At 60.2% G+C, this 57,671-nt stretch carries 45 protein-coding genes (1 of these 45 running past the window's edge); 25 read left to right on the forward strand and 20 right to left on the reverse strand.

The window, feature by feature from the left end; genetic code table 11:
• Both AYJ54_RS02840 and gmd read right to left on the reverse strand, forming a co-directional pair.
• On the reverse strand, positions 1-676 hold a 676-nt coding region (locus tag AYJ54_RS02840), incomplete at its 3' end, for a GDP-L-fucose synthase family protein (protein ID WP_063696336.1).
• Positions 657-1,727, reverse strand: coding sequence for a GDP-mannose 4,6-dehydratase (gene gmd, locus AYJ54_RS02845; protein ID WP_063696361.1), 1,071 nt, complete (start codon positions 1,725-1,727; stop codon positions 657-659). The genes AYJ54_RS02840 and gmd, both read right to left, overlap by 20 nt.
• A 594-nt stretch (positions 1,728-2,321) precedes the next feature.
• Between gmd and AYJ54_RS02850 the strand changes: the two genes are divergently transcribed.
• Complete coding sequence (locus AYJ54_RS02850) at positions 2,322-2,657, forward strand: hypothetical protein (protein ID WP_063696362.1); 336 nt, start codon at positions 2,322-2,324, stop codon at positions 2,655-2,657.
• A 242-nt stretch (positions 2,658-2,899) separates the two neighbouring features.
• Here the strand turns inward: AYJ54_RS02850 and AYJ54_RS46625 are convergent, their stop codons facing one another.
• From AYJ54_RS46625 to AYJ54_RS02890, 8 genes are all read right to left on the reverse strand, one after another.
• Positions 2,900-3,154 carry a hypothetical protein gene (locus tag AYJ54_RS46625; RefSeq protein ID WP_245328854.1) on the reverse strand — a complete coding sequence of 85 codons (255 nt, stop codon included), beginning with the start codon at positions 3,152-3,154 and terminating at the stop codon, positions 2,900-2,902.
• An 843-nt stretch (positions 3,155-3,997) separates the two neighbouring features.
• Entirely contained in the window at positions 3,998-8,977 is a 4,980-nt protein-coding gene (locus AYJ54_RS02860; protein WP_063696364.1) for an Ig-like domain-containing protein, read from the reverse strand.
• Positions 8,978-9,322: 345 nt separating this feature from the next.
• On the reverse strand, positions 9,323-11,101 hold the full coding sequence (locus AYJ54_RS02865) for an ABC transporter ATP-binding protein (protein ID WP_245328855.1): 1,779 nt from the start codon (positions 11,099-11,101) through the stop codon (positions 9,323-9,325).
• Positions 11,102-11,130: 29 nt separating this feature from the next.
• Positions 11,131-12,147, reverse strand: coding sequence for a glycosyltransferase family 2 protein (locus AYJ54_RS02870; protein WP_063696365.1), 1,017 nt, complete (start codon positions 12,145-12,147; stop codon positions 11,131-11,133).
• Positions 12,144-15,083, reverse strand: a complete 2,940-nt coding sequence (locus tag AYJ54_RS02875; protein WP_063696366.1) for a trifunctional glycosyltransferase/class I SAM-dependent methyltransferase/polysaccharide deacetylase — start codon at positions 15,081-15,083, stop codon at positions 12,144-12,146. Before AYJ54_RS02875 ends, AYJ54_RS02870 begins: the two co-directional genes overlap by 4 nt.
• Positions 15,080-15,328 carry a hypothetical protein gene (locus tag AYJ54_RS02880; protein WP_063696367.1) on the reverse strand — a complete coding sequence of 83 codons (249 nt, stop codon included), beginning with the start codon at positions 15,326-15,328 and terminating at the stop codon, positions 15,080-15,082. The genes AYJ54_RS02875 and AYJ54_RS02880 overlap by 4 nt, the downstream gene beginning before the upstream one ends.
• A gap of 12 nt (positions 15,329-15,340) precedes the next feature.
• Positions 15,341-16,324 (reverse strand): UDP-glucose 4-epimerase GalE, encoded by a 984-nt coding sequence (galE, locus tag AYJ54_RS02885; RefSeq protein WP_063696368.1) that lies wholly within the window; start codon positions 16,322-16,324, stop codon positions 15,341-15,343.
• 780 nt (positions 16,325-17,104) lie between these two features.
• A complete protein-coding gene (locus AYJ54_RS02890) occupies positions 17,105-17,428 on the reverse strand; it encodes a hypothetical protein (protein WP_063696369.1) in 324 nt (107 codons plus the stop codon).
• Positions 17,429-17,985: 557 nt separating this feature from the next.
• Here AYJ54_RS02890 and AYJ54_RS02895 point away from each other — a divergent pair.
• The 5 genes from AYJ54_RS02895 to AYJ54_RS02915 all read left to right on the forward strand — a co-directional run bounded on the left by AYJ54_RS02895 (position 17,986) and on the right by AYJ54_RS02915 (position 23,534).
• Positions 17,986-19,200: a glycosyltransferase family 4 protein gene (locus AYJ54_RS02895; RefSeq protein ID WP_063696370.1), complete on the forward strand. Its 1,215-nt coding sequence runs from the start codon at positions 17,986-17,988 to the stop codon at positions 19,198-19,200.
• Positions 19,200-20,192 carry an NAD-dependent epimerase/dehydratase family protein gene (locus AYJ54_RS02900; protein ID WP_245328856.1) on the forward strand — a complete coding sequence of 331 codons (993 nt, stop codon included), beginning with the start codon at positions 19,200-19,202 and terminating at the stop codon, positions 20,190-20,192. The genes AYJ54_RS02895 and AYJ54_RS02900 overlap by 1 nt, the downstream gene beginning before the upstream one ends.
• 110 nt (positions 20,193-20,302) lie before the next feature.
• Positions 20,303-21,130 carry an FkbM family methyltransferase gene (locus AYJ54_RS02905; RefSeq protein WP_063696371.1) on the forward strand — a complete coding sequence of 276 codons (828 nt, stop codon included), beginning with the start codon at positions 20,303-20,305 and terminating at the stop codon, positions 21,128-21,130.
• Between the two features lie 81 nt (positions 21,131-21,211).
• Positions 21,212-22,192 carry a glycosyltransferase family 2 protein gene (locus AYJ54_RS02910; RefSeq protein WP_063696372.1) on the forward strand — a complete coding sequence of 327 codons (981 nt, stop codon included), beginning with the start codon at positions 21,212-21,214 and terminating at the stop codon, positions 22,190-22,192.
• Positions 22,193-22,223: 31 nt separating this feature from the next.
• Positions 22,224-23,534: a family 16 glycosylhydrolase gene (locus tag AYJ54_RS02915; RefSeq protein ID WP_136623398.1), complete on the forward strand. Its 1,311-nt coding sequence runs from the start codon at positions 22,224-22,226 to the stop codon at positions 23,532-23,534.
• Between the two features lie 32 nt (positions 23,535-23,566).
• Here AYJ54_RS02915 and AYJ54_RS02920 read toward each other — a convergent pair whose 3' ends face one another.
• The 5 genes from AYJ54_RS02920 to AYJ54_RS02940 all read right to left on the reverse strand — a co-directional run bounded on the left by AYJ54_RS02920 (position 23,567) and on the right by AYJ54_RS02940 (position 29,693).
• On the reverse strand, positions 23,567-24,448 hold the full coding sequence (locus tag AYJ54_RS02920; protein WP_063696374.1) for a polysaccharide pyruvyl transferase family protein: 882 nt from the start codon (positions 24,446-24,448) through the stop codon (positions 23,567-23,569).
• Positions 24,445-25,302 (reverse strand): glycosyltransferase family 2 protein, encoded by an 858-nt coding sequence (locus AYJ54_RS02925; RefSeq protein ID WP_082905451.1) that lies wholly within the window; start codon positions 25,300-25,302, stop codon positions 24,445-24,447. Before AYJ54_RS02925 ends, AYJ54_RS02920 begins: the two co-directional genes overlap by 4 nt.
• Before the next feature lie 100 nt (positions 25,303-25,402).
• Entirely contained in the window at positions 25,403-26,854 is a 1,452-nt protein-coding gene (locus tag AYJ54_RS02930) for a lipopolysaccharide biosynthesis protein (RefSeq protein WP_161491797.1), read from the reverse strand.
• A 486-nt stretch (positions 26,855-27,340) separates the two neighbouring features.
• A complete protein-coding gene (locus AYJ54_RS02935; RefSeq protein WP_063696377.1) occupies positions 27,341-28,246 on the reverse strand; it encodes a beta-1,6-N-acetylglucosaminyltransferase in 906 nt (301 codons plus the stop codon).
• A gap of 325 nt (positions 28,247-28,571) precedes the next feature.
• Positions 28,572-29,693, reverse strand: coding sequence for an acyltransferase family protein (locus AYJ54_RS02940; protein ID WP_161491798.1), 1,122 nt, complete (start codon positions 29,691-29,693; stop codon positions 28,572-28,574).
• 314 nt (positions 29,694-30,007) lie between these two features.
• Here AYJ54_RS02940 and AYJ54_RS02945 point away from each other — a divergent pair, with 314 nt between their 5' ends.
• Positions 30,008-30,814 carry a hypothetical protein gene (locus AYJ54_RS02945; RefSeq protein WP_063696635.1) on the forward strand — a complete coding sequence of 269 codons (807 nt, stop codon included), beginning with the start codon at positions 30,008-30,010 and terminating at the stop codon, positions 30,812-30,814.
• Between the two features lie 68 nt (positions 30,815-30,882).
• Here AYJ54_RS02945 and AYJ54_RS02950 read toward each other — a convergent pair whose 3' ends face one another.
• Entirely contained in the window at positions 30,883-32,238 is a 1,356-nt protein-coding gene (locus AYJ54_RS02950) for a glycoside hydrolase family 16 protein (protein ID WP_063696379.1), read from the reverse strand.
• Positions 32,239-32,538: 300 nt separating this feature from the next.
• Here AYJ54_RS02950 and AYJ54_RS02955 point away from each other — a divergent pair, with 300 nt between their 5' ends.
• The 4 genes from AYJ54_RS02955 to AYJ54_RS02970 all read left to right on the forward strand — a co-directional run bounded on the left by AYJ54_RS02955 (position 32,539) and on the right by AYJ54_RS02970 (position 37,290).
• Complete coding sequence (locus AYJ54_RS02955) at positions 32,539-33,336, forward strand: glycosyltransferase family 25 protein (RefSeq protein ID WP_063696380.1); 798 nt, start codon at positions 32,539-32,541, stop codon at positions 33,334-33,336.
• Positions 33,337-33,397: 61 nt separating this feature from the next.
• Positions 33,398-34,576, forward strand: coding sequence for a glycosyltransferase (locus AYJ54_RS02960; RefSeq protein ID WP_063696381.1), 1,179 nt, complete (start codon positions 33,398-33,400; stop codon positions 34,574-34,576).
• Between the two features lie 89 nt (positions 34,577-34,665).
• Entirely contained in the window at positions 34,666-35,946 is a 1,281-nt protein-coding gene (locus AYJ54_RS02965) for a hypothetical protein (protein WP_136623399.1), read from the forward strand.
• A 204-nt stretch (positions 35,947-36,150) separates the two neighbouring features.
• A complete protein-coding gene (locus AYJ54_RS02970) occupies positions 36,151-37,290 on the forward strand; it encodes an acyltransferase family protein (protein ID WP_082905455.1) in 1,140 nt (379 codons plus the stop codon).
• Between the two features lie 17 nt (positions 37,291-37,307).
• Here AYJ54_RS02970 and AYJ54_RS02975 read toward each other — a convergent pair whose 3' ends face one another.
• The gene (locus tag AYJ54_RS02975; protein ID WP_082905456.1) at positions 37,308-38,516 is read right to left on the reverse strand and encodes a glycosyltransferase family 2 protein; all 1,209 of its coding nucleotides are present in this window, start codon (positions 38,514-38,516) and stop codon (positions 37,308-37,310) included.
• 135 nt (positions 38,517-38,651) lie between these two features.
• On the opposite strand from AYJ54_RS02975, the gene AYJ54_RS02980 reads away from it, so the two are divergent.
• The 8 genes from AYJ54_RS02980 to AYJ54_RS03015 all read left to right on the forward strand — a co-directional run bounded on the left by AYJ54_RS02980 (position 38,652) and on the right by AYJ54_RS03015 (position 48,506).
• On the forward strand, positions 38,652-40,574 hold the full coding sequence (locus AYJ54_RS02980; protein ID WP_063696385.1) for an HAD-IIIC family phosphatase: 1,923 nt from the start codon (positions 38,652-38,654) through the stop codon (positions 40,572-40,574).
• A gap of 59 nt (positions 40,575-40,633) precedes the next feature.
• Complete coding sequence (locus AYJ54_RS02985) at positions 40,634-42,073, forward strand: MBOAT family O-acyltransferase (RefSeq protein ID WP_063696386.1); 1,440 nt, start codon at positions 40,634-40,636, stop codon at positions 42,071-42,073.
• Between the two features lie 59 nt (positions 42,074-42,132).
• Positions 42,133-43,215, forward strand: coding sequence for a hypothetical protein (locus AYJ54_RS02990; RefSeq protein WP_136623400.1), 1,083 nt, complete (start codon positions 42,133-42,135; stop codon positions 43,213-43,215).
• 55 nt (positions 43,216-43,270) lie between these two features.
• Positions 43,271-43,510, forward strand: a complete 240-nt coding sequence (locus AYJ54_RS02995) for an acyl carrier protein (protein ID WP_063696388.1) — start codon at positions 43,271-43,273, stop codon at positions 43,508-43,510.
• A gap of 6 nt (positions 43,511-43,516) precedes the next feature.
• Complete coding sequence (locus tag AYJ54_RS03000) at positions 43,517-43,966, forward strand: VOC family protein (RefSeq protein ID WP_063696389.1); 450 nt, start codon at positions 43,517-43,519, stop codon at positions 43,964-43,966.
• 11 nt (positions 43,967-43,977) lie between these two features.
• The gene (locus tag AYJ54_RS48845; protein WP_136623401.1) at positions 43,978-44,439 is read left to right on the forward strand and encodes a hypothetical protein; all 462 of its coding nucleotides are present in this window, start codon (positions 43,978-43,980) and stop codon (positions 44,437-44,439) included.
• A 138-nt stretch (positions 44,440-44,577) separates the two neighbouring features.
• Positions 44,578-45,561 (forward strand): NAD-dependent epimerase/dehydratase family protein, encoded by a 984-nt coding sequence (locus tag AYJ54_RS03010; protein ID WP_063696391.1) that lies wholly within the window; start codon positions 44,578-44,580, stop codon positions 45,559-45,561.
• A 614-nt stretch (positions 45,562-46,175) separates the two neighbouring features.
• On the forward strand, positions 46,176-48,506 hold the full coding sequence (locus AYJ54_RS03015) for a polysaccharide biosynthesis tyrosine autokinase (RefSeq protein ID WP_245328857.1): 2,331 nt from the start codon (positions 46,176-46,178) through the stop codon (positions 48,504-48,506).
• A 366-nt stretch (positions 48,507-48,872) separates the two neighbouring features.
• Here the strand turns inward: AYJ54_RS03015 and AYJ54_RS03020 are convergent, their stop codons facing one another.
• On the reverse strand, positions 48,873-50,039 hold the full coding sequence (locus AYJ54_RS03020) for a polysaccharide biosynthesis/export family protein (RefSeq protein WP_245328858.1): 1,167 nt from the start codon (positions 50,037-50,039) through the stop codon (positions 48,873-48,875).
• Positions 50,040-50,531: 492 nt separating this feature from the next.
• Between AYJ54_RS03020 and AYJ54_RS03025 the strand changes: the two genes are divergently transcribed.
• The 5 genes from AYJ54_RS03025 to AYJ54_RS03045 all read left to right on the forward strand — a co-directional run bounded on the left by AYJ54_RS03025 (position 50,532) and on the right by AYJ54_RS03045 (position 55,063).
• Complete coding sequence (locus AYJ54_RS03025) at positions 50,532-51,134, forward strand: hypothetical protein (protein WP_063696393.1); 603 nt, start codon at positions 50,532-50,534, stop codon at positions 51,132-51,134.
• A gap of 283 nt (positions 51,135-51,417) precedes the next feature.
• Positions 51,418-52,719 (forward strand): hypothetical protein, encoded by a 1,302-nt coding sequence (locus AYJ54_RS03030; protein WP_136623402.1) that lies wholly within the window; start codon positions 51,418-51,420, stop codon positions 52,717-52,719.
• A 10-nt stretch (positions 52,720-52,729) separates the two neighbouring features.
• A complete protein-coding gene (locus tag AYJ54_RS03035) occupies positions 52,730-53,401 on the forward strand; it encodes a hypothetical protein (protein ID WP_063696395.1) in 672 nt (223 codons plus the stop codon).
• A 177-nt stretch (positions 53,402-53,578) separates the two neighbouring features.
• Positions 53,579-53,911: a hypothetical protein gene (locus AYJ54_RS03040; RefSeq protein WP_136623403.1), complete on the forward strand. Its 333-nt coding sequence runs from the start codon at positions 53,579-53,581 to the stop codon at positions 53,909-53,911.
• Between the two features lie 483 nt (positions 53,912-54,394).
• Positions 54,395-55,063, forward strand: a complete 669-nt coding sequence (locus AYJ54_RS03045) for a metallophosphoesterase (RefSeq protein WP_245328859.1) — start codon at positions 54,395-54,397, stop codon at positions 55,061-55,063.
• A gap of 13 nt (positions 55,064-55,076) precedes the next feature.
• Here AYJ54_RS03045 and AYJ54_RS03050 read toward each other — a convergent pair whose 3' ends face one another.
• Positions 55,077-56,516, reverse strand: coding sequence for an undecaprenyl-phosphate glucose phosphotransferase (locus tag AYJ54_RS03050; RefSeq protein WP_063696640.1), 1,440 nt, complete (start codon positions 56,514-56,516; stop codon positions 55,077-55,079).
• Between the two features lie 580 nt (positions 56,517-57,096).
• Here AYJ54_RS03050 and AYJ54_RS48850 point away from each other — a divergent pair.
• Positions 57,097-57,444: a hypothetical protein gene (locus AYJ54_RS48850; RefSeq protein ID WP_136623404.1), complete on the forward strand. Its 348-nt coding sequence runs from the start codon at positions 57,097-57,099 to the stop codon at positions 57,442-57,444.
• A gap of 54 nt (positions 57,445-57,498) precedes the next feature.
• Here the strand turns inward: AYJ54_RS48850 and AYJ54_RS48855 are convergent, their stop codons facing one another.
• Positions 57,499-57,671, reverse strand: the 3' portion of a protein-coding gene (locus tag AYJ54_RS48855; protein WP_136623405.1) for a hypothetical protein. It continues 118 nt past the right edge of the window; the window shows 173 of its 291 coding nt (coding positions 119-291); its start codon lies beyond the right edge, outside the window; its stop codon occupies positions 57,499-57,501.

A 57,671-nucleotide genomic window follows, 5' to 3' on the forward strand; every position in this document is an offset into this window, starting at 1 on the left:
GGTGCACGCAGGCATCGGCCATGTCGTCGACATAGAGGAATTCGCGGCGCGGCGTGCCGGTGCCCCAGACCGCGACGGTGTTCGCGTCCGCGATCTTCGCCTCGTGAAAGCGCCGGATCAGGGCGGCGACCACGTGGCTGTATTCGGGATGATAATTGTCGCCGGGGCCGTAGAGATTGGTCGGCATCACGCTGATGAAGTCACATCGATACTGGCTGCGATAGGCCTCCGCCATCTTGATGCCGGCGATCTTGGCAATGGCATAGGGCTCGTTGGTCGGCTCCAGCGGTCCGGTCAGCATGGAGTCCTCGCGCAGCGGCTGGCTGGCGAGCTTCGGATAGATGCAGGAAGAGCCCAGGAACATCAGCTTCTCGGCGCCGTTCAGATGCGCGGCGTGGATCACGTTGGCCGCGATCGCGATGTTGTCGTAGATGAACTCGGCGCGCAGCGTGTCGTTGGCGAGGATGCCGCCGACCTTGGCGGCGGCGAGGAAGATCACCTGCGGCCGCACCTTCGCGAACCAGTCGAACACCGCGGCCTGGTCGCAGAGATCGACCTCGCGCCGGTCCACGGTGACGAGCCTGACGTCCTCCCGCACAAGCGCACTGCCGACCATGCCGCGATGGCCGGCGACGTAGACGCTCTTGCCCGTCAGCTCAAACCGTACGTTTGCCATGGGCGGCTTCCTGTCGTGCCTCCGTCAGATCGCTTGCCACCATCTCCTCGACGAGCTCGGCAAAGGTCCGCTTCGGTGTCCAGCCGAGCGTGTCGCGGGCCTTGCTGGCATCGCCGATGAGGAGATCGACCTCGGTGGGACGGAAGTAGGTGGGATCGATCCGCACCACGGTCTTGCCGCTCCTGGCATCGATGCCGGTCTCATCCACGCCCTTGCCGCGCCATTCGATGCGGCGGCCGACTTGCGCGAACGAGAGCTCGACCATCTCGCGCACCGAGCGCGTCTCGCCGGTGGCGAGCACGAAGTCGTCGGGCTTGTCCGCCTGCAGGATCATGTGCATGCCCTCGACATAATCCTTGGCATGGCCCCAGTCGCGCTTGGCCTCGAGATTGCCGAGATAGAGCGTGTCCTCGAGCCCGACCTCGATGCGGGCGACGCCGCGGGTGATCTTGCGGGTGACGAAGGTCTCGCCGCGGATCGGGCTCTCGTGATTGAACAGGATGCCGTTGGAGGCGAACATGCCGTAGGCCTCGCGGTAGTTCACCGTGATCCAGTAGCCGTAGAGTTTCGCCACGCCGTACGGCGAGCGCGGATAGAACGGCGTGGTCTCCTTCTGCGGGATCTGCTGCACGAGGCCGTAGAGCTCGGAGGTCGAGGCCTGGTAGAACCGCGTCTCCTTCTCCATGCCGAGGATGCGGATCGCCTCCAACAGGCGCAGCACGCCGATGGCGTCGGCGTTGGCGGTGTATTCGGGGCTTTCGAAGCTGACCGCGACGTGGCTCTGGGCGGCGAGATTGTAGATCTCGGTCGGCCGGATCTGCTGCACCAGGCGGATCAGATTGGTCGAGTCGGTCATGTCGCCGTAATGCATCAGGAACGGCACGTTGCCGACATGCGGGTCCTGATACAGGTGATCGACGCGCGCGGTGTTGAACGACGACGAGCGCCGCTTGATGCCGTGCACGACATAGCCGAGCGACAGCAGATACTCGGCGAGATAGGCGCCGTCCTGGCCGGTCACGCCGGTGATCAGAGCGATCCGCTCACGCATGGCTTTGCGCCTTGTTCCCGGTAAAGAGGTCCAGCGGACGGAATAACCTCCGTTCGCGCTCCCTGACAAGGTCACAGCCAACGAGAAAGCGCGCGGACCGGGCCTTCCCGGACGAGACGCCTGTCGCCCGATATCGGGATCACCGCGGTGGTACTTTCGATACCATTCGACGAAGCGGCCGAGGCCGTCCGCCAAAGGCGTCGATGCCGCGAAGCCGACCCCGGGGCGGCGCTTGAGGGTTTCGAGGCGCGCGCTTCAGCGCCGGATCGTAATACGGCGTGAACCCATCGATGCCAACGACCTGCTCGCCGTGCGACAATAGCCGTTCACAAACCTGCATTCCGATGAAGCCGGCTGCACGGACAAGGATGGAGCCGAACAGACCGCATGGCCCCGGCTTACGGCTTCGCGCAGAAAAATGCACTCCAACGTGGCCGCAGTCCGCAGGATGAAGTTAGTAATCGGCTTAGAATGTATTAAGAAACTGCCCCGCTGTCCGCCGAGCGAAGCCGCCCGGCGTACCAATCGACTAGCCGGCTCAACCAGAAAGTGATATCTTTCTAGCAGTTCTATGGTGGAAATGCGGCGACGCCCGTGGTCCAGGAAGTCGCAAATGCCAAATGCAAGGAGGAACGGATCTTGGTCTTGCTGATCATAGCAAGCGGCGTAGCCGGTCTTTTTTTGGGACGTTTTCTTCGCGCATACGCGCTTATTCCAGCGACAACTCTGATTATGGTTCCAGCATGGTATCTGGGCCTTGAGCATGGTTTCGCCCGTGGCGTGATGGCATTCGTCATCAGCGCGGTCGTAATGCAGCTCCTTTTTTGCGCCAGCCTGGTGGCCTACCTGGTCATCGAAAACCTCTCGTTGATCGACAGTGTGCAGTCGGAAGCATCCCCACCGCTGCCTGAAACACGAGCCGCATTCTAGCCAAATCGTTGGCCGCGATAGCCGGGGATTTCGTCGCATAGCAGTAGCCTGCATTGCGACTTTCCTCAATTCGCATCAGCTCTACGCCTGTTGACGAGCGTGTGCGCTGCGGATGATCCACGGTTCCCGCGCACTTTTAACCGTTTCGTAGACAGCAGCCCAGATCAGGAACCGGCCGGGACTTTTGGGCCAGACAATTGGCTTGTCTGTTAGAGCCGGTTCCTCGGGTCACGCTGGTCAGATCACTTGGGCTCATTGTCCACCTTGCCGCCATTCGCGACGCACTTGTTGTAATACGCGCGCTGATCACTTCCCGATCCCTTGGCGCTTCCCGCTGCCGGATTTCCGGGCTCGCGTGGAGGAAATTGCTTGGCAGTAAGAGCACTGCATTTTCTGGCGAGTTCCGCGGTAATTGCCGACGCCCGATCCGGCAACAAGCCAAACAGCGTGCAGATAAGCGCAAGCAGAACGCACCTAGATTTCCAGTTGGCGAACATGACACCCTTCCGTGCTTGAACCGCTTGATCGACGCGCCATCTTTCTGCGTCAATGTTCCGATGATCTTAGCGGATATTGATCCGGACGAAAGGCCATGTTCCGGGTCCGCAAGTCGATCCCATCCCGATTCATGCAGTCAGCGGCGCAGCAAAATCGATGAGTTCGAGCGAACTGGTGCCGAGCGATCACGACCGCGTTGAAGCGGTCTCCAACGAGGTCCAGTTCGCGCTCGTCATCGCCCGCATGATCGGCACGGTCGCGCACAGCCCGGAGCATCTGCGCCCGGCCGTCTTCGATCTTCGCGTTACGAGCTGCAGGAACAGTTCACCTCTGCGGATGCGCCGGACGTCAAGCGGACGCAGCAGGCGGTCGAAGCCCCATTCGCGGCGTCGAGGAATCTTCAAGGCAGCAGATCCAGCGCGCACCGCCGCAGGTCGAAGCCGGGGAAACCAATTGAGATGAACAGACTTGTCATTTGACTGCCTCGAGTTCGGCAGATGGAGGCCTCCGATGCTAACGCTCAGACTCCTGCTGATTACTCCGCTCGTTGTGGCGACGCCAGCGCTCGCGCAAGGCACGCAGCAACATCAGGGTGTTCAGAACCGCTCCCACAATGTCACGACGGGTTCGCGCAGTCCCGTAGCAACCCGGCCGAGCAACAATCCCTTCAAGGATCCCATCGGCCAGGGTGTGCCTCCGGCTGTATCGGTCAACCCCAACCTGAACAGCAACCGGACCAATCGGTGAAAGAGACGCCGCCGCTTTTCGTCATTGCATTCGCGGCGGCGTGCAGCTGAGCAGCTTTCTACCGGGGTCTATGGCGGCAGGTGCGATTCCGGGCACTATTGGTGAAGTATGAAGTTGTAAAACTCCGCAAGATGAGCATCCGCCGGTTTCGCAAAGTGGAGCTCGGGATGGTCGGTCGCCGGCAAGGCTGTTTGGAGGCTGTCGGGCAGCGGTACTGCCGGACCCACCTGGTGATTGAAGGTCTCAAGGCCTGGATGGGCTGCGCCTGCCGATGAATTGGCGTGATCGAAGGCAAAGCCGTCGCCGGCCAGCCACACGGCCATCGGAGCCAGTGCAGCTGGCATCGGTTGCGGCGTTAGAACCGAGTTGAAATCAAATCCATCCTTGGGAGGATCGATGACCAGCGTGCCGCCGCTTCCGTCGCTGGAAAGATTGAACGTCGAGTGGGTGTAATCGCCAACCAGCGACAGATGCGCCGCGTGGTTTTGGGCATCGACCACGGTCAGCACGCCTCCGGACGTGTCTCCCGAATAGGAGGCCGACGTTCCGGACCCGAAGGCAATATCCTTCAGGTCGATCTGGTTCGAGTTGGACGCGGTTCCGTCGCCGCTCAGATGGATCAGCTTTCCCGTGAACTGGGATGAATGATCGAGCACCAGCGTTCCAGTTGCAGCATTGAAGGTGATCGACCCGGAAACGGCGCCGGTCAATTCGAGCTTGGCCCCGGCCTCGATCGTAACTGACTGGCTCATATTGCCCAAGGCCAGGACGACTTTTCCCGAAATATCGAGGACGGTGGATGGTGTGTTGATCACGCCGTCGCCATTGAGGTCCTGGTGGAAGACGGTCTCGATCGACTTGAGTGACGCGTCGGCTCCGGAGACGCTGTTCAGAATCTTGGACGTGAAGTTGCCGTTGCTGTCGGTGCTCCAAACGGAGTACTGGCCGGTGATCGAATCCTTCCAGGCTACGTCATAGCCTCCTGACGTCGCTTCCGCGCCGATTGGCGACCAGGTCCCGAACTGTCCAGCAACGACGGCGGCACCAGCGTACTTCAACGACGGTCCCTGGCTGCCACCAATCGGGTCGAGCAAGTAGATATTGCCGAGTTTATCCAGACTGGTCGCGCCGGACGCTTCGATCGATGTCGCCGTTGATGTCGTGTTTGATGTGGTCGAGGTGACCGGTGGCACGCCGATCACACCATCGCCATTCAAGTCCTGGTGGAAAGCAGTTTCGATCGATTCAAATGACGAACTTGTTGCCGACGCGTTGTTCAGTATCTTGGACCCAAAGTTGCCGTTGCTGTCGGTGGCCCAAACCGAATAATTACCGGTAACGGAATCTTTCCAGGCCACGTCATAGCCGCTTGAGGTCGCTTCCGCGGCCACGGGCGACCATGTTCCAAACTGCCCCGCCGTGACCGCCACGCCGCCATACTTCAGCAGGACCGCGGCGTCGGCATTCGACATGTAAAAGCTGGTTCCAACCTTGGTGAAGGACGTCGTGCCGATCGCCTCAACGGTGGTGCCGATCACCGCCGCGAGGACATTGGAGGACGCGCTTTGATTGCCAGCCACGTCCGTCGCGGTCGCGGAGAGCTTATGCGGACCTGCGGCAAGTGCGGCGGTATTGATGCTCCACGTACCGTTGGATGCCGCGACCACGGTGCCCAGCAGGACTGATCCGTCGTACAATTTGACGGTGCTTGCGGCTTCTGCTGCGCCGGAAGCGGTGATGGTGCTCCCGGATGCAAGCGTGGCCGAGATGAAATTGGGTGCCGTCGGCGGCTGCGTGTCGACTGTCACGTTCAACGCCGCCGATGCGGCGCTGAGATTTCCGACGGCATCAGCGGCCCTGGCGGCGAAGACGTGGCCGCCGTCGGCCAGCTTTGCCGTCGCAAACGACCAGGCGCCCGCTGCGTCGGCGATCGCGGTTCCGATCAAGGTTGCCTGGTCGAAAATTTCCACGGTGACGCCGGACTGGGCGCTTCCGGCCAGGGTCAGGTGATTTGCCGCGGTGACGCCCGATGCGGTCACACTGCTGCCGGCTGCGAATGAAACCGTCGGCGCCGCCAGCCCCGTCATGGTCATCGGCGTATTCCAGTCCGTGACGAACGCAAAGTCCGAGGAGGTCAGCTGGGTGACGCCGACGAGGTTGAGCGTATCCGAGCCTCTCGCGTAGTGGACGGTCCACACGTCACCAACGCGTGTCAGGTAGGCAGAGGCGTCATAGCCCTTCAGCAACAGCTTGTCGTGCTCGGAGCTGGTGGTGGTCAGAACGTGGAAGTCGGCGATCGTGACGTTGCCGCTGCCCGGGGTGTAGACGAACGTGTCGTTCCCCGCGCCTCCGGAGATCCAGTCGTTGCCGCCGCCGCCGTTGAGGACGTCGTCGCCGCTCGAGCCCACGATGCGGTTCGCGAGCTGGTTGCCGGTGCCGGTGAGCCCGCCCATCATCAGGGTCAGGTTTTCGACGTTGTCTGGCAGTGTATAGGAGGTCCATGCTTCGACACTGTCGATGCCGCCGCCAGGATTCTCAACGATTTTCTGGTTCGCGTTGTTGACGACGTAGGTGTCGTCGCCCGTCCATCCGACCATCGTGTCGTCGGTGTTATATGGCGTAATCTTGTCGTTCGCCGAGGTGCCGTACACCATGTGGCTGCTGGCGCTTCCGTTGATCCAGGATGTGATCAGGCCGCCGACCGGCAGCGAACCGGGAAGCTGGAAATCGTCGCTGGTAAAGGACGAGATCGTCGTGTTGCGGAAAACAAGGGTGTCCTGGTGCGTCAACGCCAGATAGACGTCGTTCCCGACCTGAGTCATCGCCGCCTGGATGTCGCTGAACGAGGTGAAGGCAAAGCCGTTGAGCTGAACGACATCGTGCCCCGCCGCCGAACCTGGTGTGAAATCGGTGATGATGTCCGAACCGTCGCCGGCATTGATGACGAAGGTGTCCGCGCCGCCGCCGCCGGTCAGGATGTCGTTGCCGAGCCCGCCGGTGATGATGTTGGCAGCATCATTGCCGATGATGATGTTGGACTGCGAGTTGCCCGTGGCATTGATCGCGGCTGAGCCCGTGAGCGTCAGGTTCTCGACATAGTCGGGAAGCTTGTAGGTGACCGATGACATTATCGTGTCGATGCCGCCGCCATAGCCTTCTGCGACCTTGGCGTTTGGATCGGAGACAATATAGGTGTCGTCGCCAGCGCCGCCGCTCAGGGTGTCGGCGCCCCCTGCTCCGTCGATCAGATCGTTGCCGGACGTGCCGGTCAGAGTGTCGGCGCTCGCGGTTCCGGTGATCGTGTTGGTCGGCGTTCCGCTGGCGAGCAGCGTAAAATTCGCAAGCGTGTATTCCGGCAATTGATACGCGGTAATCGAATCGATCGTCACCGTCGCGGTCGCATTGGGGGCGGCATTGCCGGCCCAGCTCCCGCCCACGGCAAGGTTGGAGATCATGTACATCGCCGTATTCATGTCCGAGGGTGTGGCCACCTGCCCCACCTCCGCGCCATCCACGAAATAGGTCAGCGTGTACGGCGTCCATTCCACTGCGAACGTGTGCTGGCCGGCCGTCAGGTTGGCGGTATTCGCCCAATATCCCTGGTCAGGTGTGGTCGAAGATCGGAAACCCCAATGAGATTGGTCAGGATGCGTGCCGAGGGCTTCGAGCACGTCGAGCTCCGTTGCGAGACCGTGCGTGTTGGTGGGCAGCATCCAGAAAGCAGGCCACGCGCCGGGCGTGCCGGACAGCGTGGCCGTCATCTGAAAATAGCCGTAGGTCTGGGCGAAGCCGTTCTGCGTCGAGATCATGCCCGACGAAAACTGGTGGTTGCCGACATAAGCCGCGTCGCTCGCAGGCAGCGGCTGCGCGGTGATGACGAGATGGCCGTCCTGGATCGAGAACGGATTGAGGCCGAGCGGCGCCGAGGCCTGGCTTCCCGGTAGTCCCGAAAAGCTCGGGTCGACGTAGACTTGCTGCTCTCCCGCGAGCGAGTAACTCGTCGCGCCGCTCCAGGCATAGCTTGTTCGCCACGTCAGATGCGGGTCCTGGCCCGCGGAGAGCGTGTTGAAATCGTCGTTGAAGGTCTGCACCATGTCGGTGCGCGGCGTGACGATATTGACGTTGGCCGCGGTGAAATCCCCGACCTTGGTATTGTTGAGCCTGATGTTTTCGCCGCTGCTGAGCGTAAGGACGGTATCGGTGCCGACCTGCTTCATGGCGGCGGTGACGTCGGAAAGCGTGTGGAAACCGGTGCGGTTGAGCTGCAAGATGTCGCCGCCGGCGCCGGTTGTGAATCCGCTGATGATGTCGTTGCCGTTACCTACAGCGATGACAAAGGTGTCGATGCCGCCGCCGCCGTTGAGCACATCATTGCCCTTGCCGCCATCGATGATGTTGTTGCCGGAGTTGCCGATGATGATGTTGTCGAGATCGTTGCCGGTCGCAGGCGACGCGTCGCTGCCGCCCAATACCAGGTTTTCGACATTGGGCGCATTGACGAGGCTGTAGCCGTCGACCATCCCATCATAGATGGTATCGATGCCCTGCCCGGCCTGTTCGACAACCTTGGTGTTGTGGTCGAACATGAAGTAGCTATCGTCCCCGGCGCCGCCGATGAGGGTGACGCCGGTTCCAAACGCCTGCAGCGAGTCGTTCATCGCGCTGCCGGTCAGCGTGCCGCCAGCCTGCACCGTTAGCGCCGCCGTGTTGGGCGAAGCGCTACCCTGAAGCGGATTGTCGAGCACGACATTGGACGCGACGAGTGAGGAGAGCGCGACGTTCTGCAACGTCAGAGTTTCGGTGCTCGACAGGGTGACGACCGTATCGGCCCCCACCTGCCTGGCAGCCGCAACGAAGGTTGCGAAGGTTGCAAAGCCGTAGTTCTGGACACGCAGGACGTCACCACCGGCGCCGGCCTGAAAGTCGCTGATGGTGTCGGAGCCGTAGCCCTTCGAAATCGCGAAGATGTCGCTGCCGGCTCCGCCGGTGAGAAGGTCGTTTCCAGTGCCTCCGAAGAGAATATCTGATCCGGAAGTTCCGACGATAACGCTCGCGTAGGTTTGGTTTGTTGCCATGATGGATTACGTGCTCCTTGTTGGAGCCACAACCACCACGAATGAGTTCAAGCTGGTTTACGAACTTCGAAAAAAATTGAAGCATGGGGAAGAAAGCGTGCTGCCCATTCAAGGATGTTCCTGAATGCGCGCGTTCACATGCAATGAGTTGCGATCGGGTTCCTCTAAGGGAACAGCATCTGCAACAAACGCAAAGGGCGTCGAAACTGACTTGCCGTTCGCGCCCGACTCCGCAGCCGAGCCTTCAGCTCTTGGTCTAATCCCGTAATACTACGGGCGAGGACATGATCGCGCTTGTCGACGCGCGCAGCCGCGGAACTTTCGAGGTCCCCGCAACGACAAAGTTCAGTGTCCTGCGCGGACGGCTCCCAGGCGAAGGTTCCGGGAAAAAAGGCTGCTGGAGTCCGCCAGCAACTTCGCCGGGGGCCCCTCCGCGCTAACCCGGCCGGCCTCAAGGCACACCGCGTGGTCTGCGTCGAGCACAGACTCCAGGCGGTGGGTAATGAGCAGCAAGGTCCGGCCTTTGAGCTGCCGCTGGATGGCGTGCTTGATGCTCTCTTCCAGCGAGCGATCGAGAGCGCTCATGGCCTCGTCAAGGATCAGGAACTCCGGATTGCGGACAATCGCGCGAGCAAGTCCAAGACGCTGGCGCTGTCCGCCCGAAAAGCGCGTGCCGTGCTGCCCGATCCAGGTGTTGTACTTGTCGGGTAACGCCTCGACCATTTCCGAAATGCCCGCGACGCGCAGCGCGTGCAAGATCTCCTCCTCCGAGGCATCGTTCTTGGACATGCGCACATTGTCCATCACGGTGCCTTCGACAAGGTCGACGTCCTGGCCGGCAATCGCAAGCAGGCCAAGCCAGTCGGTTCGGCGGAGATCATTGACGGGACGACCGTCAACCCTGATGCATCCCTCGGCCGCCGAATAGAGCCCAAGCAGGAGGTTCACGATCGTGGTCTTGCCCGTCCCGCTCGCGCCGACGAGGGCGGTGATCTTGCCGGCTGGAATGTCAAAGGAGACATCGCGAAGTGCGGGATCGGATCCCGCGTCGTAGCGGAAGGTCACGTTGCGGAACGAGATCTTGTCGCTCAGCCTGTTGATCGCGAGATGTCCCGGCTTCGGATATTCCTTGTCGTCCTTCGCCAGCATCAGACGGATGGAACGCAGCTGCGGCTCGATTTGCGCCAGGTACAACAGGCTTCCCTCCAGCTCGCGCATATGCGGCTGCAATCGATAGAGCAAGGCGACCGCCGTAAGGCTGGTCGCGAACCCGATTCCCCACATGTCGGCGGAAGCGACAATGAGGCCGAGCACCACCAGATATCCAACTTCTGTAAGCGGAGAAACCAGGGCAGCAAGCCGCGCGAGTCCCAGTGCAAGCCGGCGCGCCTCCGCTGACGCGCCCTCGAAGCGTTCCTGATGAACCTTCTCCAGACCATACGCACGGATTGTGCGCATGCCCTGAAGGGTCATCAGCATATGCTCTCCCAGTTTCTGATGGACCAGCTTCACGCCGCCGCCGAGCTCTTGTACGGGCCTGGAAAGCTGACGCAGCCCGGCAAATACGACCATCGACGCAACGATGGCCATAACCGTGATTTTCACCGAGAGCGCAAGGAGAAATGAGACGAAGAGAACAACCGAACAGGAGCTGACGATGATGCGGGTAAGGCTGCTGTAAGCCCCGGAGATCAACCAAGTCTCGGTCCCCAGGACCTCCATGAGGTGGGCCTCGTCATGCCGCTGAAAGAACGAATATGAGGTCGACAGATATTGCAGATGGACGCGGTTGCGCGCGACTTCATTGATCTGCTCGCCAACATGCGCGCTGATCAGCGTATTGGCGATAGCGAGGGCGCCACGCACAATGATGAGAAGAAGCACCACCAGAGCGGTTTCAGTCGAGTTATGAAACCAGTTGGTCGCATGCCCGAGCGCATCGCCCAAAATGCCGCTCGCCGACGTCGCGAGCTCGACCTGACCCATGGCGAGATAGAAGAACAGCAGCACGAGCGTGATCCCGACCGTTTCCGCCAGCGACGAGGCCAGGCCGAGGACGATCAGCACGGGCGTTGCCCAGCGCGGCAACGGAGCCACCTTGAAGAGCCGCCACAGTTCGGCCAATGCCGCGCGCCGCGCTGCTCGCGGCCCCTTCATATTGCCAGCGTTTTCTGACATTGAGTTTGACCAGGATCGCCGATCAGGAACGACGGCGGCGGCCGTCGCAGTTCTCTGTGTCGCAAACCGCGGGACATCCACCACGCTGCCGAGGCAATATCCCGCGGTAGGGCAAGCGCGACGACCTTGACGGCCAACAAGGGATTCCGCCGGCCTAACAGCACGAGGACCGATGCAAAGGACCGCAATCGGCCGCCGATCAGCGCCCGTCGAAGCAGCCACCGCGCATAGTTACTGATTCCCCGGTCCAGTAAGGCAACGCGATCGGGATGGCGAGCCGCCATCTCGTCCGCAACCAGCATCCAGGAGCGGAACATCCGCGTCATGTTGCTGGACATATTGTTCGGCAGGTCGCGGTAGCCGATCTCATATTCAGGAACCACCGCGAAGTGATACGATTCCGCGACGCGGCAGTAAAACAGCAGGTCTTCACAGCCCTGGGCGCCCGACGCCCGAAGCCCACTCTCGAATCCGCGTGCAGCGATCAGCGCTTCCCTGCGGACCATTGCTGCACTTCCGTTGCCGATGAAATTGTCCTGGAACAGATAGTCCAGCACCTCGCCTGCATGAAGGACCGGATGCGATTTGCCGCTCACGCGGCTTTTCGAATCAATCCAGGCGTACCAGCTATAGACGAGGCCCGTCTTCTCCCCTCCGTCAATTATGGCCTGGAGCTGTCGCTCGATCTTGCCCGGCGCCCACAGATCATCGGCGTCGATAAACGCGATGAATTCCGCACGCGCCGCCCGCCATCCGACGTTGCGTGCGGCTGCCACGCCTGCGTTGTCCTGCCGTATGATCCTGATACGAGGATCGCGCTCTGCATGCTCCTCCGCGACGGCAAGCGTGTCGTCGGTGGAGCCGTCGTCCACCACGATGATCTCGAGCCGTTCGTGTGACTGGGATCTGACGCTGCGAAGCGTTTCGTCGATCGTCGCCTCGGCATTGAACGCGGGAATGACCACACTGACCAGAGAGGTGGCGGTACTCATTGATACTGCTCCAAGCGGTGCACAAATGCTTCCAGATTACGGTCGCCTCTGACTTCGATACGCGGAAGGTCGAGCAAATCGTCCTGCAACTCTGCGGCCCGGTCGGCCGTATTGAATACAGCCTTGTAGCCGCACTCCGCCGCGAGAATCCTAAGCCGTTGATCGGTGCATCCAAATGGAGCCGCAAGCGACGTCGTCGGGCGCTCCAGCCAGGTCTCGAGCTGGATGCGGGACCGCAGCAATTCTTCGGCAAGTTCCGAGCTTGAAAGCCGATCGCTCCGGGGATGGCGCGCCAGGTGGCTACCAAACATTGCGCCTTCGCCGGCCAGCGCGACAATCCTGTCCACATCCATCAGCCGCGCAGGCGTTCCGAACGATTGATCCCACTCCGCGCGCCCGCCAACCAGATCCGTGACGATGAACACCTCCGCGCTCAGATCATTGGCTTTCAGGATCGGCCACGCCTGTTCGGCAAAATCCTCATATCCGTCGTCGAAGGTGATCAGCAGCGGCCTGCCCTCGAACGGATAGTCGTTGGCGACAAACCACGCCAGCTGCTCCGAGTTGATGGTGTGGTAGCCGTTCCTTCGCAACCACAACATCTGCTCCGCAAAGGTATCCGGATTAACGCGATAGCGCGCAAGACCTTCCGGCCCATCAGTTGCAATTCGATGGTACATCAAGACCGGAACGAGCGGGCGCCTTTCCGATTTCCGGACTTCCGATCGCCGCGTGACGGCGCCGTTCGGCACGACAAATCGCGCGACATCCCTTTCAATCGTCGCGCCTATTCGCGCCATCGCCACCCGCGGACCCGGCGCGACCTCGCCAGGCTTCAGGCGCCTGTAGCGATCGACGCGATAGAGGGAGGTCTGTATCGATGCCTCAAGCGCAAGATCGGGCAGCTGCGCCATCACCCGCGCAATTGTCTCGGCCCCGTACGGATTCTCCCAGTCGAACCCGGTTCGGGACATATCGTCCTTCAAGACAAAACTGTGCGCCGTGATGAGATGACCGCCGGGACGCAAGGCCCGCGCAATCCTTTGCGCGACACTCACCAATTCGGCTTCGTCCTCCAGGTAGTAAAGCACCTCGGAGCAGCAGATGAGATCCATCTCATCGGGCAGACGTTCGGTCGACAGATCAAGCTTGAGAAACTCCACATTGCCAATTCCGTCGCACCGCAGGCGAGCCCGATCGAGCGCTGTTGCTGAGATATCGGATGCCAAGAGGTGCCCGACCTTCGTGGCCAGCTGCCGGCTGAAATGCCCTTCCGCGCATGCCAGCTCGATGGCGCGTTCCGGCCGCTCTGGCGGCAACAATTCCAGTTGCCGCCGGTATTTCTCCTGCTCATAGGGCGAGCCGTAGTTCCAGGGGTCCTCTTTTTGAAAGAACCTTTCCCAGAACAACTCGCGTCCAATGTCCCGAGGGCCTTCTTCAACGGCGCGGCTCTCTGTGCTGACCGACATCGACGAGCTTGGAGCGCGCCGTGACCTGGCATCGCTCGAGAAACGGTCCTGCAGCACCTGCAGGCGATGCTGGTGACTATCCGGATTGCTGCGCGCAAGCGATCGAATACGTCTTATCAACTTGACAGGCCAGGTCTGATGTTGAAGTCGCCAGCGCTTGCGCACTCGAATCCGCAAATGGGCAAGGTGCTCGTCAACAAGCTTCATCCAGAAATCTGAATCTATCGGACCGAGGAGCCCGACATCGAGCAAAGCCAGAACATTCGATCCATCGCAAAGATACACGTAAAGTCGGTCTATGCGACCGGGCAGGTTGAGCGCCGGGAGTTTCCGAAGATCGACGCGGAGACCGAGTGTTAGAGAAAGTTCGCGCGGAGCCGAAAGGTCATCGTAGTCGAGCAACATGCGCTCGAATCGATACTGGACCTTTCGGGCTGCTGCCGTATCGTTCCAGGCTTGCCCGACTGCGGTGATCAGTTCAGTCACATACGGGCCAAACTGCGCCCAGCGACCAGCCAATCCCGCCGGGGTCGTTCGAGCGCCAACGACGATCGCGTCCAGTAGGCAAGAGGCCATCTGATCCGCGGTTGTCTCGGATTGCGGTATGTCGGCAAGAACTTCTGTCGAGAGACGGCTCCTCTGCCCGCGGGCACAATTTATGCCGCAGCACCAAAGTGCGAAGTAGGCAAGTGCTGCTGCCTGCGATCTGCCGCGAACGGCAGATGCTCCGCCTTGATGCTCCGGCGCCGGATATTCCATCCGTTCGTCGGCGGAGAATCCACGCGCAATAACGACATTCCCATCAACCAGCATTTGCTGGACATCTCCGGATAGGGAATGCTCGCTTGACCAATAGTAGCTCAGCAGCTCGTTGACATGGATCCAGCTACCGCCGGTTCGCGCGATCCGCTGCCACAGATCCCATTCCTCGCAGGTACGTAGATTGACATCAAAGCCGCCAACTCCCAGTACCGCGCTTCTCTTGACAAGGACACTGTGGACAGCGACGGGACAACTGCGTGCGAAGGCTTCAAATGGATTGATCGCAACGGCTGCATTGCCATAGCGAGGCGTCTGGCCGCCATCCGGCATCACGCGACAATGATCGCAGCAAGCAGCGATCGCGGAGGGGTTACCATCCAACGCCGCGTTCATTTTGGAGAGAAATTGCTCGTCGAGCCAGTCGTCACTATCGAGGAACAGAAGCCGTTCCCCGCTTGCGCTGGAAAGGCCGACATTGCGGGCCGTCGAGACGCCTCGCCCATCGGATTTAAGCGTAATGAACCGGGCGTCCCGCGCCGCATAGCCAGCGACGATGGCCGGCGTCGCATCGACGGAGCCGTCATCAACAATCAGTGCTTCCCATTTCGGGTCGGCTTGAGCCAGCAGGCTATCAAGGGTCCGCGCAATGGTCTGCTCCGCATTGCGGGCAGCGATTACGATCGAGGTGAGTGAACCGGCCGTCATTTGCGCTTCCGCTCACCGTGATAGAGGCGAAAGCCCGACGCACAGCCCGTGATCTCCCCCTCAAGAAAGCGGTTAGCAACGCGCCCGCGACCGATCAGCACGCGGCCGATTGGACGATCGCGGTAACAAAACACGGTCATGCCCTCGCGCAATCCTGCTCCGGCAATGTCCGCAGGCGACATCCCCGCGACGCGCGTGACACCCTCGCCTAACGGCAGGTCCGCGATGGAAGCGTGCGTGGCCATCTCGTTGCCCCGTCAAACGGGCGGATGACGGTCGCGCCACTCGAGCGCGGTCTTGATGATAAAGTCGATACCGGAATGCTGCGGCTGCCAGCCGAGTTCTCGCTCGGCCTTCGCAAACGAGGCAACGAGCTTGGCGGGATCGCCCGCACGGCGCGGGCCGCGGCGCACGACCGGCTTACACCTGGCGACACGCTCCACGGCCTCGATCAATTCGTGCACGCTGGTGCCGACGCCGGTACCCAGATTGAACACATGCGTGCCACCCCGCTCGAGCAGCATTTCGCCTGCAAGCAGGTGGGCTCGCGCCAGATCATTGACGTGGATGTAGTCTCTGATCGCGCTGCCATCAGGCGTCGGAAAATCCGTGCCCAGAATTGTAAATGGCTGATCCGCTCGGCGCGCGGCCTCGATCGCGAGGGGTATGGCGTGGCTCTCAGGCTCGTGTCGCTCGCCAATTTCACCCTCCGGATCGGCACCGGCAGCGTTGAAATAGCGCAAGGATACCGAACCGATGCCATAAGCCCTGCCAAAGTCCTCCAGCATCCGCTCGATAATCATCTTCGACCAGCCGTAGGGATTAATCGGCGCCTGCGGATGCCTTTCATCGATGGGGATGTGCTGGGGCACGCCATAACTAGCGCACGTGCTCGAAAACAGGATATGGCGGCATCCTGCCGCGCGCATGCCATTCAGCAGCGCAAGCGTGCCGGCGGTGTTGTTCTCGTAGTATATCGCAGGGTTTTCAACCGACTCGCCGACGTAGGCGAAAGCCGCGAAATGTGCGACGAGATCTGGCTCGTACTTTTCCAGCGTCCCGCGTACCGCGATTGGATCGCGAACATCACCTTCCACCAGGGGGCCCCAACGCACGGCGTCGCGCCAGCCGCGCGAGAGATTGTCGAGCGTCACCACATTCCAGCCGGCCCTGGCGAACGTCTTGCAGCAGTGGGAGCCCACATATCCCGCACCGCCGGTAACCAATACCGTCCTGGTCATGCTGTCTCTCCGGGCCGATTGCGGCTTGGCACACTTGCAAATCGTTCACGCAACTGCGCGGCCGGCGAACAAGAGAGGTTTTCGCGCGCGCACATCATGGCGGGCCCGCCTGCGAAAGCCGGAAGCGCACTGCACTTTTGATTTGCCCCCGAGATTCGATCGCCCAGCTCCTGTTCACGCGCAAACTTGTTCAAAGTCGCCGTCGGCGATCGCGGACGGGATACCTGCGTATCGATTCAAAATGCGGCTTCTTCACGATTGAGCAACAAGCGCGCGCACTACAATGCGAAGCGACAACTCCGGTTCCAATCTCCGCACGTGACCAGCGAAGAGCTATCCCCTCGCGGCGCTGCTCGGCTTTGCAGCCACCGTACGAGCAACCGGCATATCGCTTCGGCGCGCATCCCTGAGAGTCCGATGCAAAGTCCGGGAACGCCGCTGGCTCGTTAGCGGACGAACCCGCGTTTGCGATCCGGATTCGCCTGGATCAGCTCGCCTGGAACCTGGGCTCGTTGCCCGGTACGGGCGCAACATTCAGGCAGCAAAGACTCCCACACCCGAACCGGTTGCGATATCAACCAGCACAACTGCGTCAGCAAATGCACCCGGACAAGCATGGCGATGCCTACGTCTGAGGCAGATCCGGCTGCGAGTTTCGTCAAGATGCAACGATGTGCAGACCCCGCGCGACTCGTCCATGAACAGTCGATCGAGACGATGACGCTCGCATTGCAGAACATCGTTATTAAAAGCGCGGCCTATCGACCCGCCTGGGTCGGTTCACGGCCTGTCCTGCGCAAGCTCGTCGGTGGGATAAAAGCGCGCCTTATGCGCCTCGGACAAAACTTCTCCAGCCGCCGATTTGACCTGCGCAGTCCATTGGTACACGCCAGGCTTGCACGGAGCGAAGGTTCGGAATGTTCCCGCCGGCAAAACGCCATCCTCCGGGATCGGCAGTTCCTGTCCCCCCATTTCCCTGACGCCTTGAGTTAGCGTCAGCAACAGCATTCTAGCGCCGGCGGGGATGTTGCGAAGATGAAACTCCGGATTTGGAAACAGTGTCACGCACCCCTGGGCCCCACGCCAGGAAAAATCCAGCGTCATCGGATCTGCAAAGGCTGAATGACACCCTGCCAGCCATCCGGCCAACGCGACAGCAATGAACCTAGATGACATAGGGACCCCAAAAATCGGATCTGCTCCAAGGGCACACTTGCCCGCGCGATCAGACCATTGAAGCACAGGTAACGGGCAAGCCTGGACACGCGGTACCAACGTTCCTTCGCGTAGGCACTGCCTATGTGGCCGCTTTGAGGCAAAGAGCATATCTCGACGACATTTGAGCACATCGTGTGGTGGCGCTCGTCACTTCCGCCACTTGGCACCGAAATTGAATTCACACCGACACAAGATTTTCTTACTCGTCGAATAGAAGCCGCCATCATGCCTCACTCCGCTGCTGTCCAATATTCGAGCAGAGTGCCTTCAAAACACATGGCCCGCAGGCACATCAAACCGCGCGGCGATCAACAAGGTTCGAAATTGAGGATAACGCAAACCGACGACAGACAACTCCGATCCATCTACGCATGGCTGGCGACCTCGCGTCCCGGGCATTGCCATGACAGTCATCTTTCGATTCCCGGGTTGGTGGCGCGGTCATGAAGATTTTCGTCCACGACTACGCTGGCCATCCGTTCCAGGTCGATCTCAGCCGTGAACTGGCGGTCCGGGGACATGAAGTCAGCCACGCGTACTTTCATGGCGACCTTGGCCCGAAGGGCAAGCTCGAGAGATCGTCCGCCGATCCCGATAGCCTGTCTTTTTCCGGCGTCAAGCTATCGCGCCCCTACGACAAGGCGTCCTTCGTGCGACGCAGATTCGACGACGTCGCCTACGGAAAGGCGGTTGCGAAACTGGTGCACTCGGACAAGCCGGACATCGTCATCTCCGGCAATACGCCGACAGAGGCGCAATCGGCCATCGTCAACGCGTGCAAGCAGACCGGCTCGAAGTTCGTGTTCTGGGTCCAGGATTTCTATAGCGTTGCCGTATCGCAGCTGTTGCGCAAGAAGCTGGGCCCCCCCGGTGCCATGATCGGGGCCTATTACAGGTTTCTAGAGCGACGACAGTTTCAGAGCTCTGATGCGATCGTCGTCATCACGAACGCCTTCTCGCCGCTTGCAAGCAAGTGGACCGGCACGAAAGACAACGTCTTCGTGATCGAGAACTGGGGTGCACTGAACGATATCGCCCCTCACCCGAAAGACAACGAGTGGGCACGCCGTCACGGGCTGCACAACTCGTTCAACTTTCTCTATTCGGGCACGCTTGGACTGAAGCACAATCCCGACCTGCTGGTACAGCTCGCCAAGGCGGTGAAGGGACGCGCAAATGTCGTGACCGTCAGCCAGGGCGTTGGCGTCGCGCATCTCGAGCAGGCCAAGGCCGAGCTCGCGCTGGACAATCTCGTCCTGTTGCCGCTGCAGCCGTTTGCAGATCTTCCCATGGTGCTCGCCACCTCCGATGTCGCCGTTGCGACGATCGAACCGGAAGCGGGAATATTCTCGGTGCCCTCGAAGGTGCAATCCTATTTCTGCGCCGGGCGTCCGGTGCTGCTTGCCGCGCCCAAGGAAAATCTCTCTTCCGATCTGATTCGCCGCAATGGCGCCGGATTGGTCGTTGATCCCGCCGATCAGGCGGCCTTCCTGAAGGCTGCCCTGCGGCTTCTCGACGACGAAGCCTTGAGAGCAAGTGCAGCCGCCAAAGCGAGATCATTTGCGCTCGAAAACTACGACATCAAATTGGTAACCGACCGATTTGAATCGGTGTTTGACTATGCAATCGGTTCGAAAACTGCGGAAAGGAACATCTAATGGCGACGAAGAACATGCCCACAGCTCTTGTCTGCGGCGCGGGTGGTTTCATTGGCGGTCACCTGGTCAAGCGACTGAAGCGTGAAGGCTTCTGGGTGCGTGGCGTCGACCTAAAATTTCCGCCATTCGCGGACACCGAGGCCGATGATTTTGTGGTTGGCGATCTTCGTGACCAGAATTTCTGCAAACAGATCACAGACCGGAAGTTCGACGAGGTGTATCAGCTCGCTGCCGACATGGGCGGCGCCGGCTACATCTTTACTGGCGAGCATGATGCCGACGTGATGCACAATTCGGCGACCATCAATCTCAACATGCTCGACGCCTGCCAGAAGCGCAACGTGCGCGGCATGTTCTATTCGTCGTCGGCCTGCATGTATCCGGAGCATAACCAGAAGGATCCCGACAATCCGAACTGCGCGGAAGATTCGGCCTATCCGGCGGCGCCCGACAGCGAATACGGCTGGGAGAAGCTGTTTTCGGAGCGACTATATCTCGCCTACAACCGCAACTATGGAATGCGAAACCGCGTCGCGCGCTACCATAACATCTTCGGCCCCGAGGGCACCTGGGAAGGCGGCAAGGAGAAGGCGCCCGCAGCGGTGTGCCGCAAGGTTGCGCAGGCCTCCAATCATGGAGAGGTCGAAATTTGGGGTGACGGCACCCAGACGCGCTCGTTCCTTTATATCGATGAGTGCCTGGAAGGCACCATCCGCCTGACACGTTCGGACTTTGAAGGTCCGGTCAACGTCGGATCGGAGGAGATGGTCACGATCAACCAGCTTGTCGATATCGTAGCCGACATCGCCGGCAAGAAGTTGAACAAGAAGCACATCCCCGGGCCGCTCGGCGTGCGCGGCCGCAACTCGGACAACCGGCTGATCGGCCAGAAGCTTGGCTGGAAGCCGTCCGCAACACTCCGCTCCGGTCTCGAGAAGACCTATGAGTGGATTGAACGGCAGGTTCGCAGCAATACCAGGGCGGCCGCCTGACGGGCGGCCCAACCCGCCAGCAGATACAGGAGAACGTTCGCGCTGCAGACCAGACGATGGCGCCACGATCATTTGGAAGACTCGACAGTGTAGTTCGTAGGAGCTTCGCAATGATTGCAGACTTGATCTACGACGTGGGCCTGCACAAGGGTGAGGATGCGGCCTTTTATCTCAAGAAAGGGTTCAAGGTTCTTGGGATCGAAGCCAACCCGGAACTCGTGCGACACTGCCAGGGGCGATTTCACACCGAAGTCGCGAGCGGGCAGTTGCGGATCATCGAGGGAGCCATTGCACCGGAGTCCGAAGGACCCACGATTACTTTCTACAAGAGTTCGGACTCCGTCCTGGGCACCATCAACAAGGACAGGGCTGCGCGAACCGAGAAACTGGGCCACAGGAGCGAACGCATCGTGCTGCCGCGCATCGACGTCGTCGATATCTACCGCTCCTGTGGCGTGCCCTATTTTCTCAAGATCGACGTCGAGGGAGCCGATCAGCTGGTGTTGGAGGGACTGAAGCAGCAACCCAACCGCCCTCAATACATCTCCGTCGAGTCCGACAAGGTCGACTTTGGTGAGATTAAAGCCCAGCTCGGCCTGCTGCGCGAGCTTGGCTACCGGAAATTCAAGGCCGTGCAGCAGCAGCGAATTCCGGGATCGCGGGTTGAGACCAAGGCGCTTGACGGCGCCAAGGTCGCGCATGTCTTCGAAGCCGGCGCCTCAGGTCCGTTTGGCGAGGATCTCGGCGGGCCGTGGCTGGACTTTGATGGCATCATCGATCGATATCGATCGATATTCCGGGACTATCGGTATTTCGGCGACGACTCCCTCCTGGCCAGATTTCCTGTTTTGGCTTTGCCGTTCAAGGCGGTCTATAAGCTCTGCACGGGTCAACGCGGCTCGCTGCCCGGATGGTACGATACCCATGCCAGCCTGTAGACCGCACTCCCGGCCGGCATTGCAGCCACGTGGGGAACACGGGCTGTCATTCTCTCCGCCTCGTGAATGCGCAGGACCCTGATGGTGGATGCTGATCCGACCAGAGAGATCGAGATATCGATCGTCATCTGCACGCGCAATCGTGCGAGCCGCCTGTCAGGAACACTCGGCGCGCTACGGGCATTGCGCACCAATCACCGCTACGAAGTGATCTGGGTGGACAACGCATCGACCGACGATACGGCGGCCGTGCTGCAGCGTGCATTAGCCAGCGACACGGTCTCAAGATATGTCGTCGGCGAGCGGATAGGACTGGGCGCGGCCCGAAATCTTGGCTGGGAAAGCGCGCGCGGCAAGATCGTCGCCTTCACCGATGACGACTGCTATCCGTCGCCAGACTATGTTGATGCCATACTCGCTGCGTTTGCCGATCATCCCGGCGCGGGCGTGATCGGAGGCCGCATTTTGCTGCACAATCCGAACCACGCCAGGATCACGATCGAGGAAAGCGAAGCACCGCGCATCTATCCGAAACGGACCTTTGTCCGGGCCGGGACGCTGCAAGGCGCAAACCTCGCCTTTCGGCGCGAGGCGCTGCAGGCCATCGGCGGCATCGATTCCGAGCTCGGCGCGGGCACGCGCTTTCCCTGCGAGGACATTGATGCGGTGACAGCGGTGTTGTGGGCGGGATTCGACGCCTGCTTCGACCCCCGTCCGACCGTGCAGCACGACCATGGTCGCGTCGAAGCGGACGTGCCGGCATTGCTCAATTCCTATGATCGCGGCCGCGGCAGTTTTTATGCCAAATACATCCTGCGGCCCGATACCCGCACGACCTTCATCCTGCGCTGGCTCAGCTCGACCTGGCGGCGGCGCGACTGGCAAGGACTTCGCACACTCCGGACCGAGTTGCGCACGGCGGGCCAATACGCCATCGCCAAGCGCAGATTTGGCGCGCTTGCCCTCGCCGTCCCTGTGGGCCTTGTCGCGCTGGCGCTTCAATTTGTCGTGTCCTTCGGCTTCTCGTCCGGGCGTCGCCTCTGGGAAGCAAAGGGCCGGTGAAGCGGAGATGATGCGCGCAACGCGAAGGACATTGCTCAAGGGCTCGGTCGGACTCGCATTGACGACCATCGGCCCGCTGACGGTCTTGGACACGCCGGCTGCGGCGGACGGTGCGTTGTCATTCGGCGACGCCACCATCGCCGTCGTGGATACGACGGTCGGACCAGCAGAGCTCTGGGCGGAAGTGCCCGTCAAGCTCAACGCGCCGACCACCTGCACGCTTGTGCTGGAATATGAAACGCGTGACGGGACCGGAACGATTGGGGTTTTGCCAGGCGAGACGACGAAGGACGCCGATTTCTTCGTTGCCCGCGGCTTCCTCATCTTTCAGCCCGGCGAGCAGGTCAAAGTGGTGAAGATCCGCCTAGTGCGGCCGCTTGAGGCGGGCAAGTCAATCATCTTCCAGATATCGGATTTCGGACATCCGCTTTTCGGCTTTGCGCGCGCCAGTGGAGAGGTAAGACTAGGCGACCTGCCTTCGGTCGCGGCCCCCCATGTCAGTGACAATGTCCCGCTGCCGCCACTTCCTTCGCACGGCTCGGTGATCTTCTCCGATCGCCTGCTCGATCGCAATTTCGCGAACGACGAGGGGTATGTCGCTGGCGGCAATCCATGCTGGCAAAGCCGTCTTGCGAGCGGGCGCCGCCAGGATGGCAACAAGGAATTGGGCTACTACGCCGACCCGTCGCTCAATCCGGAAACAACAGTGTGGGGAATAGATCCACCAACGGGCTGCCGCTTCATTCAGGCCGAATACCACCAAGATGGGCTGTCGGATGGGCAAGGAGGCAAACTGGTGCCGGGGTGGCGGAAGGAAACGCCGTTCAGGTTTTCCTCTGCGATCGTAACATCGCGTACCCTGTTCAACCGCATTACGCTCAACACCTACGTCGAGTTCAATGTCAGGCTGATGAAAGTTAGAGGCAGCTGGCCGGGGCTGTGGCTGCTACCCGTCAGCCCCGGCTGGCCACCAGAGATCGACCTCCTCGAGACCTACATCACCGGGGCGCCGCAGTATCGGGAAGACGTCATATTCTCCAGCATTCACTGGAAAGGCGAAAAGGGACCTGACGCCCGCGGCGCGGCGATGCCGCTTGGCCTGATTGAAGAAGGCGTCGATCTTTTTTCCCGGTTCAACCGCTTCGGCTGCTTCATCGGCGAGCAGCAGATCGTCTACTACCTCAACGACAGGCCCTATTGCGCCATGCCGAACCGGGTCGGCGCCGGGCCATGGTACATGCTGATGGACGTTGCCGTCGGCGGCCCGGCGGGCGAGCCGAACGGTCCTGGCGGCTTCCCCGCCAGAATGTATATCGCCGGCGTAAAGGTCATCCAGTTCTGAACGCTCTTAGAACGAGACGCGGCGCGTCTCGCTCAACGATGAAAATCCCGGCGGATCCGGTCGGCGGCGTCCTCGAGCTTCGACACGGCCTTTGCGAGGGCAACATCTGAGCTGAGCACGGGCTCCATTTCGCTAAGCCGCCGCAATCCGCGCGCGGCGATATAAGGCAGCGCGTTGTTGGCCGCTCCGACGGCCAGTTGAACCAGCCTGTTCTTGCTGGACATCCAGTTGCCATCCCTGCCCGTCTTCGAGACCCAGAGGTCGTGCAACGTCGCGGGAAAGGTGGCGTAGGGTCTCAGGTCGATCATCAGAGCGCCGGCCCAATCCGACCATTTGAATCGATGCGACCGGTGGAACGGAAGAACCGGCACCCACGGCACCCGCAGCGCATCCGCCACGATGGCTCCATGCATCGCTTCGGTAATGACAGTGTTCGAAGCCTGGATCATTTCAAGGACGCGATCGACCGGCCAACGCGGATCGATCAGTTCGACATTGGCCAGTTCACATGCCTTGGGCCAGTCGCCGTTCAATAAGCTCTGCCAATGCGGGATGTAGCTGAACTTGAAACGTTTCGGGACTTCATCCCTCATGTGGCGATTGACCAACACGGCCGCATCGGCCGCGACCAGGCGTTCGTCGAGTCCCAACGCTTGCGCAGTCAGCGGTCCTCGCACGCAATAGAACTTCCAACGGTCGTCGAGTCGAGGAGCCGCAGTGTATTGACCAAATCCCGACCCAAAGACCACTTTCAGGGCCTGATGCGGATGATGGTCGAACAGGACCGAGCCAATCGCCAGAAACAGGGTCAGATCGTCTTCATCAAAGAAGCGCGGAAAAACCTTCGGCATCAGCACATTGTTCAGGTCGTCACCAAAGTTCGGCGCTATGCTCCGATAGTAGTAGAGTTTCATGATCGCGCCTGACGCAGCATGGTCGAGTAATATTGCATGGCTCCTCCGAACAGGGGCCCAACGGCGGCACCCTTCCTGATCTGTCTGCGGATGTCCCGCGCGATCTCCACGATCGTCGTGGGAGCATGCGCCGTCAGAAGGTGCTTGGCGTAGACGGCGCCGGCGCCGATGTCGTAGTAATGCCCGCGCACGAATGCCTCGTCGTCAAAACGACCATGATCGTGAGCCACGCTTGGCTGCGGGAAATATCCGCCCGTCCAGCCAGCATATGACGACCTGACGGCAACTTCCCATTCCTCGCCGGCGAACGGCGTACCGGCCCCGAACCGGGCATCGAACATGCCGGCATCGATCAAACACTGGCGCCTGAACGCCATGTTGGACCCTTGGATAAACCCTCGCTGGACAAAGGTGGACGACGTCAGAATCTGTATCGTGGTACTGGTGTTGCAACCGAGCGGTGACTGCAGTGCATCGTACGGCAGGATTCTTCCAGAACCAAAGCCCAGCCTCGGATCTTGCGCGAATACAGTCTTCCACGCGGACGCAAAATCCCTGTCCGGATAACAATCGTCGTCGATGAACAGGATCACTCCGCCGGAGGACGCCATGATCCCGGTGTTTCGGCCCGCCGAATTGCCCGGCCTGGTCTCCTGGATGGCACGCCACAGATTTGGGTTGGCCCGGCAGAACTCCTGCATGGCCGCGAAGGTGCCGTCGGTCGAGCCGTTGTCGACCAGCACAACCTCAATGGCGGCAGCGCCGTCCATCGAGCGAATATGATCCAGGCATTTGCCGACGGTCCTCATTCCATTTCGAGAGCATAGGACCAACGTTAGTGCAACTTCGTGCATTTCTACTTGCTCGGGCCTTAGTCAGGTTCGAGAACAGAGGAACATAAGACGAGATAGACGTCGGGTACCATCATTGAGCCACGGGGTGCAACCAACCTGTTCAACCAGGCGTCGACGCAACCCCACGCTCGCCCTGTGATCCGGACGAGATCGAGCCAAAAAGCAACCTCGCGACATCAAGCGTCTGATCCCTGGCGATTACCAGCATCGCCCCGAGATATGACACTGCTCCAACCGCAACGTTGATACTCAGCGCAAGCGTTGGCGGAAGCTCGGGAAGAAGATGTCTGGTGGCGGCAATGCACGCCACCATGACCACGCAGGAGACCGTCGGGCCGACGAAGACCCGCAAGTACTCCGAAACTGGTTCCGACAACAGTCGAGAGGTCTTCATCACCGCGAACGGCCATCGGGCGATGGTTGCGATCAGGACGGAAGCCAGAAGCACGGTCACGCCGAATCTCGACATCAGCAGCAGGATCCCAAGCGTGACTATTCCGGCGGCAAGCTGGTAATAAAACCACCAATGCGCATGACCACGGCTGTTGATCAGGCTCCCCTGAATCACACCGATACAGGCCATCAAGCCCAAGCCACAATACAACCTGATCGGGTCAACCGTATCGACCCAGCGCGATCCGAATATGACGGGAACCGCAAGGTCCGCCACCATCGCAAACCCGATGAAGACCGGAAACGACAACGCAGAAGAGAGAAACGTCGCAAGCAGGAAGCCCTTCCTGACCCGATCCACATTCTCCTGAATGGCCGAGAACATCGGATGAGCCACTGCGCCGATCGGCGACGCCAGCACATTGAGGATCATCTGGAACAGGTTCCGGGAAAAGGCATAGACGCCCGCTTGATGTGGCCCCAGATACAGTCCCACGATCGCGGGATCCGCCTGCGTCGTCAGGGCCTGCATGGCGCGAGTGCCCGATGAAAACCCGCCGTAACGCGCGAGCGATTTGAGCGCATCCAGGCTGATCCGGAATTTCGGCCGCCACCCAGCTCCCCACATCGCGGCCACCGCCGCGGTGACCGATGAGGACAGTTGCGCGATGAGGAGAGCCCAAACGCCATAACCGGCGACGAGAAGAAGCACGGTCAGCGCCGCCGATACCACTGTGGCAAGCAATGTCCGGCCGGCAATCAACTCAAAGGACATTCTTCGCGTGATGATGGCCTGCGGAACGATACCGGCGGCATCCGCGAACAGCCTGAGCCCGGCGACGGGCAGCAACACCGCAATCCATTCCGAGCCGAGCATTCGGCTGAACGGTCCACTGCAGATCGCAAGCACGGCATACGCGACGAGCGCGCACATCGTTGCCGCCCAGAAGGTCGAGTCGAGATGAATGTCGTCGACGGACGACCGCTGAACGATCGCCTCGGCGAAACCCGACGGCAACAGCACTGCGAGCAGCGCTACCAGACTGCCGGCCAGGGCCACGACACCGAACTCGCCCGGACCGAGATAGCGCGAAGTCACCAGGAAAACGAGAAAACCGGCGAGCGACGGTATGACCGAGTTGACGCTCGACCAGAACACGCCCCGGATCGCCCGAACGGCGTGTGTCGGCTTGCCGGGTTCAGTACCTACCATTTGCAGATTTCTTCCCAGCTCGTGAACTCCCGGCGCGATTACGGGCGGTCACATTGAATGTATGGAATCGTGCGAAGAATCGCTTGCGCGAAGCCGACGGCCCAGCGGACCGTTTCCGACCCCGCGCAACTCGATTGCCATCAGGCGCTTCCCCGAAGCGGACTCGGCGGAGCGCGCTCGACCGCGACCACGCGCCCCATCCATTGCCAGCCCACTGAGGATGCAATTGGCAAGTTGTCATAGCCGTAGATGCAAGAGGCACGCCTGCCCTTCGCGGTTTCGGTGCGGAACAAGTATCAGCCTTCAACCAGCTCCGAAATGCGACCAAATTGTAGCCGGAGACGTCAGACTCGACATGTTCTGTTCCCGGCAGATCATGGCTGTGCACGGTTTCCTCGGCCATCAAATGCAAGCAATGGGTCAGGAGGGTTGTCACCTACCCGGATTCCGTTGCTGGATCATGACCGCGAGCTGATCCGAGATGGTAGTGTCCATGACCTTGCGGCAAAACAGCAGTTCACCCGCGCCGTAAATGCCATCTATCCTGAGGCGCGGATTGGCGCGAAACATCGCGATGTGACGCTCGCCGATTTCCGACGGATTTGCGCCGCCCCTGCTCCAATCCGAATAGGTGAGACTGCGCCGCATGTTCGGACGAAACGGTGAGTTCGCCAGGATGGTCTGGAACACCATTTCATCCGGGACATGGGTATTCTCATAGAATTTCATGATCCTCGGATTGTCGGCCACGAATTTCTGGACGTAGATGCAAGCATCGCGCGTCAGCGCCCACCATTGGTTGCCGGCGTAAGGGGTTAGTTCGCCGAAGTACTTCTTGTAGTCGCGCCCCTTCTCCATCAGGCCGAGGCCGCCAAACAGCCGACGCCCTTTGCCGCTGCACCAACCCAGCGGCCCGGGGCGGCCCTTGTAGGTCGTCAGGCGCGACAGCGGTTTCGCGGCGGCCTCAGACGGCATCGCCACCGAATCGATGAATTGAATGCCATTGTTCTCTATGAAGAAACTCTCGATCTCGGTCGTCGAACGCAGCGGATAGTCTGCGCCGCTGATTAGAACCAAATAATCATAGCGGCGAGGCGCCGCCAATGCTGCCTCCATGAGCACAAGGGCCGCGCTGATGAGCGAATAGTCGCCCCAATAGATCGGAATTCGCTTTGCTAGGAATTGTACATCGGAACCGACCACCCGCAGGAACGGGTCGATGTCCACCTGGGCGTCGATATGCACAAACATGTCTACATTCGGCGACCGCAGCTGATGGACCAGCCGAGAAAGCTGCTCCGGATGCCTGTGGGCAAGGATGAGATACGCAATGTTCATGTTCCTGTCGTCCCGCATGACCAAGCAATCGCACCAACAAGCACAAGATTCAGCGGCGAAGCCGATAAGTTTGGGTGGGACGAGCCCTGAGGTGATTATGAGAGTTGTCGGTTCCGGTACCCACAACCTCGCAATGGACTGGTGTCAAAAAACTGACTGCTTAACGCAGTGAGGCCCAATGGGATCCCAAAACCCGAGACATCAAGATCGCTTGATTGCGGAGTGCATCTGCATCATGCACATGCCTGAACTGCTTCAGTCCACTGAGGGCAAGGCGCCAACTCTGTGAATGTTTGCCCAAGAAGAAGACAGAAGAGTTCGCATATTAGTCAGCCGCCGGCTGGGCCACGGTGACAGACGAGCTGACTTCCAGCAACCGCTGGCCTGCACCTCCGCGCTTGACCGCAAAGACCGTCAGGAATTGCGAACGCAGCCAGCGCGTCATCGAACGCTCCACCTTGAAGTAGACCAGGAATCCGACCAGGAGCGAGGCCGTTGCGGCGAGAGTTGCGAACAACGCAAATTGCGGCACACCTTCCAACCGTAGCCGAAGAAACAGGCGGCGAAATACGAAGAGGGTCAGCGCGTGCGTCAGATAGATCGAATAGCTCGCATCCCCCAGCAATCGCAGCCAGCGAATCTCGGGAATCTTGAATGATCGCTCGGCGGCAACCGCGCCGACCATAATCAACACCGCGCACAGCCCGTTTTGCAGAAACAAGTACGGAAGCCGCAAGATATGCGCCGCGAACAACGCCAGGAAGCCAGCCGGCAGGAGCAACCAGACGTTCGGAACTTTCCCGCTCAGGAACAACCATCCCAAGACGATGCCGGCTGCAAATTCCAGCATCAGGGGGTGCGTGTACATCACCAGCGGGTGCGTATACGTGCGGAAGATCGATTCGTCGGTGGCGACAAACTGTCCCAGCGTAACGAGCAGGGCAATCAGACAAAGCGAGATCAGCAGCGGTTTGCGAAAGAAAAGGCCAACCGCAAAGATCAGGTAGAAGAACATTTCGAAATACAGGGTCCAGCCCGGGTTCAACACCGGCCAGATCGTGGCGGTAAAGATCGAGCTGTGATGTGGAATGAACAACGCGGAAAGTATCACGTCGTTCACGAGCTCGATGCCGGGTTTCGCCCCGCCAGACAATAGAAGCAAGCTGGCCGCGCCGAGCGTCAGGATCCAGTACAGCGGCGCGACCCGGATGAGCCGCAATCCGGCGAAGACCGCTGGTGTCTCAACCCGCGACGAGAGGTACATCACCACGCCGCTGATGATGAAGAAGATGTCGACCCCGGCCTCGCCCATGTCGAATTTTTCGAGCGGATTGTACAGATTCGGCCAGGGATTTCTGATGTGGTGCAGAACCACCATCACGGATGCGACACCGCGCAAGTACTGTATGGTCAAGAGCTGCGTAGAGGATTTTTGATCCAGCGGCATTCCAGGAGTCATCTGTCGTTCACATCAAGAAGAGAGAAAGCGCGCTGAACCGATCAGCAGATCGCGGGGTAGTTCCGAGAGAGTTCAGGGATCGTCACGGTCGCACAACGATCTGTCGCAAGGGAAAATGGAGCCACGTTTCATAGCTTCGCCACAAACCTCTCGCTGACAGTTCGTGCAACCACGATGACCAATCCGGGCGGCAGCAGTCACTTGGTGCTATGCATCTGTCGGGCCAACAGGACATGCTATCTTGCCGGAGCCATCGCGCGATGCGCAGCATCAAAGCCCACGACGTCCATGCGAGACAATTCATGTTGACCTTCATTATACCGGTTCGCCATCCGGCAAATTCCAAGAACTGGGACGCCCTCAAGGCGCGGCTTGCGCAGACCATAACATCGATCTCGGGTCAGAATGGTGACCGCTGGCAAGCCATCATTGTGGCGAATACCGGCGCAGACCTGCCTCCTCTGCCGAAGGGCTTTTCGGTCGAACGTGTCGATTTTGCGCCGAACCTGAAGCACGAACGTGGTGCCACAGACGACGTCGAGGTTTTCCGTGATTTCTTCCGCATCGACAAGGGACGTCGTGTGCGCGCGGGAATGCTGGCAGCACGGAACACCACCTTCTTCATGATCGTCGACGATGACGATTTTGTCAGTTCCAGGCTAGCCGACCACGTCGCCAGGCATCCCGACGACAATGGATGGTACATCGACCGTGGCTACATGTGGACCGAAGGCACCCGGCTGCTCGGTGCCATCTCAAAGTTCTTCATGCTTTGCGGCACGTCGCACATCATCAACGCCCGGCTCTACGATCTCGAGAGGCTCAAGGGAAACGATGCGGACGACTACATGAAGCGCATGCTTGGCAGCCACATCGCCGTCGCTCAGGAACTGGCCGCAGCGGGAACCCCGCTATCGCCCCTCCCCTTCTTCGGCGCGATCTACCGGGTCGGACATCCGGGGGCCCACAGCAATTCGTCCGGGCTGATCGCAACCTTCTTCAACAAGGCGACGCTTGCCCATCCGCTGCGTTTCATCAAGACCGTGCTCTCGCTGAGGCTGATGACGCCGAAGCTGCGACGCGAGTTCTTCGGAGCAGAGCGGGCATAGCGAACCTGCCATGCCGCCGAAGCTGGCTTGCACGGATGAAAGGCGCGGCCACCGCCGGCGCGCCTCCATCAATGCGACTGTGCCTGCACTTCCATGTACAACAGCTTGCACACCGTCGCCTTGGCCGGCTGGACGACATCCGTGCTGCACGTCACAGGACTGGACAGCGTCTCCTTTCCATTGCCGTTGGTCGCCTCTGCCGCCAACCTGCCAAACAGGATGTAGTTTCCGGGACTCTGAACGGCAGGCAGTGAGGCCGCGACAATGGTGGAGCCGTCGGCGCGCTTCTTGTCAGGCTCGACCTGAAGTTTGGCACTGGCTGACGACACGATGGATCCCGTTGCCTTGTCGTAAATGGTGAGCTGAAGCGTCCGGTTGGATGGATAGTCTTCCGGGACCTTGAGCGGAATTTCGACGTCGAGCTTGTCGCTTGTGGTTAGCGCCAGGACGCCCGCGTTGGGCTTCTTGCCCGCCACCACCTTGCTGACGCCCAGGAACGCCGGCTTCGCCATGTCGTTGAGTGGCGCGGAATAGCCAAATTGCTTTGGATCCGGCGTCAGTTCGCTCGGACCACATTGCCGGCCGCCGCGCTCGGAGGTCGTGTACTGACAGACGCGGAGATAATCGATCTTGAAGGTCTGCGGAAACGCCGCCTCATCAACGCCATGCCGGCCCGCCCATTTGCTGCCGCCAACGGCGAAGTTGAGATCGACATGCGCGGGCGGCCCGAGCTTTCCGTCGCTGCGCAGCCACTGGTAATTGCGCGTGTAGATCAGCTTCCCATCCCAGAACATCGATATCTTGTCGGGCGCCCACACGAAGCCAACAGTATGCCAGCCCTGATTGAGGTCCTCGCTTCCATACATATTCTGGAACTTGAGCTCGAAGGAGCGATCGACATAGGTGTATTGCTGCGGATTGAAGGGCGCCACCACATTCGAGTGCAGCGAGTTCGCCTTGTCCTCGACGCCATTGATGACAAACTCGAAGATGTCGATCTCCGGCGGATGCCAGGTCTTGCCATCGATGTCGTAGTCGGCCTCGAGCCAGAACGCCGGCCAGACTCCCTTGGCGTTGGGCAGGAACACACGCGCTTCATAATACCCGTAGTAGAACGTTCGGTGACTGCGGATCATTGCGGATTCGTACAGGCTGACCGATCCGGGCATCTTCTTTGCAATCAGGTTGAGCACGCCGTCCGCCACGAGGTGGCCGTCGCGATAGCGTTGGTTCTCGTCGTTGAAATGGTCCATCGTCTCGTTGTTGTAGAGATAACGCGTGGCCCACTTGGTGCGGTCGAGCTTGTCGCCGTTGAATTCGTCGGAAAACACCAGCTCCCATCCTGCCGACCGCGCCGGCGTCGGAATGGCAGTGAGGATCATCAGTATTGGGAGGACGCGTTTGCCAATCTCGGTGAGGATCATTCAGCGAGCCTTCTGAGCGTGTGTAATTTCGATGACGGCGACTCCTGTCTTCATCAACAAAGCTCGCTCAAGTTGACAGCCTTGCGTCGGTAGGACAGGTTAGCCTCGCACTGTACGGGTTTCCCGACGATCAGCCATTCACATTGACGAAATGGATGAAGACGGGAGATGGCTTCGTATAAGACACGTCAAGCTTGGCCATGATGTGGTCGGACTGCCGAACTTTTGTCTGGAGAATGACGAAATTTGCGGCAACACCACTTGCTCTGAGCGAGCGACAAATCAAACGTGAGAAAACTTGTGGCAACCGACGCTACCATACCGGCCTTCGTCATCAATCTTGATCGGGACGTTGCGCGATGGCAGGACATTTCGAGTGCGCTGACGCGACTCGGGATCCCCTTTGAAAGGCTCCCCGCCATCGACGCCAGGAAGCGGGCGATGCTCATTCGCCGTGTGATCCGCCGCGAATTCCACTTTGCCCCTGCCAATCGCCCGATGAAGGCAGGCGAAATCGGTTGCTATCTTTCGCACATCGCCGCGCTGAAACGCATCGTTCGCAGGAACTTGCCGATGGCGATCATCTTCGAGGACGACGCCGCGTTCGACGAACGCTTTGCGCAGTTCTATCGACGCGATCTGCCGCGCTTTCTGATGAAGAGCGACATCGTGAAATTCGAGGGCATTCACTATGCGCACACATCGAAATCTGGCGTTTCGCTCGTCAAGGGCGAAACAGCCCAGCTCGTCGTTCCCCTGAAGCCTGCGCTCGGATCCGCCGCCTATGCCGTCACGCGGAAGGGCGCGGTGGAGCTGATCAGGGCGCTATCGGTCGCCGACCGACCACTCGACCACAAGCTCGTCTATTACGATCGGCACGGGATTGATTTCGCCGAGACCCAACCGTTTCTCGTCAGCCAGGCAGCCTACGAAAGCAGCATCGAGCTGCGCAATCTCGACGCCCCTCCCTTGCAGCCCACGGAGCGGCTTCGCCAGGGGCTCGCCTCCATCGCTCGCGGCACGAAGCGGATCACCTACGTTGCAAGACTCCTGGTCAAGCGACGCCTGCTCGGCGCGAAATCTCCATCCGTTGCGTGATCCAAAGTCGCCGATGCTCGGCCTCGGCATTCTGTTCTGAGCGTTGTTTCGAGATAGAGCGATGAAGAAGATTCTCTGGCTCGCCGGCCGTGTCCCCTCGCCGCTCCTTACCGGCGATGCGCTCTATACTGCGGGAATGCTTACGGCGCTCTCAAGGACCGAGCGGGCTGCCGTCACGGTCGTCGGCGCGCGACGCGAGAACGGGCGGATCGAGGACCGCCTGCTCGGCTTGCAGCGCACGGCCTTCCCGGAGCCGCCATGGCCAAGGCGATTCGAAATTCTGAGCCTGCTGACATCGTTGCCAAGGGACGCCTACAGTCTCGCACCGCCCTTGATCGGAAAGGCTCTGACAGAACTCTTGAATCAACGCTGGGACTGGATCGTGTTCGATCACGCCCGCTCCGCCGCGTTCTTGCCGATGGTATTACAGCAACGGAAGCAAGCCTCGATCTGCTACGTGGCGCATAACGCCGAAGGAAGGATCAGGCCCGAGATCGCGAAAGACTTCGCCAACCCGGTGCTGCGGTCGATCATGCGCTGGGATGCTGAAAAGTACCGGCGACTGGAGCAACGCATCGTCAAGGCCGCCGACAGCATTGTCTGCATCACCGACGTCGATGCGGCTTATTTTGCGCCGTCTGGCAAGACCACGTTCGTGGTGCCGCCGATTTATCTCGGAACGATCGCGCCGAGCGATCGCATCGAGCCAACCCGGCCGCGATCCATCCTGCTGCTCGGCTCATTCGAATGGGTAGCAAAGCAGCGCAATCTCGAGCACATCGTTGGCACGTTGCTTCCGATACTGAAATCCAAGAACGTCACCCTTGACGTAGTCGGAATCGTTCCGGAGGACATCCAGGCCCGCTATGCCCATGAGCGACCGAATCTGGTGTTCCATGGCCCGGTTGCCGATCTCTCGGGCGTGGTTGCGAAGTCGCGCGGCGGACTGGTCGCGGAGACGCTCGGTGGGGGTTTCAAGCTGAAACTGTTGGATTACGCCTTCGCAAGGCTTCCCATATTCGGACTTCGAACGGCAGTCGATGGCACCACTGCCGATGAGCAATCGGCCATGTATCTCGCGGACACCATGGAAGGCTTGGCAAATGTCATCATCAGCAGTATCGACGACCTCGCCGTCCTTAACAGGAACCAGGCCAAGCTGTTCGAGCTGATGTCGAGCCGCTTCGGGCTCGAGCAGGGAACCGCGCGTCTTCGCGACATCCTGCTCCGGAGGGACTGACGTGACGTCAAAACTGGAACCCGATATCGGCCGTTACACATGACCGGAGTGTGTTAGCGTGATCGCGATCCACCCAGGCAAGAGCCGCGATGACCTTTGAGATTGAGGTTCCCCGGGCGGCACCAGCTGGGGTGACGCGGCCGCAGTTAACGTCATCTGACACCGAACTCAGCAAATCGGGGAGACGTGCCATATGGGCATCGATCATCTCCGTTCTGTTCCTGTCGCAGATTGCCTACAATATCAGCGCCTTTCCGGCGTCAACCGATCTCATCTGCTATGCCCTCGTAACGGCTTATCTGTTGATGAGCGGCTTCGCTTCGATCGGGTTCCTGTCTCTGGCGCTGTTCTTCGTCGCCCTGATCTTCGCCTGCTTCGGAACCTTGACCGCGACATCGTCGACGTCGTGGACTTCGTTGATGCTTCTTTTCGTTCTCTATGCTCCGTTCGCCATTCGGCTGAAGGGGGCACCAGAAGGTGTCCACGAATATATTCTGTCTGCCTATGTTTCGGCAGCAACGGCCATCGCCGGCATCGCGATCGTGCAGATCGTGCTGGTCAACGCCACCAAATCGTCGCTTCTGACCAACATCTATTTCAACCTCCCCGAAGCCATTCGTGGTGCCGGGCACTACACCTTCGTTCGCGAAGGCGGCGGAATCATCAAGCCAAACGGCTTTTTCCTCCGCGAGTCGGCCGATCTTTCACTCGTCGTCGCCCTGGCCCTCATCATCGAGTTCAGGTCGCGGGCGAGGCTGCGGACCATGGGAATTCTCACGGCTGGATTGCTTTGTTCGCTTTCCGGCTCCGGCCTGCTCGCGATCACCGCTGGATTGCTGCTGCCGAGATCACTCGCTCGCGTTCCACTCTTCGTCGTCTCTCTCGTCGGCCTGGTCCTGGCGCTGTACCTGCTCTACAGTTTGAATATTCCGGGCTTGGACCTGTGGTTCGACCGTCTCTCCGAGTTTCAGACGCCGAATACGAGCGCTTATGCGCGCTTCGTCGCACCGATGGAAATGATCGGACACAGCTTCGACAACGGCCCCCTTACCACCTGGTTTGGCAACGGTGCAGGCAGCTATCTGAGGGACGTCCAGCTGTATCGCATGAACTATGAGGTCAACGACCCCACCTGGGCAAAGTTGATCTATGAATACGGCTTGCTCGGGTTTGGCCTTATTGCGGCTATTCTTCTGCAACGGTTGTATTCGAGCCGGCTGCGCGTGGAGATTTGCAACTTTCTCGTGTTCAGCTGGATCAGTATCGGGGTCGTGCTGAAGCCAAGCTTCGCGCTGATCGTCTGGCTGCTGACACTGGTGGAAACCCCAGCGCGTCGGTCGCGTCAACGCCTACCCTCGCAATCGGGCTGAACCTCCGCTGGTTTTGCGCTCCATTCAGGTCCTCCGAGCCAGATAGCCCACTCGGTCTCCGAGCAGATTGAGCGCGTCCCTCATAGGCCGTTCGACTGATGCGCTGGTCCATGACGGAACTTGCGGCGCAAAAAGGACGCATAACATCCACACGAACAACGAACTCTCCTGGGAAAACGAGAAGCCCACGGGAAGCCGACGCCAGTGACGCTGGCCGCCGCGCTTCGCGCCGAACTCACCCGAAATGCGATGGACGTAAGGCCGCGCATGCAAGGACGCGGCACGGACTTCTGTGGGCGTCATTCGGACAGTGGTCGTCGCTACTGGAGACAGCCTTTGGCAAAGCTTCTCTCCATCCAATATTTGAGAGCGTTTGCGGCCTTCGGGGTTGTGGCGTTTCATGCGCAAGGCTTCACATACGGACGGACGCTCGTCATCGGCAGCGCCGGCGTGGACGTCTTTTTTGTCGTCAGCGGGTTCGTCATGTGGACTGTGACCGCCTACCGCACGCAGACTCCGGCAGATTTCTTCCTGAACCGCATAGTCAGAATTGTTCCGATGTACTGGTTCGTGACGCTTTCTTTCGTGTTCGCGGCGATCGTCTTTCCGATCCTGTTTCCACGGCTCGTTGTCAGCACCACGCACACTCTCGCCTCGCTTTTCTTCGTTCCGATGCGATCTCCGAGCAACGGCGAGATCTGGCCAGTGGTGGTGCCGGGATGGACCCTGAACTACGAGATGTTCTTTTATGCCGTCTTTGCCATGGCACTCGTTCTCGAGAACACCACGCGACTGGTTTTCCTGGCCGCGGTATTCCTTGTCCTGACCTTGATCGGCGGTCTTTACACCGGCGGCAACCCGCTGATCGTTTTTTACACCGCCTCGATCGTGCTCGAATTTCCGGCCGGGGTATTGCTGGGCAGAGCATTTGAACAAGATCGCCTGCCGCAGCTTCGCTGGGGTTACATCTCGCTGACTGCTGGTCTGCTGCTGCTTTTCGTTTCGGCCCGATTCCAGATCGAATCGCCACGCGCAGTGGTCTGGGGAATACCGGCATTCCTACTCGTCGCCGGAGCCGTCATCATTGAGAAGAACAGGAGCGTCCCTCTTGTTCCTGCCCTTGCCGTGCTCGGCGACGCCTCATATTCGGTCTACCTGACGCATACGCTGACCATCTCCGCGATCGGGAAGTTCAAGGCACATTTCAACCCATTGTCGTTTTTCGCCGCCAGCCTGGTCCTTTCCGCCTTGATAGGCGTAGCGGCATGGCGATTGTTCGAGCGCCCGCTTGCGGAATTTCTCAAGCCGCGTCCCAGGGTCCAGCAACCGCATTTGGCCGAGTGAAGACCCTCATGTTCGCGCTAGGCCAGCTCTCGCCCCGCACTTGTTCCTGGCGCTTTCTTCACCACCCGAAGCAGGCTAAGCGCTCTCCTCATCCATTGCGGCCGCGCCGTCGGCACATAGCGCCAGCTCACCACGGACCGGCGAAGGCCGCGCGGCCCAAACAATGCAAAAATCATCCACAAAAATAACGACGTCCGTTGCGCCTGTGAAAAGCCCTGCGGAAACGCCAGTGCCTTGAAGGTGGCGGAGGCAATCTGCATCGCGCTGTCGCCCGCAATGGGATGGATGTCCGGTCGCAGGGAGTACGACGCGGCACGCAGGCACAGGAACAGCAAATTCCTGTTGAGCGCGCCGGCATCCACCGACATCCCGGCGCTGCTTGCCACTTCCGTGAAGAATTTGTGACGCCGACGGGTCAGGTCGACTTCCCGCGCGAAGCGGCTGTCGTCCAGATGCAGGTGCGCGCCATGGTTCAACCCATGAACCCGATAATCCACCAGCGGCTTTGGAATCGTGATGACGTCGCCAAATACAGGCGCTGCTGCGATCAAATAGCTGTCGGGCGCGCGATCGACAAAATCAGATTCAAATCTAAAGATTTGGTCGACCACCGCCCGCGGATACGCACTGCCCGATCCCGGCGGCGTCGGATAGACACCAGTCGTCGCCACCCATGTGCGGATGTCTTCGGGAGTGGGGTGTGCAAAATATTGCGGCAGGATGCTGCCCGTCGGATTTCCCTTGGCGTCGACGACCCGCATCTGAAACTGGAATTTGCTGGCAGCATCGGACCAGACTGCCGCAATTTCAGTCATGATGTCCGGATGAAGTGCATCGTCGGAATCGAGAAAGATGACGACGTCGCCGGTGCAGCGGCGGAAACCGTTGACACAAGACGGCATCTGGCCGGCATTGGCCTGACTGATGATCGTGATCCTGTCGGCGTAGGCCTCGATGACCTCGAGCGAATTGTCCGTCGATCCATCATCAACGACGATCACCTCGACATTCGGCCAGCGAATGTCGAGCGCGCTCTTGACCGCAGTGCCTACATAATCGGCGTAATTGTGATTGGGAATTACGACCGACAAAACGAGTTCATTCGTCACTTCGGGTTCCTCACGCGCAATCGAGACCAGGTTCTTATTTCGTATTTGTGCGGCGTGACAACGGATTATCGCAGCACGCTCTCGCTCTCCTCCTTGACAGCGACACACTTGCGTCATCGCTCGTCGAAGATGTTGCGGCGCTTTCAATCGCCATGAAACTGTCGAATTATGGATAAAGATTGTGGCTAACAACAATGAGGGGGAACGCAAGCAAGGCGGGCAATCACCGTGTTGCCAAAAAAAGGAACGGCCGTGTCCGCAGAGCTGTATCGAGAACTCGCCTGGCTTCCAAAACCTCCTTCCGATTTCTCGATTCGCTGCAAAGAACTGGCAAACGGTTCCGGCGGCGCCGTCGGCAAGAAGATCAGAGCTCTCGCGACCCACGCGCTCGATGAGCAGCAACTGTCCCGGCTGGGTCGGACAATTCGATCACTGCAACTCGGCGGCGTATCGCTTGCACCGCTCGCGCCCTTTCGCCTCGGCCTGATCGGAAACGGAACGCTCGATCTGATCGTTCCCGTCCTGGTTGGCACGGCCGCCCGTCATGGTATTGCGCTCGAGTGTATCACGGGCGCTTATGATCAATTCCTGCAGGACGCGCTGCAACCGGATTCCCTGCTCAACAAGGCGCGGCCCGACGCGGTCCTGCTTGCGCTCGATCACCGCGGACTGTCTCTGCAGATCTGCCCGGGAAATGAGCAACTTGCCACCGAGGCCGTTGACGCGGCTATCGGACTTCTCGATTCGATCCGTGCGAGCATATCGCGCAACAGTGGTGCGCTGTGTATTCTGCAGACGCTCGCCGCGCCGCCCGAGGCGCTGTTCGGATCCTTCGACCGCGCGCTGGCCGGCACGTCGCGCAATCTGGTCGATCGCGTCAACCAGAAGATTTCCCAGGCGGTGCTGCAATCGACCGACATGCTGCTCGACGTGGCCGGCATCGCCGAGACCGTTGGCCTTGCCGACTGGCACTCGCCAGCCCAGTGGAACCTGGCGAAGCTGCCGTTCGCGGATGCCCTGGTTCCGCTTTACGCCGAACATGTTGCGCGCATCATCGGCGCCATGCGCGGCAAGAGCCGCCGTGTTCTCGTGCTTGACCTCGACAACACCGTCTGGGGCGGCGTGATCGGCGACGACGGCATGGAGGGCATTCAGATCGCCCAAGGCGATGCGACCGGCGAGGCGCATCTTGCCGTACAGCAGCTCGCGTTGACTTTGCGTGCGCGCGGCATTGTGCTCGCGGTGAGCTCAAAGAACACTGACAGCATCGCGCGCAGGCCGTTCAAGGAACACCCGGACATGCTGTTGAAGGAAGAGCATGTCGCGGTGTTCCAGGCCAACTGGAACGACAAGGCGACCAACATCCGCGCCATTGCAAAAGAGCTTGCGCTGGGCCTGGATTCCTTCGTCTTCCTGGATGACAATCCAGTCGAACGGGGCTTGATCCGGCAGGAAATCCCGGAGGTAGCGGTGCCGGAGCTCGAAACCGATCCGGCGAGCTACGCTCGCACGCTTGCCGCGGCCGGCTATTTCGAGGCGATCAATTTCTCCGAGGAAGATCGTGCCCGCGCCGAAATGTATCAGGCCAATGCGCGCCGGCTGAGCCTGCAGGGCCAGGCAACCGATCTGAAGTCCTATCTGCGGTCGCTGGAAATGCGCATCGTCTTCGGTCCGTTCGACCGGACGACGCGCGCCCGCGTCACCCAGCTCATCAACAAGAGCAACCAGTTCAACCTGACGACGCGCCGCTACACCGAATCCCAGGTCGAGCAGCTGGAAGCCGACGACAGCGTCATGACGCTGCACGCGCGGCTGATCGACAAGTTCGGCGACAACGGCATCATCTGCGTGATCATCTGCAGCGCGACCCGGAACGACACCTGGACAATCGACAGCTGGCTCATGAGCTGCCGAGTGCTCGGACGATGCGTCGAGCAGGCCGTGCTGGCCGAGATCGTATTGCGGGCGCGCGCGGCCGGCATCACGACCCTGGAGGGCATCTATCTTCCGACCGACAGGAACGAGATGGTCCGCGAACACTACGGCAAGCTGGGGTTCACGCGTCTCGACGATGGCACCGACGGAAGCAGCCGCTGGCAACTCCGGACCGACGTTGAGCTGGAGGATTTGCCGATGACGGTCCAGCGCGAGGAAAAGCAGTTTGAGCCGGCCTGATCTGGTCAGATCGCCGACAAACCCGAACGAGAACATCGGACAGCCTCGAGCTCACGGACATGAGTCTGACATCTCCCCTGTTTTTTGCGTTTCTTGCCGCGGTAGTTGTCGCCTTCCACATCAGTGAATCGGTCGCCTACCGACGGTTCGTGCTGGGGGCCGCGAACGCCATCTTCATCGCAAGCTACCTTAGCGACGTCACGCAGGTGTTGCCGCTCGCCGCCTTCTTGGCGCTCGGCTATGTCTGCGTATCCGCGCTCTACCTTCGCCAGTCGATCCTCGTGCTGGCGGCGGGTGTCGTTGCGATACTTTGCTGCTATGTGTTCCTCAAGCGCTTCTCGTTCTTCGAAGGGCTGGGCCAGCTTCCGTTCCCCTATCTGACCGTCGGGCTTTCGTACATCCTGTTCCGGATCCTGCACATCATGGTCGATGTACGGTCGGGAGATCTGGTCGAGCGAATCGGTCCGCTGGCGTTTTTTCGCTTCACCTGCAACTTCCTTTGCTTCGTCTCCGGTCCGATCCAGCGCTATCAGGATTTCAGCGCGATGGATGGAAAGGCAGCGGTTCAGCTCGACCAGTCCGTGGTCTATGCGGCGTTTTCCAGGATCGCCACCGGCTATGTGAAGTTTGTCATCATTGCCGCGACTGCCGACTACGCCTTCACGTTCCTCAGCCCGCACCTGCTACAGCCGACCGGCCTGCCGTTCCTCAAGCTGTGCGCCGTCTATGCGACGGTCGCATCGCTCTACACGGTCTATCTGTATTTCAATTTTTCCGGATACATGGACATCGTGATCGGCATCGGAACCCTGCTCGGGCAGCAATTGCCGGAGAATTTCGACAAGCCGTTCTCGGCGCGCAGCTTCCTCGAGTTCTGGCAGCGCTGGCACATGACGCTGTCGCAGTGGTTCAAGCTCTATCTCTTTAACCCGCTCGTGATGCTCCTGATGACCTGGCTGCCCTCGCCTGCGCTCACGTCGTATCTGGGCGTGCTGGCGTTCTTCATCACGTTCGGCGTGATGGGCGTCTGGCACGGCACGACGGCGGTCTTCGTGATTTACGGCCTCCTGATGGGTGCCGGCGCAAGCATCAACAAGCTCTGGCAGGTTGCCTGCACCGGACGCCTGGGCAAGAAGCGCTATCGCGCGCTCACCGAGTCCACCGCCTACATCTATGTCGCACGTGGCCTCACGGTTGCCTATTTTGTGCTCGCACTGACCTGCCTGTGGGTCCCCGAACTGCCGCAATTCACCCATCTATTTGCGCGGCTCGGCGTCGCCGGCGTTGTCGGCACCTTCATCGTGGTGGCCGCGGCGTTCAGCATGGCGGCGTTAAGCCTGGATTTCTTCCAGGCTCGCCTCCGCATCCCAATCACTCTGTCGGCACTCCAGGGTGGCGAGATCACAAAGAATCTGCACCTGGCAGGCAAGATGATGGCGATCGTCGCCGTTGCGACCCTGCTGCACAAGGCTCCGGACTTCGTCTACAAGGCGTTTTGAAATTGAAATACATCCTTCGACAGTCGGCGATGACCTTGTTGTCCTTCGCCCTTCTTTACGTGCTGCTCGCCGGTGCGTCGTTCGTCGTCTTTCCGGATCCATCGAGCGCCGGTCCGCGGGACTTCCAGGCCGCGGAACAAACGCTTTACATGACGGTTCCCAAATACGTCTTCCTCGGCCGCAGCGTGCTGGCCAACCCGGATAGCAAGGTCATTTTGGTGGGAGCATCGAACACCGGGGTCGGGTTCCGGCAGAAGCTCGTGCAGGCTCACCTTGGCTGCGCCAAGGTCAGCAACCTCGCGATGGGAGGCGCCAACATTTCCGAGGTCAAGCAGGTGATCAATCTGGTCCACGAGGTGCAGAGCGATGAGGAGCGCCGGCTGAACACCTTCGTCATCGGCGTCTGGTTCGGCATGTTCGTCGATTCGGATGTGAAATTTGTAGAGGGCGACCGTCATCGCGGCGAGACGGATATCGATATCGAACGGTACCGGTATGGCTTCTACCGTCGTACGCCGGACGGTCCCGTCGCGGTGTTGCCCGCGCATTGGCTGGACGCCGGCGTCATGGCGATCCGACCGTTCTTGCTGCTCGAGAAGGTCGCGCGCCAGGCCAGAGCCGGCGTTAATCTCGTACTGACCGGCCGCACCAGCGCCCAACGCACCGACGACGAGCGCGAAAGCGTCGTGATGTCGGCCGAGGACAAGCAGAAGGCGCTGGAATACTGGAAGGAGACCATGGGGCGCACGACCGAGATTTCCGCTGCCCAGGTCGAAGTCTTGAAACAGACCATCCGGGCGTTGCTCGACTCGGGGGAGAAAATTGTGCTCGTCGACCTGCCCATCCCAGCATGGCATCGCGATGCAAGCCCGTATCAACCGAGCTACCGGCAGGCGTTGAAGGACCTGCTGCAAGAATTCGGCGACCGGCCGAACTTCAGTTCGCTGAGCATGGACGACCTCGACAACGACCTCGACTATTCGGACGAGGTGCATGCCAAGCAGCATCTGGCCGATGTCTGGTCGACCAGGCTGGCGGGAAAGCTGGATTCGTTCGTCTGCCAGGAGAATCCTGACAAATCAGCACCAAAGGTCACCACCCTGCGCTCTTCGGAGCTGGTGACTGCCGCACCGGGCCACTGACCGGCAAGTTACCCACGCGCCGGCACCGCCAACACATTCGACAAAGGACTACGCAATGGAAAAGGCCGAAGTATACAGCAAACTCACCGCTGTTTTTCAGGACGTGTTCGACGAGGATGACCTGACTCTTACGCCGCACACCACGGCCGACGACGTCGATGGCTGGGACAGCCTGTCCCATATCCGCCTTGTGCTGGCTGTCTCGAAAGCCTTCGGCGTGAAATTCTCCGCATCCGAGATCGGAGGTCTCAAGAATGTCGGCGAGTTCGCCGATCTGATCGAGAAGAAAGCGTAAGAGCGCGTGGACCGCTCGGCGAAAGACATCGCACCAGCATCGGCTGCACTGGCTTTCCATCACTTCGGGCTTGCGGTCGCATCCCCGGAGGAGGCCTTTCGTTACCTGGCGTCACTGGGCTATGTCGCGGGAAACTCTGCCTTCGACCCGATACAGCGCGTCAACCTCGCCATGCGGCATCACGCCGCGATGCCCGACGTCGAGGTGATCTGGCCGGGCGACGGTCCCTCTCCGATCGACAAGCTGATCAAGCGAACCGGCACCATGATCTACCACCTGTGCTACGCATGCCCCAACGCCGAGCAGGCGCTGGATGCCCTGGCGGCATCAGGCGTCGAGATCGTGCCGGTCAGCGAGCCGGCGCCGGCGATACTGTTCGGCGGCCAAAAGGTCTCGTTTCATCATGTTTCCGGTTTCGGTCTCATCGAGATTCTCGAGACCGGCACTGAACGCTGAGCGACGATCGCATGAACAACGATCACCCGTCACGCCGCTTCGCCCACGTCAGCCGCATTTCATGCAGCCTGGTCCTCGCTGCCCTGCTCAGCGTATCAGCAGCGCAAGCCCAGATTGTCGGCTTTGGAAGATCATCGGCGCCGATGTACGGAGGAACCGGAGTGTCGCCGATGCCCGCGAACCCATTCCCACCGATGAAGGGCACATATGCCCCGGCCCATAAGGCGCCGGACGGAACGGCCTGCATATCGGTCCATCCATCCACGCACCCGCAGGTCATCAATCCGAAGATCATTGATCAGATCGTGACCGTGAACAACTCGTGCGGGCAGTCCATCAACGTTCAGGTCTGCTATGCGGGCAGCACGGATTGCATCACCGTGGCGCTTAATGGCTATCAGAAGTTGCAACGGGTCCTCGGCATCTCTGCGGGTTCGACGTCATTCCGCTACGAATACCGCGAGTTGTATTGATGGCGCGCGCAACACCCACCGCAGTCCTTGTCGGACCACGCGTCCCGGTCGATCCCACGGGTGCGGTCAATCATGAGATCCGGTTGGAAAGCTACCGCACCGAATTCAGCACCTTCACGCGAATTGGGGCTTGAGCGCATGTCGAGCCCCACTCAGGCCATCGTCTTCGGAGGCGCCGGCTTCATCGGAACACATCTGTTGAACCGGCTCATCGCGTCCAGACAATACGATCGGATCGTCGCCGTCGATATCGGCAAGTCGAGAAAGCAGATTGCCGGCGTCGAATACGTCCATCATGATGTCCGCGAGCAGCTCGACCCGAAGCTCGCGCGCGGGGCGCCCATCGATATCTTCAATCTGGCGGCGATCCACACGACGCCTGGCCACCCGGACGGCGAGTATTACTACACCAACGTCCTCGGCGCGGTGAACGTGTGCCGGTTTGCCAAAGAGACCGGCAGCAGGAGCATCATATTCACAAGCTCCATATCCATCTACGGCCCGAGTGAGGCCCCGCTCGACGAGGATTCGCAGCCCGCGCCTGTCAGCGCCTACGGACGTTCCAAGCTCTCGGCCGAAGCCATCCATCGGCTGTGGCAAGCGGAGGACGCGGCAAGGCGACTCACGATCGTTCGCCCCGCCGTCATTTATGGCCTTTACGAGCAGGGCAATTTCACGCGGCTGTCGAGGCTGCTGGAAAGACGGGCTTTCATCTATCCTGGCCGAACCGACACCATCAAGTCGTGCGGCTACGTCAAGGACCTCGTCTCGTCGATGCTTTTCATGGCGGCGCGCAACGACGGGGTGTCGATCTACAATTTCTGCTACGAGCACCGCTACACGATCAGCGAGATCTGCGCGGCTTTCTCGCAAGCCGCGGGCTACAAGAAGCCGACACTGACCATTCCGGTGTGGTTCATGAACCTCGCCGTCCTGCCGTTCGAGATGCTGCACAAGGTCGGCATCAAGACCGGGATAAATCGCGAGCGAATCCGGAAACTATGGTTCTCCACCAACATCCTGCCGAAGCGGCTGGTCGCCAGCGGGTTCAAGTTCGAATACGACGCGGCAAGCTCACTCGTCGAATGGAAGCACGATTCCGGCATCAAAGACTTTGATTGATGACCGCGGCCGGCTCCGAGCAGGTTTCTGAAGGACCATCTCCCGTTCGGCACCTTTTTCACTGGACATCCAGGACGAAAACAATGCGAGGGTTCCCATTTCTACCTGTGGAGCCCGGGAACAGGCCACGCAAGGTTGCCACCGAAATGAGCCATCCCGTCACAATTCTGGTCATCACGGGCCGGGGCGCCAGTTCTGGTTGCATTGGCCGAGATAGTTTGCCCACCCCTTTCCGCTCTATTGTCGATTTCTTGTTGCATATATCCCGGCTTGTCGCTCGCGATATCGCTGCTGACCGGCATGGGAATTGCTCGGTTGGTAACTAGCCGGGACGGCACTTAGCCCGCGATATCGTCCTGAACCGGTCCACGTCGATCTTCGGCGGTTCCGGAAATGTATGATGCACCGCACTCTTGCTGACACATTTATTTGGCACGTTCAGTTCGGCGAAGCGTTCAGTGCGGGCTGCCACGTTTCAGCTTGCTTCGACACGGCACAATCCAAGAACCCAGGTCAGGTAGACGAGCCGGATGCTCCAAACTCGAATCACCCCCCCTCGCGAGATCGAATCTCCCACCCAAGAGTCGGCTTCGCTGGAGCAGACGATTTCTGCCGTGGTCGCGCTGATTGGCCGCCAGTATCCCGTGATGATTTTCGTGATGTGCCTGTGCATCGGCCTCGCCGGTGTCTATTTGCTGACGGCACCGAAGCGATTTACGGGCACCGCCGTGCTCTTGATCGATAGCCGTAAGATGCAGGGGCTGCAGACCCAGGCACCGGCGGGCGGCGACAGTCCGATCGACTCGGCCATGGTCGACAGCCAGGTCGAAGTCCTTAAGTCGGAGACCATCGCGACATCCGTCATCAAGCAACTGAACCTGCTCGATTCGCCGGAGTTCACCGGCAACGAAGGTGGACTGCTCACCAGCATCACCGACCTGTTTTCCGGACTGTTTCCGGAACAGCGTCCGTCCCAAGACGCTCTGATGCGTACTGCAATCGGCAAGTTGGCCGGCAATCTCTCGATCAAGCGCGTCGGCCTGAGCTACGTCATCGAGATCTCCTATCAGGCGCTTTCGCCCGACCAGGCCGCCCGGGTCGCCAATGCGGTGGCCGACGGCTACATCAACGATTCATTGGAATCGAAATATCAGGCGTCGCGGCGGGCGGCGGTTTGGCTGCAGGATCGATTGAAGGAACTCCGGGCGCAAGCTTCCTCCGCCGAACGCGCGGTCGTCGACTTCAAGGCCAAGAACAACATCGTCGATGCCGGCGGGCGCCTCCTCACCGAGCAGCAGCTCGCGGAGATCAACAGCTCGCTGACCCAGGCGCGCGCTCAGCGTGCCGAGGCGCAGGCCAAGCTTGAGCGGATCACGGCCATTCTGAATGCGGACGACAACGACTCCAAGGTGATCCTGAACGATCTGGCGACCGTAACCGACACCATGAACAATCCGGTGATCACCAAGCTGCGCCAGACCTATCTTGATTATGCCGCGCGCCAGGCCGACTGGTCGAATCGATACGGACCGACTCACCTTGCGGTCGTCAATCTTCGCAACCAGATGCGCGAAATCAGGCATTCGATCACCGAGGAACTGCGGCGCACGGCCGAGGTCTACAAGAGCGACCTCGCAATCGCGAAAGCGCGCGAGGAATCCGGTCAGAAGAGCCTGAACGACACTATCGCGCTGTCCAACGGCACCAACCAGGCGCAGATCGCACTGCGCGATCTGGAAAGCAATGCGCAGAGCGCCCGCGCACTCTCCGACAACTTCCTTCAGCTGTACATGGTCTCGGTTCAGCAGCAATCGTTTCCGATTACTGAAGCGCGTGTGATCACACAGGCGTCCAATGCTCCCAACAAGACATCGCCCAAGACAACCCTCATTCTGCTGGCGACGCTGATCGGCGGCGCAATCCTCGCTGGGGGTGTCGCCGTCCTGCTCGACATGCTGGACCGCGTGTTCCGAACCGTCTCCCAGGTCGAGCAGCATCTCCACACCAGCTGTCTCGCTTCAATCCCGGCGATCGGCAGCGAGCAGAGCGTGGGTCTATACGGGCATCCTCTGCTGTCCAAAGCAGGGCGGCTATTCAACAGGCGGCCGAAAAGACCACAGCCGCCGGCGGCAAGGCCGGCCCCCGCCCAGGCCTCGGGTCTGCCGCTGGGACGATCCGAACTCGGCTCCAGTTTCCCGCAACCACATCGCGATCGTCTGCTAACCGCCAACGACAGCGTCGGCAGATTCGTGATCAATTCGCCCTTCTCACGTTTTGCCGAGGGCTTTCGCTCGATCAAGCTTGCTTGCGATCTCAGCAGCTACGGATCGTCCAACAAGGTCGTCGGCATTACCTCGGGGCTCCCCAATGAAGGCAAATCCACGATCAGCGAGGCGCTCGCCCAAACCGTGGCACAAGGCGGTTCCCGCACACTTCTGATCGACGGTGATATCCGCAATCCAAGCCTTACTGCGCGGCTTGCCCCCTCGGCGAAGGCCGGCTTGATCGATGTTGTCCTGGGCAGGGTTGATTGGACGGAAGCGGTTTGGATTGATCCACAAACCAATCTGCATTTCCTTCCCTGCGTCGTGAGCTCGCGCTTTTCCAACTCCAGCGACGTGCTGGCCTCTCCCCAAATGGAACGTTTGTTCCAGCATCTGCGGCAGCACTATGACCGCATCGTTCTCGACCTCAGCCCGCTCGCGCCAGTGATCGACGTCCGAGCCACCGGAGCGCTGGCCGACTCATACGTACTCGTCATCGAATGGGCCAAGGCCAAGGTCGATATCCTGGAGCGCGTGCTCAGCGAGACTCCGATCGTCCGCGAGCGCTTGCTTGGCGCGGTGCTCAACAAGGTGAACATGGCGGTGATGACCCGCTACGATATCTACAGCGCAGGCTACTATCGCAACCGGTATTACAAGAGATACGGATACGTCGACTGACGCCTGATCTGGAGACGCGTACCGGCCCCCTCGGCCAAACCAAACGCCGAGGGCGTTTGCGTGGTGTGGGTCGGAGTGTGACGGCGTAACGAGCCTCGGTCGGGCGGGCGATGCTACCGACGGACCAACGCGTACTGGACCGCCATCAATGAGAGCGGCGCGATCAGCGACACATCGAAAAACCGGCGAAGGTGGTTCTGAGACCGTTTCGAAACCCGCAAAAAACGGCTGGACTCCCCCGTTCAGCAGCGTGATCGGGCATGGCGTGCCGAGAACCTGATCGTGTCGATAACCGGCGTCGGCCCCATCAACTCAGGCCAGGGAGCTGGGCCGGCGGTGCCGGCCAAGCGTCCTGGACCAAGGAAGTCACTGGCGCGTGCTGATCTTCAGGATCTGCGCGTTGTTCGCGGTGACGATCGTGTCGTTGGCGGTGCCAATCACCAGCCGAGCGAATTGCAGGAACTTGGCCGTGTCGACGGTGGCGGCGTTCGCGGCAAACAGCACGTCCTTGTCCCGCATTTCAAACTTGCTTGCGAGGAAGAAGGCTGCCGGATCCCGGAAGTCGGCGTTATAGACCACCGGCACTAGCGGCCCGGCATATTTGGAGCAGTCTATGCCCAGTCGTTCCGCCAGCTCGCGCGGCTCGCGCCGATAGACATAGACGCCTGCGGGCTCGGCCTGCGCATCAATCAGGCCGCCAGCCTTGGCCATCGCCTGCGCCATACTGATCTTCCACATATCGAACGAGAACTGAGCCTGTCCTCCAAAACTTCCTCCTATCGTGAACGCCCCAAAGGCGAGGAAGACTTGCGGTTCGCGGTAGACATAGATGGTGTCGCCGGGATGGACCCAGATGTTGTTGGCCGGCTGATACATCAAGGCTCCGAACGGAACCGTGGCACGCTTGCCGCCGCGCTCCAGCGTCACCCAGCTCTCCCAGCCCGGCCCCGACAGGCCACCGGCGCGCGTAATCAAATCAAGGACCCGCTCGCCGGCCGCATTCGCCGTCAGACGGGCTGGCGTTTTCACTTCGCCCAGCACGCTGATCAGCGAGGTGTTTTGCGTGATCAGGGACACCACCACCTGCGGCTCGATGGCGCGGTTTCCGATCGCCTTCACGATGTCCTTTTGGATCTCAGCCGGGGTGCGGCCGTTGGCCTTCACCGCGCCCGCATAGGGAACGGTAATGAACCCGTTCAAGTCCACGTTTTGGTTTGGCAAAGCCACGAAGTTACCTGGGCGCACGCCGGCCTCTGCCGGGATAAACAAGCCTCCCGCCGCGGCTTCGAAGATCGACACCGCCACTGTGTCCCCAATGCCAAACCTGATGCCTGGCGGCGGCCGGTGATCAGGAAACGACCCCGCGATTGCGCCGGGGCCATATTCCTTCAGGATATCGACGACAGTCGGTGTGAGCTTGACCAGCGCGTAGTCAGGCCCGGATCGCGTTATCTCACTCTTGACGACGTGATCTTCCGGACCAGACATGGGCATGATCGCGCACCCCGCCGAAGACAGCAGAATGCCGAGCAAGACTCCCCAAACTAAAACGCTGCGTCTCAAGACTTATCCCCATCACTTGCCAGTTTAGATCCGGCCAAATCCCGAAGTGGCGCAAACGAAGCCGCAGGAGATGGTCAGAATAAGGAGAGAATGTCGCAGCCGAGAATAAGGGGATGTTGTTGCAGTGCAGCTACAGATCGCCGCCCTCGATCAGGAATTGGGCAGGGGCGTGCCTCATTTGCATCGCGTCGACGATTAAGTTCCAGGCAGGTCAGCATTTGTTGATGGACACGAGGGCGCAAGCGACTCTTTGGTTCACTTGTGCGCGGTTTCGTTGCGAGCCCTCATCTGCGCCCTGATGGGCGATGCATGTAGTCTGATAAGAAAACCGTCATAGTGATCGGTCGGCGACGATTGCGTTCAGGCAGAAGCAACAAAGTTTCGCGGTGCGATGGATCATCTTTCTGATGCAGTTGTTGGGCAAGACGTGAAAAATCTGGTTCCAATGAGAGTTGCGTTGTCATGATGCGTGCAGCCCTGCTCTGCGCCGCCCTGTTGGTTGTTGCCGGTGGTTCCGGCCGTGCCGAACCGCCGCGGCCGGGCATGCTGAATTGTGCGTCCGGCGTCGGCCCCGAGCAGCGTCTGCGGTGCGACGAGGAGGCATTCAGGCAGGTCGAGACCGGCAGCCAATCGACGCAGCTTGAGGGAGGATGGCTGCTGGTGAAGAGCAGAGACCCTGACGGCGGCGCCAACGCCGTTTCAGCGATGCATGTTGTCGACAGTGCAAGATCGGATGCACGCCTTGCAGGCTTGAGCCTGCAATGCGGGAAGAACGGCATTGAAGTCGTGCTTATCGTTCTCGAACCGCTGTCACGCTCTACGCGGCCGACCGTGGTCCTGCTAGCAGGAGAAAAGCGCGCGCAATTCGAAGCATCCGTGATTCAGGGCGGTGCGGCTCTATTGCTGCCCGCGGACGCGTCGAGGCTTGCGGCCAGCGACTGGCAGGGTGCGACCGAGCTTTCGGTCGAGATTGAGACCAAGCCGGCCGCGATCCATGGAGCGGTGCCGATCGGCGGATTGTCTACGGCTCTCCGTTACTTGTCGCAAAACTGCCATGCTCCATAACTCAGCCGGCGACTGCCTCGTCACGGTTCCCTTGGCTGAACAAGGAGCGGAGCATCCCGCTCGCACAATTCCGCAACTCGATGCTGCATTCCCCCTGACGTGTGCCAAGGACCGGTGATGACGCTGTCTACCCGTCGGGTCACATGCTCGAGAAGCAGCGCGATCGGCGGACCGCGTTGGCGTCGTGTGTCCGCCTATGCGATAGTTGGCGCTCGCCGCCCCTTGTCGCGGTGAACTCCATCCCGCCCCCGATCCCAATCCTGCTTTGAAGTCTCGCATTTTGTTGACTGCTTCCTACCTTCTGATCGTACTGCTGGCCGCAACTCCGATCTTGGCAATAGCCAATCTTGCTTTAGCACAGCATGCGGGAGCGCTTGTCGCCGCAATCATGCTGGCCATTGCGGCAAGGGGACCGGAGGCTGAAATCGCGTCGACCGCGCCGTTGTTGAAGCGATTTGCGCCCGCGATTCTGATTCCGGTTGTCTGGATGGTACTGCAAACCTTTCCGCTGCCCTCTTCATTGCCGGCACATCCGATCTGGTCGGCGACTTCCATCGCACTGAACGACCCATCGCTGCCGGGCCGCATCAGCCTTGATCCCGGCGCGACGCTGCGAAGCCTCTTTCTTTATTTGACCGACGTGTCGCTGGTGGTGTCGACCGTCATCCTCGCCAAGGATCGCCACAGGGCCGAAACAATCTTGTTCGTGCTGTGCGCGGTAACGACCTTCATGTCGGTCGAGGTCTTGCTCGGCCGGCTCGATCTGTTCGCCGGCATGCTTCCCGACGCAAGCGCGCCCACGAGCCCATTTCCGGCAGCAGCCGCGCTCGCCACGGTGGCCAATGCCGCGCTCGTCGCCCGGGCAATCGAACGGCACTTGCACCAGCAGGATATCCGGAATCTGGCCTCCGTCCCGCTGTGGCTCGGGCTTCTTTGCGGCCTGTTCGGAATTGCCGCGGCGGTCGCCGCTATGGCGAGCCTCGCACGAGGCACACTATTGGCGGCAGTTGGCCTGGGATTAACCGTGATCGTTTTCATTGCCGCCGCCCGCCGCCTGGGATTTCGCTCCTGGCCATCGGCGATTTTATTTGCGGTTCTCATGGCGATCGCCGGCTCCCTCGCCGTGCAGCGCCTTCAGTCCGGTGGTTCGGGCCTGCTTGGACTCGTCAGCTTCGCCCCGGGAGCGATGGCGCTGGCCGAACGCCTGCTCTCCGATGCACCGTGGTTGGGAAATGGCGTCGGAACATTCCCTCTGGCATCGAGGGCCTATCAGGACTTCGGCGCCGCGGCAGTGGTAATCCCCCCTTCCTCCGCGGTCTTGATCGCGATCGAGTCAGGGCGACTGGCGCTCGTGATCCTGGCAGGCTTCGCCGCCCAGCTGTTCTTCTTTACCTTTCGCGGCGCCATCAGACGGGGACGCGATTTCTTCTTCGCATCGGCCGCAGCCGCTGGCGTCCTGCTTGTATTCTGCGAAAGCTTCCTCGATGCGAGCCTCTTGAGCCCCGCGGTCCGGATTATCGTGGCTGTGACGATCGGACTGGGACTTGCACAATCTGCGGGCCGGACCAGTGGCCTCAAATGCTAGCGAAGCTCCAATGACCTCCGTGAGCAGATTTCGCATCCTTCTGATGGCATTGGCGCTGGCCGTCGGATCTTATGTCATGGTCTCGGCCCTGGCGGAGACGACGGCGCTGGAGCGCGCGGCATTTCCATCCGATGCAACCAGGATCAGCTCGCCCTGGGCTGGAGACGTGCCGTCCTTTCTTGCAGCGCTCTCTCCTTTCGGGTCGGAACTGAAAAACAATCATACCTTGATCGCTGCGTTGCAGGCGATCGAGTTTGGCCGAAAAAGGCCGGTGACCGTTCAATCACCCCAGCACGCTGACGCGCTTGGCAGGGTCAAGCAGACTCTGTCGACCTCGCCATACAGTCCTGAGCTGTGGTTGGCTCTGGTGCTGCTGCAGGCTCAACGCGACCCGCACGATCCCGTCGTGTTCGAGGCGTTGAAGATGGGCTATTTGACCGCGCCAACCGATGCGCGATTGATGCCGGTGCGGCTCGACATAGCGGGCCGTTTCGATGCGCTCGCCGACCCGGACATCAAGGACCTCGTACGAAGCGACGTTCGGCTGATTATGACCCGCCGGCCGGAGTTGAAACCAGCGATCGTGTCCGCCTATCGGAGGGCATCGGATCTCGGTAAGGCTTTTCTGCAAGACGTGGTTCAATCTATCGATCCGACATTCGCTCCGGCACTGCGTGGCTGAAATCGGGCGCGAAACGCCACGAATGCGGAGGTGACCAGCAGCGCATGCGCGAGGAGCGGACGGTCTTACTGATCCATCTCGGCCACACTTCATCCAATTTTCCCACGGCAATATCCGCCTGGTTGTTCACACTGGCGCGAACGTCTAAGGTTAATGGCAATCAGGGGAACCTATGCGATGTCACGATCCTATGCAGACCTTGTTGCGCTCGCCTCGACGGTGATCATTTTCGCCACGCCGGCGTGCGCTGCCGACTATGCGGCACATCCGCGGCAGGCCCCCTCCGCAGCAACCGTCCTGCGGATCGATCGCGGGCCGAATCCCTATTGCGGTCCGAGATGCGGTTGCCCGGAAGCGGTTCATGTTCGGCATCGCTCGCTCGAGCGGGCCTATTCCTACACCTTAGATCCGCGCACCAGGAGCGAAGAACCCCATTACTACTATGGTCCGAACCGGACTTACGTCCGGTATGTGAACCCGCGCAATCCTGATCTGGTGTTTCAATACTGAGGTGCTTAGGCTGCTACGTGGACGGAGGCCAAAAGCGAGGCTGTTCGGACAACCTCTTCGAGCCCCGATCGCCAAGACCGAGCTTTCCGGATCCTTCTTGAGCAGGGCGTGCAAGCTTGAATGCCGGATTTATGATAGTCGTTGAGGCTATCAAGGCCGACGACAGGGCAGCTATTCCCGGTTGAGCCGCACCGGCGCGAGGCCGATCGCGACAATCCGCGACCGGAAATCCCATCGCTTCGCCCCTGAAATTTTTGTGCAACGCAGCGCCGCGCCGTCTTGGTGCCATTTTGGCCGTGCTTTGGCGTACCTATGCGCGCTCATGGACTTCGATTCGTGAGACGTACCTCGCGGGAGCGCCGCTTCAGAGCTAAGATGCTGCAATACTTTATCGAGACCTCCCACCATCAGATGTCGCCTCCGCTCCGATCGCGTCCGTCCAAGAACAAGCCAAGACTGCCAGATGGTGTACGAATCTATGCAATGACCGACATACATGGTTGCGCACATCTGCTGAGACAGATGCTGCGGGTCATTGACGCCGACGTCGCGCGCAGCCGCCCGCGCTACGCGATCGAAGTATACATGGGTGATTACGTCGACCGCGGCCCGGATTCACGATCGACCCTCGACATCCTGATCAACCGCAGCCATCGAGGCAACACGGTCTTCCTGAAGGGAAACCACGAAGAGTTTCTTGGCAACGTCCTGAGCAACCCGTCGCTCCTGACCGAGTGGCTCCGCGTCGGTGGGCTGTACACGCTGATGTCCTATGGGCTGGCCCCCTCCCCCAGCCCTGACGAAAAGGAGCGGCACGCCTTGGTACGGGAATTGGCGCGCGCGATGCCACGCCAACACCTGGAGTTTCTGAGCAAGCTGCGGCTGACCTTCACCTGTGGAGACTTCTTTTTCGTCCACGCCGGTGTGCGCCCCGGCGTACCGCTCGCCGAACAGCACGAAGCGGACCTGCTCTGGATCCGCGAGGAATTTCTGCAGAGCCAGCAGAACTTCGGTAAGTACATCGTGCACGGCCACACGCCGGTGCGCAGTCCAGAACTGCTGGAAAACCGTGCCAATATCGATACCGGCGCCTATGCGACCGGCAACCTGACATTGATGACGATCCAGGGCAGCAGCATGCTCGCCGTCTGAAGCCAAGGCGGCCTCAATAGGCTTCCTGATACATCAGCGCGGCCGCGGTCCGGAGAATGATCCGGATGTCGAGCCAGATGCTCCAGTTGCTCACATACCAAACGTCGTACTCCACGCGCTTCTCCATCAGGTCGATGGTCGGCGTCTCGCCGCGGAAGCCATTGACCTGGGCCCAGCCGGTCAGGCCGGGCTTCATGTGATGGCGGTAGACGTACTTGCTGATCACCTGGTCGTAGTAATTGTCGTGCGCGAGCGCGTGCGGGCGCGGGCCGACCAGCGACATCTCGCCGCGGAGCACGTTCCAGAGTTGCGGCAACTCGTCGATGCTGGTCTTGCGCAGGAGACGCCCGACCCGGGTCACCCGCGAGTCCTGCTTCCTGGCCTGTGTGATCGTGCTGCCGTTCTCGGTCACGGTCATGCTGCGGAACTTCCAGATCTGGAACGGCTTGCCGTTAAAACCGCGACGCGACTGCCGGAAAATGATGGGGCCCGGCGTATCAAGCTTGACCAGGATCGCTGCCACCGTGATCAGCGGCGCCAGCATCAGCAGCGCAATGGATGCAAGCCCGATATCGAGGCAACGCTTCTGGATCCGCTCGAGCACCGTCAGCGGCGGCCGCTGGATCTCGATGGCGACGGTTCCACTGACGGGCAGGAAGGGCCTCGAGACCAAATCGGCGATCGGGAAATCGGGCAAGAGGCGGATCGGTTGCGGAACCATCCGCAGGTGCTGACACAGCCTCTGGAGCATCGGCAGTTCGTTCCAGTCGATCGCCACGAGATATTCATCGACGTCGGCCGCGCGCGATTGCCGGATCACATCAGCGATCTGCTGGTGCCAGGCACTGTCATCCAGATCCGAGGCAGCGTCGAGCACGAAGTGGCACACGACGTCAAACCCATGCTTGCGGAGATCCTTGAACCGGTTGGAGGTGAAATCCAGCGACCGCAGACTGAGCAGGATGACCTTGCGGTCGATCAGCCGTTCCTTGGCGAAGGCCGACGACAGGCTGTAGCGCCAGATGACGCGGTGCGCGACGAGCCCGGCCGCTCCCAGCACGGTAAACAGGATGATGGTCCCGCGGGACAGATCGGCCGTGGACTTCAGCAGGAAGGCGGCGACCGCGAGTGTGGTGAGCGCGAACAGCCAGATAACTACGACCTTGCGCATCTGCCAAAGTGTATTCAGCAGTCTGTGGTTGTCATAAACGCCCTGAAAGTAAGCGGCCATGACGAACACGATGCCTACGATCAATCCGGCACCCAGCGAATTATCGGGATCGGTCGGCAGACTCATGTACTCGCGATAAAGCAGGCCCGCAGCCGCGTAGCTCAGCACGACGAGCACGAAGTCGCCGGCGATGACGAAAAGCTGAAACGGTCTCTGCAATGAGGTCCCACGGTTCGACGTCAGTACGCGGAGACCATCGGAGCCATACGTAGTTGCGGACATCACGAACCTCTTCACTTCAACGGCCGCAGGCCGCACGAACGCAAACGAACACATGCATCAAATGAGAAGGGAAAAGAGTCGGACACTGCGAAAAAGTCTTGCACCAAGGCTTGCCGACAAGATTGGGATTCTCGCGAATTGCCGGCGGAAGTTGTTTACCAAACGCAGCGATATTGTGGCACCGCACCAACAAAATCAATTTCGTTTTCCGCATTGCAATATTGTGACGCGCGTCGATCGATCACAGCATGATGCACGATCAATCAATTCGTGATGCGCGATTGCTCACAGAGGGCATAGAGCTTGCGCGCGGCGCGACTCGCACAACGAAGATTGATCAACTGCACGGATTGACATCACGCCTTTGACACTTCGTTAAGCAGCGGACATACACATCGCGCAACGGCGCAGACGTACGCACGCGCGTAACGGCTCTGCAAAAAAAGATGTGTCGATACTGCTTCTGCGCATGCGGATCGGACCAGCACGCAACCTTCACGTCAGCACAATATGACTCAAACCCTTAAACCAATCTTAGACGCCGGCCATTAAGCAGTGTGGCGTAAAAGAGAAACAAGGTGTGACCGCGCTGGCAGTTTGTAGTGCATTGATTGGATTGGCTTTGGGAATCCGGTTTCGCTTCTTTATTTTGCTGCCGTTCCTGTTCCTCGGTTCCATCGCACTGACCACGCTCTCAATCGTTCAGGACTGGTCTCAGGCGCAGGCGCTGTGGTCGATCCTCCTATTCGCCGCTGCTCTTCAGGGCGGGATATGTCTTCAGCGCTTTGTTGAGGCATACGATCGGCCCCGCGATTGTCGAAGGCAGCACGGCTCCCATGGGGAACCCGAAGCTTCGCTGAGGCCCGAAAGCGCTTTGCGCGCTCCGGTTGTCGGACCATGGCCGAGCCTCGCTCGGCCTTCCTGGTGAATCCCGCGAATTGATTGGGCACACCGCACATACGGCGTAATCCTGCTCAGAGCGCTACGGCGCAATCTTCTTGCGCGGCGCTCGCAAACGTGGCCACGGCTTCGTGGCCGTCGTGAGCGGCACGACGTCGTCGGGCTTCGGTGTCCCGAACGAAGAACATTCCTTGAACAGCATCAGCCCCCGGTCGGTCGATACGATACCTGCGTAGCGCAGGCCGTCGTCTTCCA

The sequence above is a fragment of the Bradyrhizobium centrolobii genome, from assembly GCF_001641635.1.
GTDB lineage: Bacteria > Pseudomonadota > Alphaproteobacteria > Rhizobiales > Xanthobacteraceae > Bradyrhizobium > Bradyrhizobium centrolobii.

Bases quoted from the DNA above. Each gene is read 5' to 3' on its own strand.
- AYJ54_RS46625 (WP_245328854.1), bottom strand. From the start codon at position 3,154: ATGTTCGCCAACTGGAAATCTAGGTGCGTTCTGCTTGCGCTTATCTGC.
- AYJ54_RS03035 (WP_063696395.1), top strand. From the start codon at position 52,730: ATGACCTCCGTGAGCAGATTTCGCATCCTTCTGATGGCATTGGCGCTG.
- AYJ54_RS02960 (WP_063696381.1), top strand. From the start codon at position 33,398: ATGAAGAAGATTCTCTGGCTCGCCGGCCGTGTCCCCTCGCCGCTCCTT.
- AYJ54_RS03045 (WP_245328859.1), top strand. From the start codon at position 54,395: ATGACCGACATACATGGTTGCGCACATCTGCTGAGACAGATGCTGCGG.
- AYJ54_RS02870 (WP_063696365.1), bottom strand. From the start codon at position 12,147: ATGAGTACCGCCACCTCTCTGGTCAGTGTGGTCATTCCCGCGTTCAAT.
- AYJ54_RS02985 (WP_063696386.1), top strand. From the start codon at position 40,634: ATGAGTCTGACATCTCCCCTGTTTTTTGCGTTTCTTGCCGCGGTAGTT.
- AYJ54_RS02965 (WP_136623399.1), top strand. From the start codon at position 34,666: ATGACCTTTGAGATTGAGGTTCCCCGGGCGGCACCAGCTGGGGTGACG.
- AYJ54_RS02860 (WP_063696364.1), bottom strand. From the start codon at position 8,977: ATGGCAACAAACCAAACCTACGCGAGCGTTATCGTCGGAACTTCCGGA.
- AYJ54_RS03025 (WP_063696393.1), top strand. From the start codon at position 50,532: ATGATGCGTGCAGCCCTGCTCTGCGCCGCCCTGTTGGTTGTTGCCGGT.
- AYJ54_RS02950 (WP_063696379.1), bottom strand. From the start codon at position 32,238: ATGATCCTCACCGAGATTGGCAAACGCGTCCTCCCAATACTGATGATC.
- AYJ54_RS03040 (WP_136623403.1), top strand. From the start codon at position 53,579: ATGTCACGATCCTATGCAGACCTTGTTGCGCTCGCCTCGACGGTGATC.
- AYJ54_RS02935 (WP_063696377.1), bottom strand. From the start codon at position 28,246: ATGAACATTGCGTATCTCATCCTTGCCCACAGGCATCCGGAGCAGCTT.
- AYJ54_RS03010 (WP_063696391.1), top strand. From the start codon at position 44,578: ATGTCGAGCCCCACTCAGGCCATCGTCTTCGGAGGCGCCGGCTTCATC.
- AYJ54_RS02875 (WP_063696366.1), bottom strand. From the start codon at position 15,083: ATGACGGCCGGTTCACTCACCTCGATCGTAATCGCTGCCCGCAATGCG.
- AYJ54_RS02910 (WP_063696372.1), top strand. From the start codon at position 21,212: ATGGTGGATGCTGATCCGACCAGAGAGATCGAGATATCGATCGTCATC.
- AYJ54_RS02940 (WP_161491798.1), bottom strand. From the start codon at position 29,693: ATGCCGCTGGATCAAAAATCCTCTACGCAGCTCTTGACCATACAGTAC.
- AYJ54_RS03050 (WP_063696640.1), bottom strand. From the start codon at position 56,516: ATGTCCGCAACTACGTATGGCTCCGATGGTCTCCGCGTACTGACGTCG.
- galE (WP_063696368.1), bottom strand. From the start codon at position 16,324: ATGACCAGGACGGTATTGGTTACCGGCGGTGCGGGATATGTGGGCTCC.
- AYJ54_RS02920 (WP_063696374.1), bottom strand. From the start codon at position 24,448: ATGAAACTCTACTACTATCGGAGCATAGCGCCGAACTTTGGTGACGAC.
- AYJ54_RS02995 (WP_063696388.1), top strand. From the start codon at position 43,271: ATGGAAAAGGCCGAAGTATACAGCAAACTCACCGCTGTTTTTCAGGAC.
- AYJ54_RS02945 (WP_063696635.1), top strand. From the start codon at position 30,008: ATGTTGACCTTCATTATACCGGTTCGCCATCCGGCAAATTCCAAGAAC.
- AYJ54_RS02900 (WP_245328856.1), top strand. From the start codon at position 19,200: ATGGCGACGAAGAACATGCCCACAGCTCTTGTCTGCGGCGCGGGTGGT.
- AYJ54_RS48845 (WP_136623401.1), top strand. From the start codon at position 43,978: ATGAACAACGATCACCCGTCACGCCGCTTCGCCCACGTCAGCCGCATT.
- AYJ54_RS02905 (WP_063696371.1), top strand. From the start codon at position 20,303: ATGATTGCAGACTTGATCTACGACGTGGGCCTGCACAAGGGTGAGGAT.
- AYJ54_RS02975 (WP_082905456.1), bottom strand. From the start codon at position 38,516: ATGACGCAAGTGTGTCGCTGTCAAGGAGGAGAGCGAGAGCGTGCTGCG.
- AYJ54_RS02895 (WP_063696370.1), top strand. From the start codon at position 17,986: ATGAAGATTTTCGTCCACGACTACGCTGGCCATCCGTTCCAGGTCGAT.
- AYJ54_RS02890 (WP_063696369.1), bottom strand. From the start codon at position 17,428: ATGACGCTGGATTTTTCCTGGCGTGGGGCCCAGGGGTGCGTGACACTG.
- gmd (WP_063696361.1), bottom strand. From the start codon at position 1,727: ATGCGTGAGCGGATCGCTCTGATCACCGGCGTGACCGGCCAGGACGGC.
- AYJ54_RS02880 (WP_063696367.1), bottom strand. From the start codon at position 15,328: ATGGCCACGCACGCTTCCATCGCGGACCTGCCGTTAGGCGAGGGTGTC.
- AYJ54_RS02925 (WP_082905451.1), bottom strand. From the start codon at position 25,302: ATGCACGAAGTTGCACTAACGTTGGTCCTATGCTCTCGAAATGGAATG.